Source organism: Acidovorax sp. GW101-3H11, assembly GCF_001633105.1.
Lineage (GTDB): Bacteria > Pseudomonadota > Gammaproteobacteria > Burkholderiales > Burkholderiaceae_C > Acidovorax.
Map to the genome: position 1 here is coordinate 1 of NZ_LUKZ01000008.1, position 55,338 is coordinate 55,338.

A 55,338-nucleotide genomic window follows, 5' to 3' on the forward strand; every position below is an offset into this window, starting at 1 on the left:
GGATGGATTGGAGTTCATGGCGGCGCGTGCGCGCAAGGCGTGGGTCGGGGATGAGTTGCAGGTGCTGCAGCAGGGTCATGGGACGTGAATCGGGTGATCGAACGCCACAGTTTCGCTCTGATTTGAGGAGGGGTTTAGATGCGATTGCCTTGGCGCTGCGGATTGTTTGCTATATATTTGATAGCTATCTTCGCTTGCCCAGTGCGCGGAGACGGCCATTTTTCCTTGTAATGACACCGCTTTATGCGTTCACGGCCCGCAGTGCAGGGCGCATCTGGCGGGTCACGGGGTCGATGTGCGCCGTGGGGATCTGGTAGGCCCGGTCATCAAACAGGTCAATGCCACACATCAGGTTCTCGATCCATTCAAAGAAGTCGTTGATGGCTTCCTTGCCCATGATGGGGGCACCATGCTGCGGCACCAGCATGGAGATATCGAGCTGCCGCACCATGCGCACCCACAGGCGCAGGATCTTGTTGGACACCATGTAGCGGCGGTGGAAGCCCTCCATGCGCGGGATGTGCGCCTTGAGGTCGGTCACCGGCACACGGGCCTCGGCGCCCGACATCATCGACACGCCCAGGTCACCCGTGAACAGGATGCGGCTGACCGGATCGTAAAAGTGGAAGTTGCCTTCGGAATGCATGAAGTGCGCGGGCAGCAGCACCAGCTCGTGGCGGCCCAGGGGCAGGTGGCCGCCGCCGTCGGGCACGCCGATCACGCGGTTCTCGGTCTTGCCCACCTTGGTGAAGTGCGGCGCAAATCGCTCCCACACGCGCGAGATCACCAGGTTGGCCTTGGTGCTTGTCATCCAGCGGTCGAGCGAGGCAATGATGTCCGGGTCGGCGTGCGACGCAATCAGGTACGAGAGCTTGTGGGGCGGGAAATGTTTGGTCATTCCCATGAACAGCTCGTTGAACGCGAGGTTGCCGCCCGGGTCGATGATGGCGCCCGTGTCGTCGTCAACGATCAAAAACTGATTGGCCTGCACGGCTTGGCCGTCCTCCTCGATGAGGTCGGTGAACATCAGGCAAGCGTGATTCTTGTCGCGGTAGAGTTCCAGGGCCATGGCCATCCTGCGGTGCAATAAAGCGCAGACTGTACGAGTGCCCCTAGGGTTTGTACTTGATCGAAATCAAGCGGTGCTGCATTGGCGCCCCATGGCGGCGGGGCGTTGCCCCAGCGGCGTCAGCGGGGGGTGGAGGCTGCGGCAGCAGGCGCCTGCGCTGGGCCCGCGCCGCTGCTGGGCGTGAGCGTTTCCGGCAGCGTAGCGCGCTGTCCCGCGGCAGGCCCCGTCGGCAGGTACAGGGGCCCCCGCTGTCCACAGCCAAGCAGGGCCGCCGCACTGGCAGCAAGGACAAGTGTCCTGACTAGAATTTGGGGAGCTTTCAACATGCGCAAATTGTACTTTTCGACGGCTGAGAATCTCCACGATTCTAAAAAGCTGCTACTAGTGATCAGCAGGCAACCGTCACTGTTTGCTGCCTTTAAGCCGCTGAGCCTCGTTCACGTCAGACTGGGCGCGATCGCTATCTCCTTTGGCCGTCCAAATATGAGAGCGCACCAAATAGGCATCAGATGATTTTGGATTCTGCCTGATGGACTCATTGAGATCAGCAAGGGCCTTGTCTAGATCACCCTTTCGGAACCAGGACCAACCTCGCCCCTTCAATGCATAGTAATCCCGAGGAAATCGCTGGAGAACCCGATCAAAATCGGCAATTGCATTGTCATATTGTTTTAAATCATTAAATCCATACCCTCGATGCGATAGAGCCAATGGGAAGTCTGGCCAAATGAGGATGGCCGAATTAAGGTCTGCTAATTTATCATTTGGGTTGCTTCTTAGCGTGGCGCGATTTAAATAGGCCTGGTGATATTTTGGATTGATTTGTATCGCCTTGGTGTAGTCCGCAATGGCATCATCCATGCGATTCATTGAGGTAAGGGTTATCGCGCGATGATAGTAGTTGTCTGAATTCATGGGGGCGAATTCGATGGCTTTGTTGTAATCAGACAAAGATTTTTCGAAACTGCCAATTTCGGAATACCAGTGGGCGCGATTGCTGAACAAGATAGAATTCTTTGGATCTAGTTCAATGGCTTTATTGAAATCGTCGAATGCCTTATCTATGTCGCCGAATTTGGCCCGAGAAACGGCGCGGCCATTGTAGCCATATTGGTACTTTGGATCTACTGCAATTGAAAATTCGTATTCGGCAATCGCCTTTTCATACAATCCATTTTCTTTGTATATATTGCCTTTTATAGCATGTATGCGCGCACGGCTGCGAGTGGTTAGCTGCTTTTCTTTAAGTGATTCCGTGCAGGCTGCAATGATGTGTTCAAGAGGACCTTTCGTCTCGGCGCAGCGCGTATATGCCAAATCGCTGGGGCTTTGTGCTTTTGCGGCAAACGAAAAAGTCAAAGTAAAAAATAGAAAGGTGAGGGCGCGCATATATGAAGAGAAGAGATGGTTTGATCTTTCACTGCGCTAAAATTAGCAGCTTTAGTGTGTTGAGTATTGTAATGACCGACCTCGAATTCATGGACCACGCCGAACAACTGCTGCTTGCCGTCGAGCGCAGCTGTGATCGCATCAACGACACCACGGATGCCGATGTGGACGCTCAGCGGTCGGGCGGCATGGTGACGCTGACCTTTCCCAACCGCAGCCAGATCGTCATCAACCTGCAAAAGCCTCTGCACGAGGTCTGGATGGCCGCCCGTTCGGGGGGCTACCACTACCGGTTTGATGGCAGTGCATGGCAGGACACCAAGGGTGCGGGAGAGTTCTTCGCGTGCCTGAGCCGGGATGCCACGCAGCAATCCGGGTTGCCTTTGCAGTTTGCCGCCCTGTAGGCGGCAGCCCCAGCCGAGCGACCGACGCCCGTTGAGCGTCGGTCGGGCTCCGCCTCCTGTTTTGCGTACACGGGCGGAGAAGTCGCCTGCGCTCCACCGCGTCAGCGCAGCGCGTTGCGCAGGCGGTGCGCGGTCAGTTGCGGAACAGGTCCAGGATGCGGCTGCGCTCTTCAGAAGGCGGTGGTGCCTGGGGGGTGACCGCCGGAGACGTGGAGCGCTGGTCTTCCAGTCCCACGCTCGACACGCCTGCGCTGCGGGCGTACTCGTCATAGAACCACTCGCCACCCACATTGACCACCCCAGCAGGCACAGTGGGCTCCATCACGGGGACACCCTTGAGTGCGCGCTCCATGAAGCTGATCCACACGGGCAGGCTGAGCCCGCCACCGGTTTCGCGGCTGCCCAGGTTGCGGGGCGTGTCGTAGCCGATCCAGGTGACGGCTGCGATGGTGGGCTGGTAGCCAGCAAACCAGGCGTCCACCGAGTCGTTGGTGGTGCCGGTCTTGCCGTACAGGTCGGGGCGTTTGAGCGTCGCCTGGGCGCGGGCCGCCGTCCCGGAGCGGGTGACTTCCTGCAGCAGGCTGTTCATCAGAAAAGCGTTGCGGGCCTCAATCGCACGAGGTTGTTCGCTGGTCACCGGCGGTGTGGTCTCGGAAATTACCCGGCCCTTGTGGTCCGTGACCTTGGTGATCAGCCAGGGGTTCACGCGATAGCCGCCGTTGGCAAACACCGAGTAGGCGGCCGCCATCTGCAGCGGTGTGACGGAGCCTGCTCCCAGCGCCATGGTCAGGTAGGCGGGGTGTTTTTCAGGATCAAAGCCAAAACGCCCCACCCACTCTTGTGCCGTCTTGGGGCCTACGGCCTGCAGAATGCGGATAGAGATCATGTTCTTCGACTTGGCCAGGCCCGTGCGCATACTCATGGGGCCGTCGTACTTGCCGTCGTAGTTCTTGGGCTCCCAGGGCTGGCCACCGGTCACGCCAGCATCAAAGAACAGCGGCGCGTCATTGATGACAGTGGCCGGAGTGAAGCCTTTTTCAAGGGCGGCAGAGTAGATGAACGGCTTGAAGCTGGAGCCCGGCTGGCGCCATGCCTGTGCGGCATGGTTGAACTTGTTCTTGTCGAAGTCGAAGCCCCCCACCAGAGCGCGGATGGAACCGTTACGGGGGTCCAGGGCTACAAAGGCGCCTTCGACCTCCGGCAGTTGCGTGATCTCCCAGGCACCCTTGGGTGTCTTGACCACGCGTATCACCGCACCCCGGCGGATCTTGATGTTGGGGGGGGCCTTGTCGCTCAGCCCGGACTGCGCAGGCTTGAGGCCATCGCCGGTGATCTCCAGTGTGTCCCCGTTGGCCCGCGCTGCAAGGATTTTGCGCGGCGTGGCTTCCAGCACCACGGCTGATAGCACGTCGCCGTTGTCCGGGTGGTTGGCCAAGGCGTCGTCAATCGCATCCTCGACTTCCTGGGGGGCGTTGGGCAAGGCCACGAACTTCTCGGGGCCCCGGTACTGTTGGCGCCGCTCATAGTCCATGATCCCTCGGCGCAAGGCGCTGTACGCGGCCTCCTGCTCTGCGGCATTCAGGGTGGTGTACACGTTCAGGCCGCGTGTGTAAGCCTCATTGCCGTACTGCGTGAAGATCAGCTGGCGGGCCATTTCGGCAACGTACTCCGCGTGCACCCGTGTGTTGTCGGGACCGGTGCGGATCTTCAGTTCTTCCTTCTTGGCTTCGGCCGCTTGTTGCGCGGTGATGAATCCGTTCTCTTCCATCCGTTCGATGATGTACTGCTGGCGGACTCGGGCGCGCTTGGGATTGCTGATGGGGTTGTAGGCCGAGGGGGCCTTGGGCAATCCTGCCAACATTGCGGCCTCTGCAATGGACAGAGATTTCAGCGGTTTGCCAAAATAGGCCTCGGAGGCTGCGGCAAAACCATAAGCCCGATTGCCCAAGAAAATCTGATTCATGTAAATCTCAAGAATCTGATCCTTGGTCAGTAAGTGCTCCAGTTTGAATGTTAGTAAGATTTCGTAAATTTTGCGGGTAAATGTTTTTTCTGACGACAGATAAACATTGCGTGCCACCTGCATTGTGATAGTCGATGCCCCTTGGCTTTTCACACGGCCCAAATTGGCAAGGCCCGCGCGCACCACACCTTTGTAGTCCACGCCGCCATGTTGGAAGAAGCGAGCGTCTTCAATGGCCAACACAGCGTCCTTCATCACCTTCGGGATGTCTTCGATCGGTGTGAGGTTTCTGCGCTCCTCGCCAAACTCACCCAGCAAGGCCCCTTCTGCGGAGTAGACGCGCAACGGTAGCTTGGGCCGGTAGTCGGCCAGGTCTGAGATGTCGGGAAGGTTGGGGTAGGCCACGGCGAGCGCCACCGCGATGACCAGCGCCAGTCCGACCGCCGCAGCTGTCGCCAACCCAGCCATCCACAGCGTGATGCGAAGAAGCCAGCGAAGCCAGGTGGAGCGGGGGCGGGCGGAGGATGTGTCCGACTTGTCGGACGACTTCGAGGGGGAGGGCGGCATATCGCTCCGAAAGGGTAAGGCCGCCCATTATAAAAATGTCTGCCCAGACTTCCCTGGAATCTCAAATTCGGGCCATTCCGGTGCCGCCGAAAGGTGCGCGATCCTTGTTGAACGGTATTGCCGAGCGCCGAAATTTCGTCTGCTTTTGGCAACGCTCCGCAGGCGTTACAACGGGAAAAATCTTTGCTGGAGAACTATCTTACTGATAGCATTCATGTGAAGTGTTAAGTTTTGTTGCCTCATTTTGGCAAGTTACAGGGGACCAATCTTGATCTCAATGGGGTCTTTGTTCAGTCGCCAGTCTGCTCCGCTGCTGGGAATCGACATCAGTTCCTCCAGTGTCAAGCTGGTGGAGTTGGGGCGTGATAAGGCAGGCGGTCTGGTTCTGGAGCGTTGCGCCATCGAGCCGCTGGAACGCGGCTGGATCACGGACGGCAACATCGAAAAATTCGACGAGGTCGCTGACGCTCTGCGCAGACTCGTCAAGAAGAGCGGAACGAGGACAAAAAATGTCGCTCTGGCGCTGCCGCCATCTGCCGTCATTACCAAAAAGATCACCCTTCCGGGCGGCATGACGGAGCAGGAGCTTGAGGTCCAGGTCGAGTCCGAAGCCAATCAGTACATTCCTTTCTCGCTCGACGAAGTGAGTCTGGATTTTTGCGTGATCGGGCCCAGCAAGAATGCGCCTGGTGATGTGGATGTGCTCATTGCCGCCTCACGGCGCGAAAAAGTCCAGGACAGGCAGGGCTTGGCGGAGGCTGCGGGCTTGAAGCCTGTGGTGGTCGATATCGAGTCCCATGCATCGCGTTTGGCTGCGGGGCGTTTGATTGAGGCGCTCCCCAACAAAGGCGTTGATGCCATGGTGGCCTTGTTCGAGGTGGGCGCGCTGACTACCAGCATGCAGGTCATCCGGAACGAGGAGGTCCTGTATGACCGTGACCAGGCTTTTGGCGGCGCTCAATTGACGCAATTGATCGTGCGCCAATATGGGTTTTCGGTGGAAGAGGCCGAAGGCAAGAAACGCAACGGTGATCTTCCTGAAGACTACCAGGCTGCAGTTCTTCGTCCTTTCGTCGATAGCATGGCCCAAGAAATTGGCCGCGCATTGCAGTTCTTCTTCACCAGCACGCCACACAACCGTGTTGATCACATCATGCTCGCTGGGGGGTCTGCTCCTTTGCCCGGGCTCACCGAGGCAGTGACTCAGCAGACGGGGTTCGCCTGCAGCGCGGTCAATCCGTTTGATGGGATGGAGATCGGAAGTTCCGTCCGGCTCAAAAAGATGGTGCGTGAAGCCCCATCCTATTTGACCTCTTGCGGCCTAGCTATGCGGAGGTTCCTGCAGTGATTCTGATTAACTTACTCCCCCACCGAGAGGAGGCGCGGAAGCGCCGCAAAGAGGCCTTCCAGGCCACGATGTTTGCCTCATTCCTTCTCGGCTTGGTGATTGCTGGCGCCATCTATTGGTGGTTTCAGATGATGATCACTGATCAGCAGGCCAAGAATAATTTCCTGCAACAGGAAATTAAAGTGCTCGAGGAACAGATCAAAGAAATTGCATCCATCGAGGATGAGATTGCTGCTCTGCGCGCACGCCAAAAGGCTGTCGAAGATCTTCAATCTGACCGAAATCTGCCAGTCCATCTTTTGACGGAGTTGGTCAAGCAAATGCCAGATGGGGTGTATATCACAGCGATTGGGCAAACTGGGCAAACGATCACCATGCAGGGCATGGCTCAATCGAATGAACGTGTTTCGGAGTTGCTGCGCAACCTATCCGCGAATACCCCGTGGCTAGACAAGCCAGAGCTGAGCGAAATCACAGCCAATACGGTCTCTTTGAGTCAGCGTGACCAACGGAGAGTTTCCTCATTTAATCTGAAATTCCAGTTGGTGCGCGCGAGTGAAGCTCAGAAGACGATGGCGGCGGCTAGTGCTTCTGCAGCATCGTCGGGAGGTAAGTGATATGGCTAATAAGAAAGAAAAATCTATTAGCTTTGCCGAGCAGATGGACATAGTTCAACGGCAATTCAAGAATCTGGACACCAAAGATCCATCACTATGGCCAGTTTTTCCCAAAGCGCTGCTGTGTCTTTTTATCGCAGGAGCGGTAGCCACGGTTTTGTGGTTTGCATTTTTGAAGGACTATGAGGCAGAGCTAGAGGGTGAGCGAAATAAAGAGGTTGCGTTGCGGGTCGACTACCAGAAAAAACTGGTCAAGGCCGTGAGTTTAGATGCGTTGAAAAAGCAAAGAGAGCAGATTCAGCAGTATGTTATTCAGCTCGAGAAGCAACTGCCTAGTAAAGCCGAGATGGCTGCATTGTTGTCTGATATCAATCAAGCCGGGCTTGGTCGGAGTTTGCAGTTTGAGCTTTTTCGGCCGGGACAGGTTGTTGCTAAAGATTATTATGCTGAGTTGCCAATTTCGATTCGTGTGACAGGAAAGTATCACGATATAGGTGCTTTTGCATCAGATATTGCCCACTTATCACGCATTGTGACGTTGAATAATATTGTGATAGCGCCTGGTGCTCGTGATGGCTTAGTGATGGATGCGACTGCCCGTACTTTTAGGTATTTGGATCCTGAGGAAATACAGGCTCAAAAGAAGGCGGGAGGCGCCAAATGAGGAATTCCGTAAAAAGCTTGTTCATGTTTTTTTTATCTGCTGCTCTTGCTGGTTGCTTGCCCTCGGGTGAAGATGAACTGCGTCTTTGGATAGCTGATCAGCGCGCGAATACAAAACCCAATGTAACGCCACTTACAGAACCTAAGAAATTTATACCTGAATCTTACTCGCAAGGAGGCGCGGTTGAGCCATTTAACCCGTTGAAGCTGACGCAAGCCCTGCGTCGGGATTCTACTCAAATTGCCTCCAATGCTGCGTTGATTGCGCCTGAGATGACGCGGCGTAAAGAACCTCTTGAGTCATTCCCGCTGGATGCAATGGCGATGGTAGGCAGTCTCAATAAAACGGGAACTCCTACTGCGCTGTTAAAGGTTGATAATCTTATTTACCAAGTAAAGGTCGGAAGTTATCTGGGGCAAAATTATGGAAAGATCGTTAAGATAACTGAAACGTCGATACAGCTGCGTGAAATTGCGCAGGATGCAGCTGGAGACTGGATGGAGCGCCCAGTATCGCTTGACCTGCAAGAGGGGAAAAAATGAAACATCGTAGTGGCTTTTTTGTGAATTACTGCCGTATTGCTGCTGTAGGCGTTTCTATTGCAGTTATTTCCTTGGGTGCAACTGCGCAAGGGGCTATTAACTCAATTTCTGCAAGCATCCAGGGGGGGGTGGAGGTTTTGAGGGTTGATTTTGATGAGCCGCTTGCTGTGGCTCCGACAGGATTCTCAACACAATCCCCAGCACGTGTTGCGCTTGATTTCCAAGGGGTCGGAAACGCTACTGGAAAATCAGTCTACGAAGTAAATTTAGGTAATTTGAAATCAGTTAATGTGGTGCAAGCCGGTGAGAGATCTCGCATTGTTTTGAATCTTAAATCTGCAACATCCTATCGTACTGATATCCAGGGTAAGACCTTGATCTTATCGCTAGAGTCAGTCGCAGGGACGGCTTCTGGAGTGGCTCCTTCGATTGTCCATTTCTCGGACTCGCAGAATGGAGATGTATTGCCGTTGAAGGATGTCGACTTTCGCCGTGGAGCAGATGGATCGGGTAGGGTTGTCGTTAATTTGGCGAATAACCAGGTAGGGGTTGATCTTCAGCAGCAATCTAAAGGGATTGTCGTGGAGTTTATGCGGTCATCACTACCTGAAGGGATCAGGCGTCGTCTAGATGTCACGGACTTCGGTACGCCCGTACAGGCTGTTACAGCAAGTCAAATAGGGGAACGTGTCCGCATGCTCATTGAGTCGGCGGGTGATTGGGAGCACAGTGCTTATCAAAGTGATAGTCAATTTGTTGTTGAGATTCGGCAAAAAAAGGTGGATTTGAGTAAGCTAACGCAAGGCCCCGGTTACTCTGGTGAAAAGCTTTCGTTGAATTTTCAGAATATTGAAGTTCGATCACTGCTCCAGGTAATTGCCGATTTTACGAATTTTAACATTGTGACTTCAGATACCGTAACAGGAGCCCTTACGTTGCGACTTAAGGATGTTCCTTGGGATCAAGCACTCCAAATTATTATGGATGCAAAAGGCCTTGGTATGAAAAAAACGGGGTCGGTACTTTGGATTGCCCCGAAAGACGAAATCGATGCGCGTACAAAAAAGGATTTTGAGGCAGCGCAGGCTATACAGAAGCTTGAGCCTTTGAAAACCCAAGCCTACCAGTTGAACTATGCCAAAGCTGGTGATATTCTTACGCAGTTGACTACTTCGCCGACTAGTGGTGGTGGTGTTGGAACTCGTTTTCTTTCCGAGCGTGGTAGTGCAATTTCTGAGCCGCGGACTAATCAGTTGTTTGTGACGGACACCCCAAGCAAACTGGAAGAGGTGCGGCTTCTGCTCGCTAGTTTAGACGTGGCCGTGAGGCAGGTGTTAATTGAAGCACGCATTGTTGAGGCCAGAGACTCTTTTGGGCGTTCCTTGGGGGTCCGTCTAGGAGGCTCAGACCTTCGCGCTAATCGAGGGGGGGATGGGGGCTATGGGATCGGTGGTAATAATCGAGTTGCATTTGGTTCATCCTATAGCGATGCTGTCGCTTCGAGCGGAGCAGGCGGAACTACAAACACAAATGGGAATTTTGTAAACCTTCCAGCAAGCCTCTCGAACGTAAGCAGTGTGGGTAGTTTTGCCTTGTCTATTTTTAATTCTGCTGCGAACCGATTCCTCACGCTCGAATTGTCTGCGATGGAGGCAGATGGAAAGGGGCGAATTGTTTCAAGTCCTAGAATTATTACTGCTGATCAAACCAAGGCAGTTATTGAACAGGGTACTGAGTATCCATATGCTGTGACTGCTCCGAATGGTGCAACCACGTTAGCTTTTAAAAAAGCTGTCCTTAAACTGGAGGTGACTCCACAAATAACGCCAGAGGGAAATATCATTCTGGATCTTGACGTGAATAAGGATAGCCGTGGTGAAACAACGCAGCAAGGTGTTGCCATTGATACAAAGCATGTAAAGACGCAGATTCTTATAGAGAATGGTGGAACTGTTGTTATTGGCGGTATTTTCGAAATGGAAGAAACGAATCAAGAGAGTAAAATAMCGCTGATCGGAGATGTTCCGGTTGTAGGTAATCTTTTTAAGAATAGAACTAAAGAATCCACGAAGCGTGAGATGCTGGTTTTTATTACTCCAAAAGTTTTGTCGGATAAGGCGTCTGCCAAGTAGTTGATAAGGAGAGGTTGATATGCGTTCATGGATTAAATTTGCATTAACAGGGGTAGCCCTTGTGCTCGCTTCATGCGGGGGGGGCGGTGGTAGTGGCGGCGATTCAAAGCTGGCTTATACGATTTCTTTGCGCGCTGCAAAGACGCAATTGCCCATTAATATTGCCAATCAGCCTGCTGCTTTGGGGGCTAACGCGCCTTTCACTACGACTCTCTATGTCGATGCTCGCGAAGGTGGTTCTGCTATTCAGGGGGGGAAGGATATTTTTGCTTGCAATGTTACGCAAGGACTGGACTCTGGCTCGTTGTACTATCTCGATGGGGATCCTGCGCACGAGAAAGACGGTGTGCCTTTGGCATATCGCTCTATCACTTTGGGGGCAAATTCTGGAGGTGCGTCTTTTCATTTCCACTCCAAGAATCAGGCCGGTGTGGCGCGTGTAACTTGCACTGTTACGAATCCACGCGATTTGCAGGTCTCCTCCGCTTCTGTGGATATTGTTGTCGGAGCATCCACAGGCAAGCCGGCAAGTGTGTTGGGGGTTACTCAGGCACCCGCTTATTTAGGTACTAAAAATAATACCAACTTGGTCAGAAATAATGTTGGTATTCAAGCTTTCATAATGGATGATGCCAACCAGCCGATTCCGGGTTCGACTGCTGCGGCGAATCTCCAGGTGAGTATTCTTCCGCTAGGTAGTGCGGCGGATGGTGCTCGGTTGATTTCTGGGGCCCAATCCGGATCGGTGCTGCAGATAAAAACTATTGGGGGTATTGGGCAGATATCATTGTCAAGTGGATCGAATATTGGGCCTATCATTCTTCAATATGTGACGGATCGTTTTGATAATGACGTCACAAATGGAATTCAGGATCCTGTGACGTCATTGCATTTGGTGCCTGTTGTATCGGGTATTCCAAATAGCCCCTTGGCATACAAGGATCTGACGACGATATCTGTCCCTAACGGACGCTCATATATTCGAGGTCTCATTGCCGATGGTGGGGTAGCGCCTTACTCTTGGTCGTACACGGGTACTTTGCCAAAGGGCTTGGCGCTTGACGCCTCTGGGCTTCTGGTGGGTACAGTGAAAGACAACCCGGGCAACTACCAAGTTCAGTTGATCGTGACCGATGCTAACGGTAGCAGCGTAGCCACAAACGTTACCATTACGGTGGTTGGCGCTCTAGTTGAGCCTATTGTCTTCAATATCACCGGCTGCACAGGAGATGTAAACACTCCTTGCGTATTGCCTGGGGTGAGCTTGGGCTCGAGTTATGCATATGCGTTCTCTGCTTCCGGTGGTGATTCGGTTGCAGGTTACACATGGACCTTTGCTGGGTTGCCTGCATGGCTTACTTCTGCTAACGCAGGGTCAAACGGCCTGATCACGTCAACTGCAGCCACTCCTGTAGGTACATATCTGTTCTTTGTAACAGTAAAGAGCGGCGCAGAGTCGGTGACCCGTCAAGTGTCGATTACGGTTACACCGTAGTCCAGCAGAAAACGATTGCTTTGGCTTCTACCAAAGCAATTTCATATAGAGCCCCGCTGAGTCTTTAGCGGGGCTTTTTTATTGCTATCTCATGTCTGGTAGGTGCTGGTCATGGGGTTGCGCACGTGATCAAAAGAGGACGCTGTCTCATATAGGGTGGACTGCTGTCCTAGAATGTGCAGCCATAGTCCAGAGGTGCCGAGGGAGAGTCCAGGCGCCTTTCACACCAACGGAGCCGAGCCCTGATATGTCTTCTCGCGAAGAGTGCGTTTCTATTGACCTTGAAGGCCGCAGCTACAACATCGTTGTTGGTGAGGGTTCCCTCCATGCTGCGACTACCTTCGAGGGCTTGCCTTCCGCTCATGCTGCGCTGATTGTTTCAAACACAACCATTGCGCCGCTGTATGCAGCGACTCTGCGCTCGGCAATCAAGAGCCGTTTCCCTGTAGTTCATGAAGTGCTCTTACCTGACGGTGAGGCATACAAGAATTGGGAGACGCTGCAACTGATTTTTGACGCCCTGCTGTCGAACGCCTGCGACCGCAAGACCGTGCTTTTTGCGCTGGGTGGCGGGGTGGTTGGTGATATGACGGGGTTTGCTGCCGCCAGTTACATGCGGGGTGTGCCTTTTGTGCAGGTCCCCACTACCCTGCTGGCTCAGGTGGACTCTTCCGTAGGTGGGAAAACGGCCATCAATCATCCGCAAGGGAAGAACATGATTGGGGCCTTCTATCAGCCTCGGCTTGTCGTGTGTGACCTTGCCACCTTGGATTCGCTGCCGTTGCGGGAACTCAGCGCCGGATTGGCGGAGGTCATCAAATATGGGCCGATTGCCGATGTCGATTTTTTGGATTGGCTGGAGTCCTCTATCGAAGATTTGATGGCCCGCGACCGCGCTGCCCTGGCGCATGCGGTGCGTCGCAGCTGCGAAATCAAAGCGTGGGTCGTCAGCCAGGACGAAAAAGAAACCGGCCTGCGTGCCATTCTCAATTTCGGGCACACCTTTGGCCACGCGATCGAAGCGGGCATGGGGTATGGCGTCTGGTTGCATGGGGAGGGGGTGGCTGCTGGCATGGTGATGGCGGCCGAGCTGTCCCGCCGACTGGGGTTGGTGGACGCTGCGTTTGTGGAGCGGCTCACTGCGCTGATTGCGCGGGCGGGGTTGCCGACAAAGGGGCCTGTTCTGGATGCGGCGGACAACGCGGGCCGTTATCTGGAGTTGATGCGCATCGACAAGAAGTCGGAAGGCGGGGAGATCCGGTTTGTGCTGATTGATGGGCCGGGCAAGGCCGTGGTACGGGCTGCCCCAGATGCCTTGGTGCGAGAGGTCATTGACGCCTGTTGTGGTTGACGTGGTTAGCTTGCTGTTTGCTATCTAATGTGTAGCTAATAACGTATATCCAAAGCGCGCAGGCCTCGATTTTGATTCAAAGTTCTGACCTTTTGCCTTGCGCTTCACACCCCGCGCAGACACGGGGGCGGCGTTACCCGGAGCAGCCCGCGCCTACGCGCACCGAGTACCAGCGGGACCGCGATCGGATCGTGCATTCCACGGCGTTCCGGCGCTTGGTCTACAAGACGCAGGTGTTCCTCAACCACGAGGGGGATTTGTTCCGCACCCGGTTGACCCACTCGCTGGAGGTGGCGCAGCTCGGGCGGTCCATTGCGCGGTCGCTGCAGATCAACGAGGACCTGGTCGAGGCGATTTCGCTGGCCCATGACCTGGGGCACACGCCGTTTGGGCATGCGGGGCAGGATGCGCTGCATGGCTGCATGGCCGGGTTTGGGGGTTTTGAGCACAACCTGCAAAGCCTGCGTGTGGTGGATCGGCTCGAAGAGCGTTACCCCCAGTACGACGGCCTGAACCTCACCTTTGAGACGCGGGAGGGCATCCTCAAACATTGTTCGCGTCAACATGCCGAGCAGTTGGAGGCGGCCGAGCCCGGTGGTGTAGGCGGGCGCTTCCTGCGCCGGGAGCAGCCAAGTCTGGAGGCCCAGCTGTGCAACCTGGCCGACGAGATTGCCTACAACGCGCATGACATTGACGATGGTGTGCGGTCCGGCCTGATCACTTTGGCGCAGTTGCGCGATGTTCCCCTGTTTGACGCGTACCGGGCTGCGGCGCAGGCCGAGCACCCGGATCTCGCGCAGCCATCGTTGCAAAGGCGTCTGTTGTTTGAGGCGATCCGCCGCATGCTCAGCGCGCAGGTGTACGACGTGATTGATGCCACCCGGCTGGCCTTGCGTGAGCATGCGCCCGCCAGTGCCGACGATGTCCGCCAGTGCCCTCCGCTGGTGTTGTTCAGCGACGGTATGCGTGAGCGCTCCAAGGCGCTCAAGCAGTTCCTGTTCCGCCACCTGTATCGGCATCCGCAGGTGATGGAGACCACGGGGCGGGCCCAGGACATTGTGCGGGACCTTTTTGCGGCCTATGTGGCCGCACCCCAGGAGATGAAGGCGGCGTTTGCGCAGCAGGCGCTGGCGGGGGACGCGTCGGCGCGCGCGCGCGCCGTGGCCGACTTCATTGCCGGGATGACGGACCGCTTTGCTGCGCGTGAGCATGAACGGTTGACGGGGCGGCGTCTGCTGGGCGGATGACGCTGCCGCCCGGCGTGGCGTGGCGCCGGTAAAATCAGGCCCCTTTTTACCGTGCCTGCCAGCGCGCCTATGACTTCCACTTCCTCCATCGTCCCGATGGGCGCGCTCGATCCCGCAGCCCCGTTCATCCATGACACCGTGCGCTGGCTGGAGAAGGCTGTGATCGGGCTGAACCTGTGCCCGTTCGCCAAGGGCGTGCATGTGAAGGGGCAGGTCCACTACGCGGTGGCGCTGACCGACAACCCCGCTGCTGTGCTGGCGTTGTTGCGTGAAGAGCTTCTGGCCCTGCAGGGCATGCCTGCCGAGGTGCGCGACACAACGCTGCTGGTGCTGCCACACTGCTTGCAGGATTTCCTGGATTTCAATGACTTTCTCGGTGAGGCCGAGGATCTGCTGGAGACCCTGGGGCTGGACGGCACCCTGCAAATCGCCAGCTTCCACCCGCAGTTCCAGTTTGCGGGCACCGAGGTGGACGACGTGACCAATTGCACCAACCGTGCACCCTATCCCACGCTGCATCTGCTGCGCGAAGACAGCATCGACCGGGCCGTGGAGGTGTTCCCTGAGGCGGAAGCCATCTTTGAGCGGAACATGGAGGTGCTGGAGGGCTTGGGGATGGAGGGTTGGTTGGCGCTGGATGTGGGGCCGCACGTGGCGGGGCCTGGGGCGGTGCAGTCCGAGGGAGGGCGTGCGCAATGACGCAGAAGAAACCATCCCCCTCGCCGCGCGGAGCCGGTGGGGCGATCCGCAAGCAACAGTCCCAGGCCAATGCCCAGGCTGCAGAGCTGTCCGAGCTGCGGCCCGGGCAGTCGGTGGAGCTGCTCAAGGAGCTGCACATCCTCACGCGCGAGGGGCGGCTGAACCAGGACTCGCGGCGCAAGCTCAAGCAGGTGTACCACCTGTTCAACTTCATTGAGCCGTTGTTGTCGGAGCTTTCGGCCGACGGCAGTGGGCCGACCCTCGCAGACCATGGCGCGGGCAAGTCGTACCTGGGCTTCATCCTGTACGACCTGTATTTCAAGGCCCTGGGGCATGGCCATATCTATGGCGTCGAGACCCGGGCTGAGCTGGTCGACAAATCTCGCCTGCTCGCGCAGCGGCTGGGTTTTGGCCGCATGTCCTTCCTCAACCTGTCGGTGGCCGAATCGTCGGCAGCCGACGAGTTGCCTTTGCAGATCGATGTGGTCACGGCCCTGCATGCCTGCGACACGGCCACCGACGATGCCATTGCCTTTGGCCTGCAAAAGAAAGCCCGCGCCATGGTGCTGGTGCCTTGCTGCCAGGCCGAGATGGCCGCCTGTCTGCGCCAGGGCAAGGCCTTGCAGCTGGCGCGCACGCCCTTGGCCGAGCTGTGGCGGCACCCGCTGCACACCCGCGAACTCGGCAGCCAGGTGACCAATGTGCTGCGCTGCCTGTACCTGGAGGCCAGCGGTTACCAGGTGACGGTGACCGAGTTGGTGGGTTGGGAGCACAGCATGAAGAACGAACTCATCATCGCCCGCTACACCGGGCAGAAAAAGCGCAGCGCGGCTGAGCGCTTGCGCGCCATCCTGGTCGAGTTCGGGCTGGAGAGCGCCTTGGGGCCCCGTTTTGGGTTGGCGGTGGCTGCCGACGTGACAGAGGCTGCTGCTGCGGGCTGATTGCGTCACCCGTGTCTCAGCGGCGCGGCAGCGTGGCGGAGGTTTTGAAATTGGGGACGGGTCTATGATGGCGCACATTGCCTCCATCGACCCTCACCCATGGCCCGCCTTCCACGCCTGACCCTGCCAGGCCACCTGCACCACGTGATCCAGCGTGGCAACAACCGCCAGCCCATATTTCAGGACGGCGAAGACTTCCACACCATGCTCGCCTTGCTGGCAGACAACGCGCTCCAGCACGGGGTGGCTGTCCATGCCTATGTGCTCATGGACAACCACTTCCATCTGCTGGTCACCCCCTCATTGGCGGAGTCGCTGCCCCAGATGATGCAGGCGGTGGGGCGGCGCTATGTGCAGTATTTCAACCGCCGCCATGCGCGCACCGGCACCTTGTGGGAAGGGCGCTACCGGTCCACCGTGCTGCAGCCCGACAAGTACCTGCTGCCCTGCATGGTGTACCTGGACCTGAATCCGGTGAGGGCGGGGCTGGTGGCGAATGCGGCGGACTACCTCTGGTCCAGCCACGCCCACTGGCGGGGTGTACGCAACGACCGCCTGCTCACGCCCCATGCCTTGTACTGGGCGCTGGGCAACACGCCATTTGCCCGCGAGGCCGCCTATGCCGCATTGGTGCAGGCGGGAATCGGCTCGCAGGAGCAGGCGGCTCTCACGGCTTCGGCCCTGAGCGGATGGGCCCTGGGCGACGCAGATTTCATCGAGGGGTTGCAAAAACAGACACCCCGCCGGGTGGTGGCGGGGCAGGCCGGACGGCCAAAGAGCGTGAAAAAATCAGAGGAAAAATAGGCTTCTTCGCGCTTCTGTATTGGCTTTATTGCTATTTAACTTGATATGTCCCTAATAAAATATCAAACTGAGATGCTAGGTTATTAAAAGGAATCTGACCCTAATTAATGTGCTTGCCAAATCATGTTGCAATGCACTAATCTCCCACTCCCTGCGAAAAATATGAGGAGTGCGCCATGACCACGGCTGCCGAGATCCAGCATCTGCAACAACACGGTTTGTATTCATCGGGTAACGAACACGACGCCTGCGGCCTCGGGTTTGTGGCCCACATCAAGGGTGTGAAGCGCCACGACATCGTGACGCAGGCCCTGAAGATCCTGGAAAACATCGACCACCGTGGCGCCGTGGGGGCCGACCCCCTGATGGGCGACGGCGCGGGCATCCTTATCCAGATCCCCGACGCGCTGTACCGCGAAGAGATGGCCAAGCAGGGCATCACGCTGCCCGCCGCTGGCGAATACGGCGTGGGCATGATCTTCCTGCCCAAGGAGCACGCCTCCCGCCTGGCCTGCGAGCAGGAGATGGAGCGCGCCATCAAGGCCGAAGGCCAGGTGCTGCTGGGCTGGCGCGATGTGCCGGTCAATGTGGACATGCCCATGTCCCCCACCGTGCGCAAGAAGGAACCCATCCTGCGCCAGGTCTTCATCGGCCGTGGCAACGACGTGATCGTGCAGGACGCGCTGGAGCGCAAGCTGTACGTGATCCGCAAGACGGCCAGCGCCAACATCCAGGCGCTCAAGCTCAAGCACAGCAAGGAATATTACGTTCCATCCATGTCCAGCCGCACCGTGGTCTACAAGGGCCTGCTGCTGGCCGACCAGGTGGGCGTGTACTACAAGGATCTGTCCGACGAGCGTTGCATTTCGGCCATCGGCCTGGTGCACCAGCGCTTCTCCACCAACACCTTCCCCGAGTGGCCGCTGGCCCACCCCTACCGCTACGTGGCGCACAACGGTGAAATCAACACCGTCAAGGGCAACTACAACTGGATGAAGGCGCGCGAAGGCGTGATGGCCTCGCCCGTGCTCGCGGCCGACCTGCAAAAGCTCTACCCCATCAGCTTCGCCGACCAGTCCGACACCGCCACGTTCGACAACTGCCTCGAACTGCTGACCATGGCCGGCTACCCCATCAGCCAGGCCGTGATGATGATGATCCCCGAGCCGTGGGAGCAGCACACCACCATGGACGAGCGCCGCCGCGCCTTCTATGAATACCACGCTGCCATGCTGGAGCCCTGGGACGGCCCCGCCTCTATCGTGTTCACCGACGGCCGCCAGATCGGCGCCACGCTGGACCGCAACGGCCTGCGCCCATCGCGCTACTGCATCACCGACGACGATCTGGTCATCATGGGTTCCGAGTCGGGTGTGCTGCCCGTGCCCGAGAACAAGATCGTGCGCAAGTGGCGCCTGCAGCCCGGCAAGATGTTCCTGATCGACCTGGAACAAGGCCGCATGATCGACGACGAGGAGCTGAAAGCCAACGTTGTCAACACCAAGCCCTACAAGCAGTGGATCGAGAACCTGCGCATCAAGCTCGACAGCATCGAAGCCGGTGCCCAGGCCGCTGCACCCCAGGCCGCTGACCTGCCTCTGCTGGATCGCCAGCAGGCCTTTGGCTACACCCAGGAGGACATCAAGTTCCTGATGGCGCCCATGGCCAAGAACGGCGAAGAAGGCATCGGCTCCATGGGCAACGACAGCCCGCTGGCCGTTCTGTCGGGCAAGAACAAGCCGCTGTACAACTACTTCAAGCAGCTGTTCGCCCAGGTGACGAACCCGCCGATCGACCCGATCCGCGAAGCCATCGTGATGTCGCTCAACAGCTTCATCGGCCCCAAGCCCAACCTGCTGGACATCAACCAGGTCAACCCACCGATGCGGCTCGAAGTGAGCCAGCCCGTGCTCGACTTCGCCGACATGGCCAAGCTGCGCGACATTGAAAAGTACACGCAAGGCAAGTTCAAGAGCGCGACCATCGACATCACCTACCCCCTGGACTGGGGCCGTGAAGGCGTGGAAGCCAAGCTCGCCTCGCTGTGCGCACAGGCCGTGGACGCCATCAAGGGCGGTGCCAACATCCTGATCATCAGCGACCGCGCCGTGAGCGCCACACAAGTGGCCATCCCCGCGCTGCTGGCGCTGTCTGCCATCCACCAGCACCTGGTGGGTGCAGGCCTGCGCACCACGGCGGGCCTGGTGGTCGAAACCGGCACGGCGCGCGAAGTGCACCACTTTGCCGTGCTGGCGGGCTACGGCGCCGAGGCCGTGCACCCCTACCTCGCCATGGAAACCCTGGCCGAGATGCACAAGGACCTGGGCGGCGACCTGTCGGCCGACAAGGCCATCTACAACTACGTCAAGGCGATCGGCAAGGGCCTGTCCAAGATCATGTCCAAGATGGGCGTGAGCACGTACATGTCCTACTGCGGCGCCCAGCTGTTCGAGGCCATCGGCCTGAACACGGAAACCGTGAGCAAGTACTTCACCGGCACCGCCAGCCGCGTGGAAGGTATCGGCGTGTTCGAGATCGCTGAAGAAGCCATCCGCATGCACAAGGCCGCATTTGGTGATGACCCTGTGCTCGAAACCATGCTGGACGCCGGTGGCGAATACGCCTGGCGCGCCCGCGGCGAAGACCACATGTGGACGCCGGACGCGATTGCCAAGCTGCAGCACAGCACGCGCGCTAACAACTGGAACACGTACAAGGAATACGCCCAGATCATCAACGACCAGAGCAAGCGCCACATGACGCTGCGCGGCCTGTTCGAGTTCAAGATCGATCCTTCCAAGGCGATCTCGATCGACGAGGTCGAACCTGCCAAGGACATCGTCAAGCGTTTTGCCACCGGCGCCATGTCGCTGGGCTCCATCTCCACCGAGGCGCACGCCACGCTGGCTGTGGCCATGAACCGCATCGGCGGCAAGAGCAACACCGGTGAGGGCGGCGAAGACGCGGCCCGCTACCGCAACGAACTCAAGGGCATCCCGATCAAGAAGGGCGACACCCTGAAGAGCGTGATCGGCGCCGAGAACGTCGAAGTCGATCTGCCTCTGCTGGACGGCGATTCGCTGCGCAGCCGCATCAAGCAGGTGGCCTCGGGCCGCTTTGGTGTGACGGCCGAATACCTGTCGTCGGCCGACCAGATCCAGATCAAGATGGCCCAGGGCGCCAAGCCCGGCGAAGGCGGCCAGCTGCCGGGTGGCAAGGTCTCCAACTACATCGGCAAGCTGCGCCACAGCGTGCCCGGTGTGGGCTTGATCTCGCCCCCGCCGCACCACGACATCTACTCCATCGAGGATTTGGCCCAGCTGATCCACGATCTGAAGAACGTGGCACCACACGCCGGTATCAGCGTCAAGCTGGTGTCCGAAGTGGGCGTGGGCACCATCGCCGCCGGTGTGGCCAAGTGCAAGAGCGACCACGTCGTGATCGCCGGGCATGACGGCGGCACGGGTGCATCGCCCTGGTCGTCCATCAAGCACGCGGGCGGTCCGTGGGAAATCGGCCTGGCCGAAACCCAGCAGACCCTGGTGTTGAACCGCCTGCGCGGCCGCATCCGCGTGCAGGCCGACGGCCAGATGAAGACCGGCCGCGACGTCGCCATCGGCGCGCTGCTGGGCGCGGACGAGTTCGGCTTTGCCACGGCTCCGCTGGTGGTGGAAGGCTGCATCATGATGCGCAAGTGCCACCTGAACACCTGCCCCGTGGGCGTGGCCACGCAGGACCCTGAGCTGCGCAAGAAGTTCTCGGGCAAGCCCGAGCATGTGGTGAACTACTTCTTCTTCATCGCCGAAGAAGTGCGCCAGATCATGGCCCAGCTGGGCATCAAGAAGTTCGACGACCTGATCGGCCGTACCGACCTGCTCGACACCCGCCAGGGCCTGGAGCACTGGAAGGCACGTGGCCTGGACTTCAGCCGCCTGTTTGCCCAGCCCAATGTGCCTGTCGATGTGCCGCGCTTCCATGTGGACGTGCAAGACCACAACATCGAGCACACGCTGGACCGCAAGCTCATCGAGCGCAGCAAGCCCGCCATCGACAAGGGCGAGCGCGTGCAGTTCATCGAAGTGGCCCGCAACGTGAACCGCTCTGTGGGCGCCATGCTCTCCGGGGCCGTGACGCGTGCCCACCCTGAGGGCCTGCCGGATGACACCATCCGCATCCAGCTCGAAGGCACGGGCGGCCAGTCGTTCGGTGCGTTCCTCACACGCGGCATCACGCTGTACCTGATCGGCGATGCCAACGACTACACGGGCAAGGGCCTGTCGGGTGGCCGAGTGGTGGTGCGCCCCAGCATCGACTTCCGGGGCGACGCGGTGCGCAACACCATCGTGGGCAACACGGTGATGTACGGCGCCACCACGGGCGAGGCCTTCTTCAGCGGCGTGGCCGGCGAACGCTTTGCCGTGCGCCTGTCGGGTGCCACGGCAGTGGTGGAAGGCACGGGCGACCACGGTTGTGAATACATGACCGGCGGCACCGTGCTGGTGCTGGGCAAGACCGGCCGTAACTTTGCGGCGGGCATGAGCGGCGGTGTCGCCTATGTCTACGACGAAGATGGCCAGTTCGACACGCGCTGCAACATGTCCATGGTCACGCTGGAGCGCATCCTGCCCGCCTCGGAGCAAGAAGCCACAGTGCCACGTTCGATTTGGCACAGCGGCCAGACCGACGAGGCCCAGCTCAAGAAGCTGCTGGAGGACCACAACCGCTGGACGGGCAGCAAGCGCGCGCGCGAACTGCTGGACAACTGGGCGGCATCGCGCGGCAAGTTTGTCAAGGTCTTCCCGACCGAGTACAAACGTGCCCTGTCTGAAATTTATGAGCGAAAAGTGCTGGAAGAGTCCGCTACACCTGCGGTAGCTGCTCCCAAAAAAGAAGCGGCACCGGCCAAGTAAGGCCCCGCCGCAGACCTTCGCACAGCATTCATAGACAAGGACACCGTCATGGGAAAAACTACTGGCTTCATGGAATACGAGCGCATCGAAGAGGGCTACAAGCCCGTGCCCGAGCGCTTGAAGCACTACAAGGAATTTGTCATCGGGCTCGACAGCGCCCAGGCCAAGGTGCAGGGCGCGCGCTGCATGGACTGCGGCACACCGTTCTGTAACAGCGGCTGCCCGGTCAACAACATCATTCCGGACTTCAACGATCTGGTGTACCACCAGGACTGGAAGAGCGCGATCGAGGTGCTGCACAGCACCAACAACTTCCCCGAGTTCACGGGCCGCATCTGCCCTGCACCGTGCGAGGCAGCCTGCGTGCTCAACGTGAACGACGACGCCGTGGGCATCAAGTCCATCGAGCACGCGATCATCGACCGCGCCTGGGAAGAGGGCTGGGTCAAGCCCCGCCCCGCCAAGCACCAGACGGGCAAGAAGGTCGCCGTGGTGGGCTCGGGCCCCGCAGGCATGGCCGCAGCCCAGCAACTGGCGCGCGCGGGCCACAGCGTCACGCTGTTTGAAAAGAATGACCGCGTGGGCGGCCTGCTGCGCTACGGCATCCCTGACTTCAAGATGGAGAAGTCGCACATCGACCGCCGCGTGAAGCAGCTCGAAGCCGAAGGTGTGGTCATCCGCACCAGCGTGTTTGTGGGCGCCGCCAAGGACGGCCTGGGCAAGGATTCCAAGGTCACCAACTGGGCCAAGGAAACCATCACGCCCGAGCAGTTGAACAAGGAGTTCGACGCCGTGTTGCTCACCGGTGGCGCCGAGCAATCGCGCGACCTGCCTGTGCCCGGCCGCGACCTCGATGGCATCCACTTCGCCATGGAGTTCCTGCCCCAGCAGAACAAGGTCAATGCGGGCGACAAGCTCAAGGGCCAGATCCTGGCCACGGGCAAGCATGTCATCGTGATCGGTGGCGGCGACACCGGCAGCGACTGCGTGGGCACCAGCAACCGCCATGGCGCGGCCAGCGTGACCCAGTTCGAGGTGATGCCCCAGCCCCCAGAAGTGGAAAACCGCCCCCTGACCTGGCCTTACTGGCCGCTCAAGCTGCGCACCAGCTCCAGCCACGACGAAGGCTGCGTGCGCGAGTTCGCGATCTCCACCAAGGAGTTCACGGGCGAGAAGGGCAAGGTCAAGAGCCTGACCACCGTGCAGGTCGAGTTCAAGGACGGCAAGCTGGTCGAGATCGCTGGCACCGAAAAGCACTATCAGGCCGACCTGGTGCTGCTGGCCATGGGTTTTGTGAGCCCCGTGGCCGCCGTGCTTGACGCCTTTGGCGTGGACAAGGATGCCCGTGGCAACGCCCGCGCCACCACCGAGTTCGATGGCGGCTATGCCACCAACGTGCCCAAGGTGTTTGCTGCTGGCGACATCCGCCGGGGCCAGTCGCTGGTGGTCTGGGCCATCCGCGAAGGCCGCCAGGCCGCGCGCGCGGTGGACGAGTTCCTCATGGGCTACTCGGACCTGCCCCGCTGATCACCTGCAACGGGTTCAAGCAAAAGCGGCGCCTGTGGCGCCGCTTTTTTTGGGGCTTTTTGCTACGGGGCCACCCTGTGACTTCCGGGGTAAAACCATGGGGCCCGCTGCTCATGTGCTTTGTTGGCACAATCGGGAGTCCTGTCAATTCGGGGTTGCCTCTGTCTTGGGGCCGCTGCGGCCACCGCGCCCCGTGCCAATTTTTACAAACATGCGTGAATGTATGTTTGTGTCTTCGGCTACCATCGCGGCTCGCTTCCCCCGGGGGCGTGCTGGATGCTGCGTGCGCAGGTCCCGGATTTCCACCAACCCTTTTCTTGCATGCCCGAGCCGTCCTTCCTCGCTGAACTGCGCAACGTCACCTTTTCCTACGGTGACCGCGCCATCCTGCGCGACGTTTCGCTCTCGGTGCCACGGGGCAAGGTCACGGCGCTCATGGGGGCCTCGGGCGGTGGCAAGACCACGGTGCTGCGCCTGATTGGCGGGCAGCAGAAGGCCCAGAGCGGCCAGGTGCTGTTTGATGGTCGGGACGTGGGGCGCATGGATGTTTCTGCCCTGTATGCAGCGCGTCGGCGCATGGGCATGTTGTTCCAGTTCGGTGCGCTGTTCACCGACCTCAGCGTGTTCGAGAACGTGGCCTTTCCGCTGCGCGAGCACACCGACCTGTCCGAAGCCCTGATCCGCGACGTGGTGCTGATGAAGCTGCATGCCGTGGGCCTGCGTGGCGCGCGCGATCTGGCGCCCAGCCAGATATCGGGCGGCATGGCCCGCCGCGTGGCCCTGGCCCGCGCGATTGTGCTGGACCCGGAGCTGGTCATGTACGACGAGCCCTTTGCGGGCCTGGACCCCATCTCGCTGGGCACGGCGGCCCAGTTGATCCGCCAGCTCAATGACGCCATGGGCCTGACCAGCATCATCGTTTCGCACGATCTGGAGGAAACCTTCCGGCTCGCGGACCACGTGATCATCCTGGGCGAGGGCGTGGTGGCGGCCCAGGGCACGCCCGACGAGGTGCGCGCCAGCCGCGACCCGCTGGTGCACCAGTTTGTGAATGCCCTGCCTGCGGGGCCCGTGCCGTTCCACTACCCGTCGCCAGACCCTGCCCAGGACTTTGGGCCCGCGGGAGGGCGCAGTTCATGAGCTGGTACAAGCCTTCGGATGTGGGCTTTGCCGTGCGCCAGCAACTGGCGGACATTGGTTGGGGCGCACGCCTGTTTTTCCGGCTGCTGCGGCTGGCCGGGGCGACCTTTCTGCGGCCCGGGCTGGTGCGCGACCAGATCCATTTTCTGGGCAACTATTCGCTGGCCATCGTTGCGGTGTCGGGCCTGTTCGTGGGTTTTGTGCTGGGGCTGCAGGGCTACTACACGCTGCAGCGTTATGGGTCTTCCGAGGCCCTGGGCCTGCTGGTGGCGTTGAGCCTGGTGCGCGAGCTGGGACCCGTGGTCACGGCGCTGCTGTTTGCGGGCCGCGCGGGCACCTCGCTCACGGCCGAGATTGGCCTGATGCGCGCGGGCGAGCAATTGAGCGCTATGGAGATGATGGCCGTGGACCCGGTGCAGCGCATCCTGGCGCCGCGCTTCTGGGCCGGGGTGATCACCATGCCGTTGTTGGCGGCGGTGTTCAGCGCGGTGGGCATCATCGGCGGCTGGGTGGTGGGCGTGCTCATGATCGGCATCGACCCCGGGGCCTTCTGGAGCCAGATGCAGGGCGGGGTGGATGTCTGGAAAGACCTGGGCAACGGCGTGCTCAAAAGTGTGGTCTTCGGCTTCACCGTGACCTTTGTGGCACTTTTGCAGGGCTTTGTGGCCAAGCCCACGCCCGAGGGCGTTTCGCGCGCCACCACACGCACGGTGGTCATGGCGTCCCTGGCGGTGCTGGCGCTGGACTTTGTGCTCACGGCCCTGATGTTCAGTATCTGACGCTGGCGAAGCTGGCGCGGGAAGGAATCCAAGACAATGCAACGTTCAAAAAACGATTTCTGGGTGGGGCTCTTTGTGATGCTGGGCACGGTGGCGCTGGTGTTTCTGGCGCTGCAGTCGGCCAACCTGCTGACCCTGAACTTCCAGCCGGGCTACCAGATCACGGCGCGCTTTGACAACATTGGCGGCCTCAAGCCCCAGGCGGCGGTGCGCAGCGCCGGTGTGGTGGTGGGGCGGGTACAGGCGATTACCTTTGATGACAAGACCTACCAAGCGCGGGTGACGCTGGCGATGGAAAACCGCTACGCTTTCCCTAAGGACAGCTCGCTCAAGATCCTCACCAGCGGCCTGCTGGGTGAGCAGTACATCGGCATCGAAGCGGGTGCGGACGAGAAAAACCTGGCGGCGGGCGACATGGTCACGGCGACCCAGTCGGCCGTGGTGCTGGAAAACCTCATCGGACAATTTCTTTACAGCAAGGCCGAAGACGGCAGCAAACCTGCTGGGACAGGTGGCAAAAAATGACGAACTCTCACGATACAACTCCGCCCCCCCACGCAGCACGCGGGGCTTTGGCCGCGCGCCTGGTGGCCTGTCTGGGGCTTTTGCTGGGTGCTGCGCTGCTGACGGGCTGCGCCACGGTGGCCAACCCCGATCCGCGCGACCCGCTGGAGTCCTACAACCGCAGCATGACCAACTTCAATGAGCATGTGGATGCGATGGTGCTCAAGCCGGTGGCGATTGCCTACAAGGACGTAACGCCTGCGCCCGTGCGCACCGGGGTGAGCAACTTCTTTGCGAACCTGGGCGATGTGTGGTCGTTTGTGAACAACGTGCTGCAGCTGCGTGGCGAAGCCGCCGCCTCTACGTTCATGCGGGTGAATGTGAACACCCTCATGGGCATTGGCGGTGTGCTGGACATTGCCAGCGAGCTGGGTATCGACCGCTACAAGCAGGATTTCGGCCTGACACTGGGCTACTGGGGTATGGGCACCGGCCCGTACCTCGTGCTGCCCATCCTGGGGCCTTCCACGGTGCGTGACACCCTGGCCCTGCCGGTGGACATGAAGGGCAACGTGGTGAGCTACGTGGACCCGGTCTCGGCACGCAATTCGCTCTATGCGCTGCGCATTGTGGACACGCGGGCCAACCTGCTGCGTGCCAGCTCGGTGCTCGACAGCGCGGCGCTGGACAAATACAGCTTCACGCGCGATGTGTTCTTGCAGGTGCGCAGCCAGCAGGCAGGTACGCCGTTCAATGGCGACGACAAGAACGACAGCGATGGCAGCAACGGCGTCCTGCCCGAAGAGCCGCCGCGCTGAGGCGCCGGGCCCCTGCGCCTGCAGGCGCGGCCCGTGTTGCACTTGCTTGCAACCCGCAACTGCAGCGACGCATGCGGGGCCGCCATGGCCACCACAATGATTTGACGGGCACCAGCCCGCACCGATGAAAGCCAAGAACATGATGAACCGACGTACCCTGGGGCGCAGTGCCCTGAGCCTGGCTGCCGCCATGGCCCTGTCGCTGGGCCTGTCCGCACCGGCCCTGGCAGCGGATGAAGCCCCCGATGCGCTGATCAAGCGCCTGTCTACCGATGTGCTCTCCACCGTCAAGGCCGACAAGGCCATCCAGGGCGGCGATCTGTCCAGGGTGATCGCGCTGGTGGACAAGACCGTCATGCCCAACGTCAACTTCCGCCGCATGACGGCTGCGGCCGTGGGCCCCGGCTGGCGCCAAGCCACGCCCGAGCAGCAAAAGCGCCTGCAGGAAGAGTTCAAGATCCTGCTGGTACGCACCTACGCCGGTGCGCTGGCCCAGGTCAACGACCAGACGATCCAGGTCAAGCCCCTGCGGGCGGCGGCCGAAGACAAGGACGTGCTGGTGCGCACCGAAATCGTGGGCCGGGGCGACCCCATCCAGCTCGACTACCGGCTGGAAAAGACCCCTGGCGACGGCGCAGGCTGGAAAATCTACAACCTCAATGTGCTGGGCGTGTGGCTGGTCGAAACCTACCGGGGCCAGTTTGCCCAGGAAATCAACGCCAAGGGCATCGACGGCCTGATCGAGACCCTGGTGGCGCGCAACAAGACCAACACCTCGGCCAAAGGCTGAGGCGGTGTGACCCATTCCGCCATGCTGGTACTGCCCCACGAACTTACCCACCGCCAGGCCACGGCCTGCCTGCAGATGCTGTTGCAGGGCCTGCGTGTGCACCGTGAGACGGGGGTGGTGGTGGACGCGAGCGCCATGGCGGTGTTTGACAGCTCGGCGCTGGCGGTGCTGCTGGAATGCCGACGCGAGGCGCTCTCGGTGGGCAAGACCTTTGCCGTGCAGGGCCTGCCCACGGCGCTGCGCGGCATGGCGGGTTTGTATGGTGTGGGCACCTTGCTCACGCCGGTGTCCTGAAGCAGGTTTAGAGTCTCGGCACCGAGGGCGCACAGGCTGCTGCCCGCCCCCTCACCAACGCGGTTCAAGGCAAGGCCGTAAAATCGATGGCTTCATGCCCGCAGTCTCCTTCCAAGCCATCTCCAAGACCTTTGCCACGCCCAAAGGCCCTTTTCAGGCACTGAACCAGGTCAACCTGGACATTGAGGAGGGCGAGTTCTTCGGGCTCCTCGGCCCCAACGGCGCCGGTAAAACCACCCTGATCAGCATCCTCGCCGGCCTGGCGCGTGCCAGCAGCGGCCGCGTGCTGGTGCAGGGCAGCGACGTGCAGGCCCAGTATGCCGATGCCCGCCGCAAGCTGGGCATCGTGCCGCAAGAGCTGGTGTTCGACCCCTTCTTCAATGTGCGCGAGGCGCTGCGCATCCAGTCCGGCTACTTCGGCGTGAAGAACAACGACGCCTGGATCGACGAGCTGTTGGAGAACCTGGGCCTGGCCGACAAGGCCAACGCCAACATGCGCCAGCTGTCGGGCGGCATGAAGCGCCGTGTGCTGGTGGCGCAGGCGCTGGTGCACAAACCGCCCATCATCGTGCTGGATGAGCCCACAGCGGGCGTGGATGTGGAGCTGCGCCAGACCCTGTGGCACTTCATCGCCCGCCTGAACAAGGAAGGGCACACCGTGCTGCTCACCACCCACTACCTTGAAGAAGCCGAAGCCCTGTGTGGCCGCATTGCGATGCTCAAGGCCGGGCAGGTGGTGGCGCTCAACCGCACGTCTGAGCTGCTCAAGGCGGCTTCGGGCAGCGTGCTGCAGTTCAAGACCGACACGGTGCTGCCGCCTCCGCTGTCCGCAGTGGCGCGTGTCACCGGCCGCATCGTCCAACTGCCTGCGCACGACGCGGCAGAGATTGAAAACCACCTGGCTGCCTTGCGCTTGGGCGGGGTCGAGGTGCAGGACATGGAGATCCGCCGACCTGATCTGGAGGATGTGTTTTTGCAGGTGATGTCCGGTACGTCGGTGTCGAACATTCCACTGGAGGGTGTTGCGCTATGACCGGCTGGCAGACGCTTTTTTATAAAGAAGTGCTGCGTTTCTGGAAGGTCAGCTTCCAGACCGTGGCCGCGCCGGTGCTCACGGCCGTGTTGTACCTGCTGATCTTCGGCCACGTGCTTGAAGACCATGTGAAGGTCTACGACCGCATCAGCTACACCGCCTTCCTGGTGCCCGGCCTCGTGATGATGAGCGTGCTGCAGAACGCGTTTGCCAACAGCTCGTCGAGCATCATCCAGAGCAAGATCATGGGCAGCCTGGTGTTTGTGCTGCTCACGCCGCTGTCGCACTGGGCGTGGTTCTGCGCTTATGTGGGTTCGTCCATCGTGCGCGGTCTGGTGGTGGGGCTGGGCGTGTTCATAGTCACGCTGGCGTTTGCGCGGCCCGAGTTTGCGGCGCCTCTGTGGATTCTGGCGTTTGCCCTGCTGGGGGCGGCGCTGCTGGCCACGCTGGGGTTGATTGCAGGGCTCTGGGCCGACAAGTTCGACCAGATGGCTGCGTTCCAGAACTTCATCATCGTGCCCATGACCTTCCTGTCGGGCGTGTTCTATTCGATCCAGTCGCTGCCGCCGTTCTGGCAGGCCGTGAGCCACCTCAACCCGTTTTTCTACATGATCGACGGTTTCCGCTACGGCTTCTTCGGCCAGAGCGACACATCGCCCTGGCTCAGCCTGGGCATCGTGGGCATCGCCTGGCTAGCCGTGAGCGCGCTGGCCGTGCACCTCTTGCGCACGGGCTACAAGATTCGGAATTGACATGACCGCTGACCAACTCAAAGAAATCATCACCGCTGGCCTGGCCTGCGAACACATCACGCTCGAAGGCGATGGACGCCACTGGTACGCCACCATCGTTTCGGCCGAGTTCGAGGGCAAGCGCGCCATCCAGCGCCACCAGCGGGTGTACGCCACGCTGGGCGCGAAAATGCACACCGACGAAGTGCATGCGCTGTCGATGAAAACCTTCACCCCCGCCGAGTGGGCGGCGCAGGCGCAGTAAGTACGCAGCGCAGCGCGCCGTATTGATTGCTCATATTTTTATAGCTATCAGCGCATGATGGACGCGCGGTAGAGCCCATTTTTATTCATATTCTGGTTATCTGACATGGACAAACTCCTGATTCGCGGCGGACGCAGCTTGCAGGGCGAGGTGCTGGTATCCGGCGCCAAGAACGCCGCCTTGCCGGAGTTGTGCGCCGCCTTGCTCACGGCCGAACCCGTGACCCTTCTCAACGTGCCCCAGCTGCAGGATGTGAGCACCATGCTCAAGCTCATCCGCAACATGGGCGTGGCGGCCGAGCGTGCCGACGACGGCACGGTGCGCATTGATGCCAGCGGTCTGAACACGCCCGAGGCGCCGTACGAGCTGGTCAAGACCATGCGCGCCTCGGTGTTGGCGCTGGGCCCGCTGCTGGCCCGCTTTGGCGAGGCCACGGTGTCCCTGCCCGGCGGCTGCGCCATCGGCTCGCGCCCGGTGGACCAGCACATCAAGGGCCTGGCTGCCATGGGCGCCGAGATCGTGGTCGAACACGGCTACATGATCGCCAAGCTGCCTGCAGGCTGGACTCGCCTCAAGGGCGCGCGCATCACCACCGACATGGTGACGGTGACGGGCACCGAGAACTTCCTCATGGCCGCTGCGCTGGCCGAGGGTGAGACGGTGCTCGAAAACGCCGCACAGGAGCCCGAGATTTCGGACCTGGCCGAGATGCTGATCGCCATGGGCGCCCAGATCGAAGGCCACGGCACCAGCCGCATCCGCATCCAGGGCGTGGACAAGCTGCACGGCTGCACGCACCGCGTGGTGGCCGACCGCATCGAAGCAGGCACCTTTTTGTGCGCCGTGGCAGCCACGGGCGGCGATGTGACGCTGCGCCATGGCCGCGCCGACCACCTGGACGCTGTGATCGAGAAGCTGCGCGAAGCCGGTGCCGATGTGCAGGCGGTGGAAAGCGGCATCCGCGTGAAGAGCCCGGGCGGCGCCACGCTCAGGGCCCAGGGCTTTCGCACCACCGAATACCCGGGCTTCCCCACCGACATGCAGGCGCAATTCATGGCGCTCAACTGCATCGCCCAGGGCACGGCCACGGTGACCGAGACGATTTTTGAAAACCGCTTCATGCACGTTAACGAGCTGGTGCGTCTGGGGGCCAAGATCCAGACCGATGGCAAGGTGGCGGTCATCGAAGGCGTGCCACGCCTGTCGGGCGCCACCGTGATGGCCACCGACCTGCGCGCCTCCGCCAGCCTCGTCATCGCAGGCCTGGTGGCCGACGGCGAAACCGTGGTGGACCGCATCTACCACCTGGACCGTGGCTACGACTGCATGGAAGCCAAACTGCGTGGCCTGGGTGCCGACATCGAGCGAGTGGCATGAAGAACAACCCCCTGAGCGGCTTCGCCGCTTCCCCCTTCTCTCACGCTGCGCGTGGGAAGGGGGACGCCGCCAGTGCGGCGGGGCGGCCCTTGCACGGCGGCACTCGCTTGCGGCGCGCCGGTTTCAAGAGCGCAGGGCAAAACGACGAATATCGGAGTAAATGAAATGATGATCACCCTGGCGCTTTCCAAGGGCCGCATCTTTGACGAAACCCTGCCCCTGCTGGCCGCAGCCGGCATCGAGGTGCTGGAAGACCCCGAAAAGTCGCGCAAACTCATCCTGCCCACCAACCAGCCCAATGTGCGTGTGGTGCTGGTGCGTGCCACCGACGTGCCCACGTATGTGGAATACGGCGGTGCCGACATCGGCGTGACGGGCAAGGACACCCTCATCGAACACGGTGGCCAGGGCCTGTACCAGCCGCTGGACCTGCAGATCGCCAAGTGCCGCGTGAGCGTGGCCGTGCGCAACGACTTCGACTACGAACGTGCCGTGAAGCAGGGCGCGCGCCTGAAGGTCGCCACCAAATACACCAGCATCGCTCGCGACTTCTTCGCGACCAAGGGTGTGCACGTGGACATGGTCAAGCTCTACGGCAGCATGGAATTGGCGCCGCTGACCGGCCTGGCCGATGCGATCGTCGATCTGGTCTCCACCGGCAACACGCTCAAGGCCAACCATCTGGTGGAGGTCGAGCGCATCATGGACATCAGCTCCTACCTGGTTGTGAACCAGGCCGCGCTCAAGCTCAAGCAGGCGCCGCTGCGGCGCATCATCGATGCGTTTGCGGGTGCTATTCCCAAAAACTGAACCCTGCCCCCACCCAACGCCGTGACGAGCGTCCCGCAGCAGCCCGCCGATTTCGCTGACATCGCGCGCCTGATCGCCGCGAGCCGGCAGCAGGCCGTGCAGGCGGTCAACACGCTGCTGGTCGAGCTGTACTGGCAGATCGGCGAGCGCATCAGCCGCAAGATTGCCGCGGCCGAGTGGGGCGATGGGGTGGTGGCACAACTGGCGGGGTATCTGGCGCAAACGCAGCCGGGGCTGCGTGGTTTTACCCGCCGCAACCTGTTCAGGATGCGGCATTTCTACGAGGCCTATCCCGCCCGCGAAATTGTGTCAGCGCTGCTGACACAATTGCCCTGGACGCACCACCTCATCATTCTGGGCCAAAGCAAACGGCCCGAAGAACGCGAGTTCTACCTGCGCCTGGCGGCGCAGGAGAAGTGGAGCAGCCGAGAGCTGGAGCGGCAGTTCAAAACCGCCTTGTTCGAGCGCACCGTGCTTCATCCCACAAAAGTGTCAGCACTGGCGAGACAAATTCACCCCGATGTGGCTGGCATCTTCAAAGACAGCTACGTCGTCGAATTTCTGGGCCTGCCCACGGGCCACGCCGAAGCAGATCTGCACCAAAGCCTGCTCGCAAGGCTCAAGGACTTCCTGATCGAGCTGGGCCGCGACTTCTGCTTTGTCGGCAGCGAATACCCGCTGCAAGTCGGCGGACGCGACTTCGCGCTCGACCTGCTGTTCTTCCACCGCGGCCTCAACAGCTTGGTCGCCATCGAACTGAAGGTCGGCCGCTTCGAGCCCGAATACCTGGGCAAGCTCAACTTCTACCTCGAAGCACTCGACCGCGACGTCAAGAAGCCCCACGAGCGCCCCGCCATCGGCGTGCTGCTGTGCGCGAGCAAAGACGACGAAGTGGTCGAATACGCTTTGAGCCGCAGCACTTCGCCGGCCTTGATTGCTGAATACCAGACGCAACTGCCCGACAAAGCCCTGCTGCGGGCCAAGCTGCATGAGTTCTACCTGCAGAACACGCAGCCGGACGACGCCACCGACTGAAGAATGACTATGAAATCAATAGCTGCCCCCGCTTACCTGTCAACGGCTGATGCCGATTTTGAGAAAAAATTTCAGCAGTGCCTGCACTGGTCTGCCGACACCGACGCCGCCATCGAGCAGCGCGTGGCCGACATCCTGGCCGACGTGCAAAAGCGCGGCGATGCGGCCGTGCTGGAGTACACCGCCCGCTTCGACGGCCTCAGCGCCCCCAACATGGCGGCGCTGGAGCTGACCCAGGCCGACTTCAAGGCCGCGTTCGACGCCATTCCGCAGGCCCAGCGCGACGCGCTGCAGGCCGCTGCCAAGCGCGTGCGCAGCTACCACGAGGCGCAGAAAAAAGCTTCGGGCGAAAGCTGGAGCTACCGGGATGAAGATGGCACCCTGCTGGGCCAGAAGGTCACGCCCCTGGACCGTGTGGGCATCTACGTGCCCGGCGGCAAGGCCGCTTACCCGTCCAGCCTGCTGATGAACGCCATCCCGGCCCACGTGGCGGGCGTGCAGGAAATCATCATGGTTGTGCCCACCCCCGTGCGTGGCAGCGTCGCGACGGGTGGAACGGGCGAGGGCACCTCGACGAAGGGCGAGCGCAACGAGCTGGTGCTGGCCGCCGCCTATGTGGCCGGTGTCACCCGCGCTTTCACCATCGGCGGCGCACAGGCCGTGGCTGCACTGGCCTATGGCACGGCCACCGTACCCAAGGTGGACAAGATCACCGGCCCGGGCAACGCCTACGTGGCCAGCGCCAAGAAACGTGTGTTCGGCACGGTGGGCATCGACATGATCGCGGGCCCGAGCGAAATCCTGGTGCTGGCCGACGGCAGCACGCCGCCCGACTGGGTGGCGATGGACCTGTTCAGCCAGGCCGAGCACGACGAGCTGGCCCAGAGCATCCTGCTGTGCCCTGACGCCGCCTACCTCGACGCCGTGCAGCGCGAGATCGACCGCCTGCTGCCCACCATGCCGCGTGCCGAGATCATCGCCAAGAGCCTGACCGGCCGCGGTGCGCTGATCCTCACCAAGGACATGGAAGAGGCCTGTGCGATCAGCAACCGCATCGCACCCGAGCATTTGGAAGTGAGCAGCACCGACCCGCACCGCTGGGAGCCGCTGCTGCGCCACGCAGGGGCGATCTTCCTGGGGGCCTACACCTCCGAAAGCCTGGGCGACTACTGCGCAGGCCCCAACCACGTGCTGCCCACCAGCGGCACGGCACGCTTCTCGTCGCCCCTGGGCGTGTACGACTTCCAGAAGCGCAGCAGCCTCATCGAGGTGAGCGAGGCGGGTGCTCAGGTGCTTGGAAAAATCGCTGCCGAGCTGGCCTATGGCGAGGGCCTGCAGGCCCACGCGCAGGCGGCAGAGATGCGCTTGACCACGCCGGTCAAGCCGCGCTGATCGCGCCCCGGGGCAGGGTGCCCTGTGCGGGTGCCGTTGCCTTGGGCTGAGGGGCTGCGACGGGTGCAGAGGGTGTTGGCGGATAAGCAGCACCTGCCACTGCCCGGTGCTGCGCCCAGCTCAGCCGTGCAGGCCGGTGGCCTTCGGCGCTCACCCGCAGCCGCACCGGGCCGGTGAACGACAGGCGCTGCCCGGCTTCCAGAAAATAATCTTCCAGCAGACCATCACAAGTCACCCAGACGCGGCCCTGTTCGACTTCGAGCAGGGCGATCTCGCCCGCGCGGAAGTCCAGCACCTGGACGGCCTGCAGCGGCGGCAGGGGCTGGCGCTTCCATTGCAGGGTGAGGGGCACCGCAGGCTGGGCGGGGAGCGTGGGCGACGGTGGGGTGGGGGTGTGCAGCGTGTTCATGCCTTCACTGTGCGGCCAGGGCGCGCGTGGCGCTACGGACAGGCATGCAGGACCTGGTCCAGTACAGACCGGCTGTACTGGTCATCTGTACTGTATGGGCTGCATCTGCTCTGTACTGGCTATTTGCCTGGCTGCCAGTACAGAATGCAGCCATGGCCACCGATGACGCTCTTCCGCTTTATCTCCAGATCGCCGAGCAGTTGGCGCAGCTGATCCGCAACGGCACGTTGGCGCGCGGCGAGAAGCTGCCGTCGGTGCGCGAGCTGGCGCGCCAGCACGGCGTGGCGCAGACCACCGTGGTGCAGGCCTACCACTGGCTCGAAGATGCCCGCCTGATCACGGCCCGCCCGCGCTCCGGCTTTTTTGTGGCGGCGCGGCCGGTGAGCCTGCCCGAGCCCAGCACACCGCGCCCCATGCGCCGCCCGCGCGAGGTGTCGGTGGACTGGCTGGGGCAGCGCATCCTGGGCCGCAACCAGCCGGAGGACATGCTTTCGTTCAGCAGCGGCACACCAGGCCCCGAGCTGTTCAACCCCGACCGCGTGCGCCGCGCCGTGGTGCGTGCGGTCCAGCGCCACCGCAATCTGCTGTGCACCTACCCCAGCTCGGCGGGCCATGTGGATGCGCGCCGCGCCCTGGCGCGCTACGCCGTCAGCCTGGGCTGCAGCCTGGACCCCGAGAACATCGTGATCACTGGGGGCTGCATGGACGGCATTGCGCTGTGCCTGCGCGCCGTGACCCAGCCAGGCGACGTGGTGGCGCTGGAGTCGCCCACGCATTTTTCGTTTCTGGAGGTGCTGCAGGGCCTGCACCTCAAGGCGCTGGAGATTCCCACCCACCCGCGCAACGGCCTGTCGCTGGATGCGCTGCAGCTTGCACTGGACACCCAGCCGGTCAAGGCCGTGATGGTGGTGCCCACGCTCAGCAACCCGCTGGGCAGCTGCATGCCCCAGGCCGAGCGCAAGCGCCTGGCGCAGATGGCGGCGCGGCACGGCATGGCGGTGATCGAGGATGCGATCTACAACGACCTGGCGGAGGTGGACGAGATGCGCCGCACCGTCAAGTCGTACGACACCACGGGCCATGTGATGCTGTGCGACTCGTTCTCCAAGACGCTGGCGCCGGGCCTGCGCCTGGGCTGGCTGGAGGCGGGCCGCTGGACGGACAAGGTGCGTGCCATCAAGGACCTGCAGGCGGGTGGGCAGTCGGCCGTGCTGGAGCTGGCGCTGGCCGACCTCATCACCCAGGCGGGCCATGCGGCCGCCATGCGCCAGCTGCATGCGGGTGTGGCGGCCCGCATGGACGAGGCGCGCCGGGTGATTGCCGCGCATTTCCCGCAGGGCACGCGCGTGAGCGACCCGCCCGGCGGCCTGCTGCTGTGGCTGGAGCTGCCCCGCGCGCTGGATTCGGTGCAACTGCACGAGGCCTGCCTGGCCCAGCAGATCCTGATCGCCCCGGGCACGGTGTTCAGCACCAGCGGGCGGTTCCGCAACTGCCTGCGCATCGGCGTGGGTGGCGACTGGTCGCCCGCGCACCTGGAGGCGCTGCGCACCGTGGGCGACATGGCCACGCGCATGCTGCAGGGGCAGCGGCAGGCCGCCTGATTTTCTTTAAAAAATGAACACGAACTTCGTGTTCCACGAAGTTCGTGTAATATAACTCCCATGAAAAACGTCACCGTGACCATGGACGACGCCGTAGCCGAATGGGTGCGCGTGGAAGCCGCCAAGCGCGGCAGCAGCGTGTCGCGCCTGCTCGGTGAATGGCTGGCCGAAAAAATGCGCCAGGAAGACGCCTACGCCCAGGCCATGCGCGAGGCGCTGGGCTTTGAGTCCTGGGGCGCGTCCAGCGGGCCCTATGTGCCGCGCGAAACCCTGTTTCTGCGCTGAGCAGCGGAGAGCGCATGGCCACTGTCCCCATCTTTGTCGATACCGAAATCCTGCTCGCCAGCGTGGACGACCGCGATGCCGAGCGCCAGGCGCGGGCGCGTGAATGGATCAGCTTTTGCTGGCAGACGCGCAGCGGCCGCATCAGCTCGCAGGTGCTCAACGAGCTGTACAACCAGGCGATCCAGCGTTTTGACGGCCCCCAGGTACTGCAACAGGTGCGCGCCCAGGTGCGCCGCCTGCGCGTGTGGCTGCCGCCGCACCTGGACTCGTACACCGTAGACGGCGCCTGGGATCTGCAGGACCGCTACCGCCTGGGCTACTGGGATGCGCTCATCCTCTCGTCTGCCCACCAGCAGGGCTGCCGCTATCTGCTCACCGAGGCGCTGCCGCACGACCAGCCGCTGGACGCTGTGCGGCCGATTAACCCGTTTCTCACCACCCCCAACGAACTGGACACGACCGAATGACCAACGCCGCTCCATCTTCCCCGCTTCAAGCCCTGGCCCGCATCCGTCCCGACGTGCGCGCCATGCATGCCTACGGCGTGCAGCCCTCCACCGGCATGCTCAAGATGGACGCGATGGAAAACCCCTTCCGCCTGCCAGCGCATCTGCAGGCCGCGCTGGGCCAGCGCCTGGGCGCGGTGGCGCTCAACCGCTACCCCGGTGACCGGCTGCTGGATCTGAAGGCGGCCCTGGCCAAATACGCCGGCATGCCCGAGGGCTACGGCGTGGTGCTGGGCAATGGCTCCGATGAACTCATCACCCTGCTGGCCCTGGCCTGCGCCCAGCCCGGCACGGGCCAGCGCGCCACCATGCTCGCGCCCATGCCCGGCTTCGTGATGTACCCGATGAGCGCGCAGCTGCAGGGCCTGGACTTTGTCGCCGTGCCGCTCACCGCTGACTTCGAGCTGGACGAGCCCGCCATGCTGGCTGCCATCGCCCAGCACAAGCCCGCCATCACCTACATCGCCTACCCCAACAACCCCACGGCCACGCTGTGGGACGAGGGCGCGGTGCAGCGCATCATCGACGCCGCAGGCGCACAGGGCGGCATCGTGGTGATGGACGAGGCCTACCAGCCCTTTGCCAGCCGCACCTGGATCGACCGCATGCGCGCCGAGCCCGCGCGCAACGCGCACGTGCTGCTGATGCGCACGCTCAGCAAGTTTGGCCTGGCGGGCGTGCGCCTGGGCTACCTCATCGGGCCCGCTGCGTTTGTGAGCGAGATCGACAAGGTGCGCCCGCCCTACAACGTGAGCGTGCTCAACTGCGAAGCCGCGCTGTTTGCGCTGGAGCACGCCGAGGTGTTTGCCGCCCAGGCCGCCGAGATCCGCGCCGAGCGCACCCAGGTCCTGGCGGCCCTGCGGCAGATGCCCGGTGTTGAAAAATGTTGGGACAGCGAGGCCAACATGATCCTGATCCGCGTGGCGGATTCCGCCCGTGCGTACGACGGTATGAAAACCCGCAAGGTCCTCGTCAAGAACGTTTCTACAATGCACCCATTGCTGGCCAACTGCCTGCGCCTCACGGTGGGCGACGCCTCCGACAATGCGCAGATGCTGGCCGCCCTGCAAGCCTCCCTATGACTTCCTCCGCACTCGTACCCTCCAACGCCCCTGGCACGCCTGATCCGATGGCCGACCGCATCGCCGAAGTCAGCCGCAACACCGCCGAGACGCGCATCAACGTGCGCATCAACCTCGACGGTACCGGCCAGGCCAAGCTGCACACCGGCATCGGCTTCTTCGACCACATGCTCGACCAGATCGCCCGCCACGGGCTGATCGACCTCGACATCGACTGCGAAGGCGACCTGCACATCGACGGCCACCACACGGTGGAAGACGTGGGCATCACGCTGGGCCAGGCGTTTGCGCGGGCCGTGGGCGACAAGAAGGGCATCCGCCGCTATGGCCACGCCTATGTGCCGCTCGACGAAGCGCTGTCGCGCGTGGTGGTCGATTTTTCGGGCCGCCCGGGCCTGCACATCGATGTGAAGTTCACGGCCGGCAGCATCGGCCAGCTCGACACGCAGCTGGTGTACGAGTTCTTCCAGGGTTTTGTGAACCACGCGGGCGTGACGCTGCACATCGACAACCTCAAGGGCGTCAACGCCCACCACCAGTGCGAAACCATCTTCAAGGCGTTCGGGCGCACGCTGCGCGCGGCGCTGGAGCGGGACCCGCGCTCGGCCGGTGTCATCCCGTCCACCAAGGGTTCTTTGTGACTTTTATGAATCAAATCGGGCCTCTGCGCCCGATGGGTAAGCGCTAGCAGCTATGAATATGGAAGCAAAAACAGTGGTGGTCGTGGACTACGGCATGGGCAACCTGCGCTCGGTGTCGCAGGCCGTGCAGGCCGCCGCCCAGGGCACGGGCTGGACGGTGGTGGTCACCCAGCGCCCCGAAGATGTGCGCGCCGCAGCGCGCGTGGTGCTGCCCGGCCAGGGCGCCATGCCCGACTGCATGCGCGAGTTGCGCGAATCCGGCCTGCAGGAATCGGTGCTGGAAGCCGCCGCCACCAAGCCCCTGTTTGGCGTGTGTGTGGGCATGCAGATGCTGCTGGACCACAGTGCCGAAGGCGACACCCCCGGCCTCTCCCTGATCCCCGGCGAGGTGCGCAAGTTCGACCTGGCGGGCCGCACCCAGCCCGACGGCAGCCGCTTCAAGGTGCCCCAGATGGGCTGGAACCAGGTGCGCCAGATGGAACACGCGGGGGCCGTGCACCCCGTGTGGGCCGGTGTGCCCGACAACAGCTACTTCTACTTTGTGCACAGTTTCTATGCCGTGCCGCAAAACCCCGCCCACTGCGCGGGGCAGGCCGACTACGGCGGCGTGTTCGCTGCGGCCATTGCACGCGATAATATTTTTGCGACGCAATTCCACCCGGAGAAAAGCGCGGAACATGGCCTGGCCCTGTACCGCAACTTTCTGCACTGGAATCCCTGATTCTTTTTTTCTCCACCCTTCCTCCTCAACCACCCCGTTCGGGCCGCGCCGAGATTTGGCCGATCCCCTGAACCCCACCACCATGCTGCTCATCCCCGCCATCGACCTCAAAGACGGCCACTGCGTACGCCTCAAGCAAGGCGATATGGACCAATCCACCACCTTTGGCGAAGACCCCGCCGCCATGGCGCGCAAGTGGGTGGACGCGGGCGCACGCCGCCTGCACCTGGTGGACCTGAATGGCGCCTTCGCGGGCGTGCCCAAGAACTACGGCGCCATCAAGTCCATCCTGAAAGAGGTGGGCTCCGACATCCCCGTGCAGCTAGGCGGCGGCATCCGCGACCTGGACACCATCGAAAAATACATCGACGGTGGCCTGCGCTACGTGATCATCGGCACGGCGGCCGTGAAGAACCCCGGCTTCCTGAAGGACGCCTGCAGTGCCTTCGGCGGCCACATCATCGTGGGCCTGGATGCCAAGGACGGCAAGGTCGCCACCGACGGCTGGAGCAAGCTCACGGGCCACGAGGTCGTGGACCTGGCCAAGAAATTCGAGGACTGGGGCGTCGAGTCCATCATCTACACCGACATCGGCCGCGACGGCATGCTCTCGGGCATCAACATCGACGCCACGGTGAAGCTGGCCCAGGCGCTGAGCATCCCCGTGATCGCCTCGGGCGGCCTGTCGAACATGGCCGACATCGAGCAGCTGTGCGCGGTGGAAAGCGAGGGCGTCGAAGGCGTGATCTGCGGCCGTGCCATCTACAGCGGCGACCTGGACTTTGCCGCTGCGCAAGCGCGCGCCGACGAGTTGAACGGCTGAAACAGCTGACCCCCCGAGCGGCTTCGCCGCTTCCCCCAGGGGACGACGCCAGTGGCCTGGCGAAGCCAGTTCCACGGCGTCTGCTGGCCTCGGCAGCGCCTCATCAACGAATCGCTGACTGACCGACATGCTCGCAAAACGAATCATCCCCTGCCTCGACGTCACTGGAGGCCGCGTGGTCAAGGGCGTCAATTTTGTTGAACTGCGCGACGCGGGTGACCCGGTCGAGATCGCCGCGCGCTACAACGCGCAGGGCGCCGACGAACTCACGTTTCTCGACATCACCGCCACCAGCGATGGGCGCGACCTGATCCTGCACATCATCGAGGCCGTGGCCAGCCAGGTGTTCATTCCCCTGACCGTGGGCGGCGGCGTGCGCACAGTGGAAGACGTGCGCAGGCTGCTCAACGCGGGTGCCGACAAGACCAGTTTCAACTCTGCCGCCATTGCCAACCCCGATCTGATCAACGCCGTGTCGGCCAAGTACGGCGCGCAGTGCATCGTGGTCGCGATTGATGCCAAGCGACGCTCGGCCGAAGATGCCCTGCGCATCGGCGCCAACGGCCAGCCCGTGGGCGAAGGCTGGGATGTGTACAGCCATGGCGGCCGCAAGAACACCGGCCTGGACGCCATCGCCTGGGCCACCGAAATGGCGCGCCGGGGCGCGGGCGAGATCCTGCTCACCAGCATGGACCGTGACGGCACCAAGTCCGGCTTCGACCTGGCCCTGACCCGCGCCGTGAGCGATGCGGTGAGCGTGCCCGTGATCGCCTCGGGCGGCGTGGGCAACCTCGACCACCTGGCCGATGGCGTGCAGCAGGGCGGGGCGGATGCGGTGCTGGCGGCCAGCATCTTCCACTACGGCGAATACACCGTGGGCCAGGCCAAGGCCCGCATGGCCGAGCGCGGCATTCCCGTGCGGCTGTGAGGGTGCGGCTGTGAGGGTGCGGCTGTGAGGGTGCGGTTGTGAGGGTGCGGTTGTGAGGGCGCCGTTCGCAGGCCTGCACCGGGCGCTGATGCTGGCGCTGGCTGGCGTGGCCACGGCGCTGGCGCTGCCCGCTGCGGCCCAGGTGCCGTCTCCGTCGTACGCGAGTTTTTCCGAACGCCTGCCTTGCGTGCACCGCATTGGCCGGTGTTTTGATGCCACCATCGGCGGCAAGCCGGTGGAGGTGATCGCCGACAAGGCTGAATTCGACAAGCTCAAGGCCCTGCTGCCAACGCTCAACAGCAACGTGCGCGATGTGCACTGGATCGTGCGCGAGCCCGTGCCGGGCGCCCAGGCGCTGGACGTGGCAACCCGCGCCACCGCCCTAGGCCTGCCCCATGTGGGGGACGAGAAGGAAGAGCCCGACGTGATCGTCTATGCCCTGGATGGTCGGGACCTGGAGAGCGAGTCGGAACTGGTGGCGAATTCCAGCGTGCGCATCAACGGCCAGCCGGTGGTGACGCAGCAGGAAACCCTCACGCAGGACTTCCTGCCCCCGGGCCGCTACGCCTTCGCCATCAAGTACCTGGGCCGCAAGAACTGGGACCGCAAGTGGGTCTTCCTGACGGTCGCTCGGTAAGTAAAGAAAATCGGCTTCTCCGCGCTCTGGATAAGCATTTCTAGCTATTGTTTTTGGATGAATGTGCTGCGGGTGCAAGCGGGCACAGCGGCAGCGTCAAGGGCTCCGTGCCCGCAGCCCGGTGGCTTCTGATTGCTCATTTTTTGATAGCTATTTGGGCATGCTGGTAGCGCCCAAAGGGCCAAAATGACCTCAAGACTGCACCCTGGGCGCACGGGCCCGCCAGGCAAATCGCCGACAATCCCCGCCATGAACTGGCTCAACGAAGTGAAATGGGACGCGCAGGGCCTGGTGCCCGTGATTGCGCAAGAGCAGGGCACGGGCGACGTGCTGATGTTTGCGTGGATGAACCGCGAAGCACTCGAAAAAACGGCCGAACTCGGCCGCGCCGTGTACTTCAGCCGCTCGCGCGGCAAGCTGTGGTTCAAGGGCGAAGAATCGGGCCACGTGCAGACCGTGCACGAGATCCGCCTCGACTGCGACAACGACGTGGTGCTGCTCAAGGTCACCCAGCTCGGCCACGAGCCTGGCATTGCCTGCCACACCGGCCGCCACAGCTGTTTCTTCAGCGTGCTCAAGGACGGCGCCTGGACGCCTGTCGATCCGGTCTTGAAAGACCCCGAATCCATCTACAAATAAAGAACCATGAGTTCCAACGATTCCCTCGCCCGCCTCGCGCAGGTCATCGAAAGCCGCAAGCCGGCCAACGGTGGCGACCCTTCGACTAGCTATGTCTCGCGCCTGCTGCACAAGGGGCCGGACAGCTTCTTGAAGAAGATCGGCGAAGAAGCCACCGAGGTGGTGATGGCGGCGAAAGACGTGGACCACGGCGCCGACAAGTCCAAGCTGGTGTACGAGGTGGCGGACCTGTGGTTTCACTCCATGGTGGCGCTGGCCCACTACGGCCTCACGCCCGCCGACGTGCTGGCCGAGCTGGAGCGCCGCGAAGGCACCAGCGGCATCGAGGAAAAAGCCTTGCGCAAGGCCGATGCGCGTGCCAGCCAGGAGGGTTCTTCATGAGCGACATCGTCGATGTGCAAACCAACGACCAGAGGGCCCAGAGCCTGAAGAACATCGGCTGGGTCAGCTATGTGCTGCACCTGATCGTGGCCGTGGGGGCGGTGCTGCCGGGCGCGCAGGCCAGCGCACTGCTGCTGGTGATTGCGCTGGTGATCGATCTGGTCAAGCGCGGCGATGCCGAAGGCACCTGGCAGGCCAACCATTTCTCCTGGCGCATCCGCTCGACGATCTGGGTGGGCGTGCTGTACATCGTGACCGCGCCCCTGTGGCTGCTGCTGATTGCGCCGGGCTGGATTGCCTGGGGCATCATTTCGCTGTGGTTCCTGTACCGCATCGTGCGCGGCATGCTGGCCATGAGCAACAACCGGGCGGTGGATGCCTGAATCCCCTGCAGCGCCGCTTACGCGCCTGAACCTGGCCCTGCAGGGCGGCGGTTCGCACGGCGCGCTCACCTGGGGCGTGCTGGACGCACTGCTGGAAGACGGGCAGTGGCACTTCGATGGAGTGAGCGGCACCAGCGCAGGCGCGATGAACGCCGTGGCCCTGGCCCACGGCTTTGCCCAGGCCGCGCACGCACACAAAGACCCGCACGAAGCCCACCTGGCGGGCTGCCAGCAGGCGCGCGAGACCCTCACCCGCCTGTGGGAGGGTGTGGGCACGCTGGGCAGCCTGATGTGGGGCTCGCCCCTGTCAGCCGCCAACCCCATGCTGGGCATGATGAGCCAGTGGCTCTCGCCCTACCAGACCAACCCGCTCGATATCAACCCGCTGCGCCGCCTGCTGGAGCGCGAGGTGGACTTTGACCTGCTGTGCTCCGCACGCCGCGCCCTCAGCGCCGTAGGCGGCCCCAAGGTGTTTGTGTGCGCCACCAATGTGCGCACCGGGCGCGGCGAGATCTTCTCGGGCCCCAAGCTCAGCGCCGACGCGGTGATGGCCTCGGCCTGTCTGCCGTTGCTGTTCAAGGCGGTGGAGATCGACGGCCAGCACTACTGGGACGGCGGCTATTCGGGCAACCCGGCGCTGCACCCGCTGATCTACCAGACCGAGACCTCCGACATCCTGCTGGTGCAGATCAACCCCATCGAACACCTGGAGCTGCCCCATTCCGGCCCCGAGATCATGGAGCGCATGAACGAGGTCACCTTCAACGCCAGCCTGCTGGCCGAGATGCGCGCCATCGAGTTCGTGCGCCGTCTGCTGGCCGAGGGCAAGCTGGACCCGCGCCGCTACAAAAGCGTGCGCATGCACCGCATCGACGGCGGCGCCGTGCTCGCGCCCTTTGGCGCCGACAGCAAGGCCCGCGCCGACCTGCCTTTTGTGCGCAAGCTGTTCGCCCTGGGCCGCACGGCGGGGCAGGAATGGCTGCAGGCGCACCGCCAGGGCGTGGGCGTGCGGCCCACCATCAAGATCGCAGAGAATGCTTGAAGCCCCCTGTGTCGCCTGCGGCGCCTTCCCCCTCAGGGGGACGCCACCCGTGGCCTGGCGGAGCCAGTTCCACGGTGGCGCTGGCCGGGGGCGCGCCGGTTTCAACCGGCGGTGAGCAGTGTTCTGCGAGTTGTTAACAGCTAATTTCGTACCGACTTTTTTCCATGCACGATCCGAACTGCCTCTTCTGCAAAATCATCGCGGGCCAGATTCCTTCGAAGAAGGTCTATGAGGACGAAGAAATCTTCGCCTTCCATGACATCCACCCCTGGGCGCCGGTGCACTTTCTGATGGTCCCCAAGCTGCATATCCCTTCGATGGCGCAGGTCACTGCCGAGCATGCGGGTGTGCTGGGGCGCATGATGGCGCTGGCCCCGAAGCTGGCGCTGGAGCAAGGCTGCAACCCGTACCCCGAGGGTGGCTTTCGCGTCGTGGTAAACACGGGTCTGGAAGGCGGGCAGGAAATCCACCACCTGCACATCCATGTCATGGGCGGTCCCCGCCCGTGGCTGAAAGGCTGACCCAGACTGACGGCGCAAGCCGGTAGTTTCCCGCTGGGGAGCGCGTGCGCCGAACTCCGGTCACAGCCCCCGTCTAAAATGGTTGCAATTCGTTAGGAGATATTCCATGGGCTCTTTTTCCATCTGGCACTGGCTGATCGTGCTGCTGATCGTTGTGATGGTGTTCGGCACCAAGAAGCTCAAGAACATGGGCTCTGACCTCGGAGGCGCCGTCAAGGGCTTCAAGGACGGCATGAAGGACGGTGGCGCCACCCCCGACACCGCTGCAACGCCCCCCGCTGGTCAGGTGGCCAACAGCCAGGCTGCTGACAAGACCACCATCGATGTCGAAGCCAAGCAAAAAAGCTGAGCCGGTGTGGCTGCTGACCTGCACACGCTGCACTCTGTTGTGCCTTTGCGCCTGATCCATCCATGATTGATATTGGCCTGTCCAAAATGGCGCTGATCGGCGCCGTGGCTTTGATCGTCATCGGCCCCGAAAAGCTGCCGCGCGTGGCCCGCACCGTGGGCACGCTGCTGGGCAAGGCCCAGCGCTACGTGTCTGACGTGAAGGCCGAGGTCAACCGCTCCATGGAGCTGGACGAACTCAAGAAGATGAAGGACACGGTGGAGAACGCGGCGCGTGATGTGCAGAGCTCCATCCAGACCAGCGCCAGCGAGTTCGAAAAGGACTGGGCCGAAGCCACCGACACGGCCAGTGCGGCCCTGACCGAGCAGACCACCGTGGTGCCCGCCTACAAGCACCCGGGCAAGAACTGGCGCCTCAAGCGCGGCGCTGTGCCCCAGTGGTACAAGTCCAAAAGTGGTGTGCGCACCAAGGCGCAGTCGGGCGCGGCGCGCGTGGCCCGCTTCCGCCCCCAGAAATTCCATTGACGATGACGCCGCGCAGCCCCCTGTGCGCGGCGCTGCATGGGCGCCCTGTGCGCACCTGAAAACCCACCATGTCCGACACCCCCACCAAAGAAGACGAGCTGGCCGGCACCGAGCAGCCGTTTGTGCAGCACCTGATGGAGCTGCGCGACCGGCTGGTCAAGGCCATCATCGCCATCGCCATTGCGGCGGCGATCCTGTTCTTCTTCCCCGGCCCTGGCGCGCTGTATGACTTCCTGGCGGCGCCCCTGGTGGCGCACCTGCCCAAGGGGGCCACGCTGATCGCCACCTCGGTGATTTCGCCGTTCATGGTGCCGCTCAAGATTTTGCTGATGTCGGCCTTCTTGCTGGCCTTGCCGTTTGTGCTGTGGCAGGTGTGGGCCTTTGTGGCGCCCGGGCTGTATTCGCACGAGAAGAAGCTGGTGCTGCCGCTGGTGATCTCCAGCACGCTGCTGTTCTTCATCGGCGTGGCGTTTTGCTACTACCTGGTGTTTGGCCAGGTGTTTGCGTTCATCCAGAGTTTTGCGCCCAAGAGCATCACGGCCGCGCCTGATATCGAGGCCTACCTGAGCTTCGTGCTGTCGATGTTCCTGGCCTTTGGCCTCGCGTTCGAGGTGCCGATCGCCGTGGTGGTGCTGGCCCGCATGGGCATCGTCAGCGTGCAGAAGCTGCGCGAGTTCCGGGGCTACTTCATCGTGATCGCGTTCGTGATCGCCGCCATCGTCACGCCGCCCGATGTGGTGTCGCAGCTGTCGCTGGCCATTCCCATGTGCATCCTGTACGAGGTGGGCATCTGGGCCGCGCAGATCTTCATCAGGCACACCAAGGCGCCGGAAGAAGCGGAAGAGTCCGCATCGGCTTCCTGATTCGTTCCTGGCTTTCTGAATCGCTGGTGCCTGCTGGCGGCGCACAACGTGCGCAGCGGGGCTGGGCCCTCCAAAGCGAGAGACGCTGGTCTGCGCTTCTGTCTGCGCTTCTTGCGCGATCCCTGCGGCCAGTTTTCTGAATGAAATTGGCCGTTTCCGCGCATCCATCAACGACTTATTGCTATATTTTGTATAGCGTTTGAGCGAGCCAACGGCTTGCCGTGGCTGCCTGTGTGACAGCGGCCCCTTGGCGCAAAGCGAGCCCGAGGGCCCGCCCGCCACCTCCCTGCTTACCGCCGGACGTTCCGCTGCTGCGGCCGGGGGCGCACGCCGGGGTTGATGCTCAGCTCCACCAGCTTGTCGCCCCGCTGCACGTTGAAGGCCGAACTGGTGCCCGGCTTGAGGGCGGCCACGGCGCTCAGCAGCTCGGACACATTGCCCACGTTCTTGCCGTCCACCCGCACGATCACGTCGCCAGGACGCATGCCGGCCTGGGCGGCGGGGCCGTCCTGCAGCACGCCGGTGATGATCACGCCCTCGGTGGCCTTCTTCACGCCAAAGGTCTCGGCCAGCTCGGGCGAGAGTTCGTTGGGCTCCACGCCGATCCAGCCGCGCGTGACCTGGCCGTCCTTCACGATGCCGTCGAGCACCATGCGTGCTGTGGACACGGGAATCGCAAAGCCAATGCCCATGCTGCCGCCCGAGCGCGAGTAGATCGCGGTGTTGATGCCCATGAGGTTGCCGTTCACATCCACCAGCGCACCGCCCGAGTTGCCGGGGTTGATGGCCGCGTCGGTCTGGATGAAGTTCTCGAACGTGTTGATGCCCAGCTGGCTGCGGCCCAGTGCGCTCACGATGCCGCTGGTCACCGTCTGGCCCACACCAAAGGGGTTGCCGATGGCCAGCACCTGGTCGCCCACGTCCAGGCCGTCGGAGTTGCCCAGCACGATCACGGGCAGTTTGTCGAGTTCGATCTTGAGGATGGCCAGGTCGGTGTCGGGGTCGGTGCCGATCACGCGCGCACGGGCGCGGCGGCTGTCGGTGAGGGTGACTTCAATCTCGTCCGCGCCCTCGACCACATGGTTGTTGGTGAGGATGTACCCGTCGGGGCTCACGATCACGCCGCTGCCCAGGCCCGCCTGGGCCTGGCTGCCCTGGTCGCCAAAGAAGAACTGGAACCAGGGGTCGTTGCTGCGCGGGTGGCGCACTTCCTTGCTGGTGTTGATGCTGACCACGGCGGGCGCGGCCTTGCGTGCGGCGCCGCTGAAGCTGCCCGCAGCAGGCTGCGAGGGCGCCGTGGCGGGTGCCTCCAGCAGCGCAATGCCCGCCCCGGAGCGTGTGGTGCCCCGGCCCAGCCAGTCGGGCTGCAGGGTGGCAACAACAAAATAGGCCGCAACGAACACCGTCACGGTCTGGGAAAACAGCAGCCAGAGTCGTTTCATGAAATTCACGTCCCGATGAACGTACAGGTGGTGGGTGGGGAGGGGCCGAGGGTGCTTGCTTGCACCAGGGCGGCGCCAGGCCGTCTCTTTGGGCGGCATTGTCCCCCATGTGGGGGCATGGGCTGCGCGCGACAATAGCGGCATGAGCATTTCACGCCACCAACTTTTGCAGGCATTCGACGGCCTGCTGCAGCCCGAACGCTTCAAGGACTACGGCCCCAACGGCCTGCAGGTCGAGGGCAAGGCCGAGATCCAGCGTGTGGTGAGCGGCGTGACCGCCAGCCGGGCCCTGATCGAGGCTGCGATTGCTGCCCGCGCGGACGCCATCTTTGTGCACCACGGCCTGTTCTGGCGCGGGCAGGACGGCCGCATCACAGGCTGGATGAAGCAGCGGCTGCAGCTGCTGCTGGCGCACGACATCAACCTGTTTGCCTACCACCTGCCGCTGGATGCCCATGCCGAGCTGGGCAACAACGCGCAGCTGGGCCGGGTGCTGGGTTTTGCCGCCGATGCGCGGTTTGGCGAGCAGGACCTGGGGTTCTCCGCCCCGGCGGTTTTTGGCGACGGCCAGGCCCTGGCCGACCATGTGGCGCAGGCACTGGGCCGTGCGGTGACGCTGGTGCAGCCCGCAGTCACAGGTGGCGTGCCGTATCGTCCTGTGCACCGTGTGGCCTGGTGCACGGGGGGCGCCCAGGGGTATTTCGAGTCGGCCATTGCAGCGGGTGCCGATGCCTTCATCACTGGCGAAATCTCCGAACCCCAGGCCCACCTGGCGCGCGAGATGGGTGTGAGCTTCATTGCCGCCGGGCACCATGCCACAGAGCGCTACGGCGCCCCCGCCGTGGCCGCCCATGTGGCGGCGCAATGTGGGCTGGACCACCAGTTCATCGAGATCGACAACCCCGCGTAGCCGCCCACCCCGCTTTTGTATCCCGTGTCGGCGCGATACGCCGTGCGGGGTATTTGCTCTCATATTTATAGCTGCTCAGGCTTGCTGATAGCGCGGTAGCGGCATAAAAAGCTTCAAAAAAACCATGCACACCATCGCCATCACCCAGGGAGACCCCGCCGGCATCGGGCCGGAGATTGTGGCCAAGGCCTTCCGCGACGCGCCCGAGCTGCTGCGCCATTGTTTTGTGGTGGGCGATGTGGCCACGCTGCGGCGCGCGGCCCAGGCCATTGCACGGCCGGGTGTGGGGGGCTTGCCGGTCGCGCAGATCAGTGCGCCACACGAGGCACTGGCCATGCCCCCGCGCTGCGTGCCCGTGCTGCCGGTGCCGGGCATTCCGGGCCCCCAACCCTGGGGCCAGGTCAGTGCGGCAGCAGGCCGGGCCGCAGCCGGCGCGGTGGTCTGGGCGGCCCGCGCGGCCTTGCGCGGCGAGGTGGCGGCGCTTGTCACCGCGCCCCTGCACAAGGAGGCGCTGTCTGCTGCGGGCGTGGATTTTCCGGGGCACACCGAGCTGCTGCAGGCCGAGGCCGCTGCCCACCAGGGCGTGCCGCTGGCCCGCATGCCCGTGCGCATGATGCTGGCCAACGACGAGCTGCGCACCGTGCTGGTCAGCATCCATGTGTCGCTGCGCGACGCGATTGCGGCGGTGACGCAGGACAACGTGCTGCAGACGCTGCAGATCACCCATGCCGCGCTGCAACGCAGCCTGGGCCGCGTGCCGCGCATGGCGGTGGCGGGGCTGAACCCCCATGCGGGCGAGGGGGGGCTGTTTGGCCGCGAGGAGCTGGAGGTGATCGCCCCGGCCATCGCCGCTGCACGCGCGCAGGGGCTCGATGTGCACGGCCCGTTTGCGCCCGACACGGTGTTCATGCGCGCGCGCAGCACGCCGCAGCGTGCGGGCGAATTTGATGTGGTGATCGCCATGTACCACGACCAGGGGCTGATCCCGGTGAAGTACCTGGGCGTGGACAAGGGCGTGAATGTGACGCTGGGCCTGCCCCTGGTGCGCACCAGCCCCGACCACGGCACGGCCTTTGACATTGCGGGGCAGGGCGTGGCCGATGCGGCCAGCCTCATCGAGGCGGTGCGCATGGCGCGCCAGCTGTCCGTTTAGCGCTTCTGCACCTGTGTTGCGGTGGCCCATAGGCTGCTGCCAAGAGCATGTAGCCTGTGAAACTGGCGCGGCCAAGGCGAGTGCCCCCGCGCAAGGGCCGCCCCGCCGCGCTGGGGGCGTCCCCCTCCCGAATCGCGCAGCGAGTCGAGAGAGGGGGAAGGCGCGAAGCGACTCAGGGGGTATTTACTTCTTCAAGCTGTCCCGGATCTCGCGCAGCAGCACGATGTCCTCTGCGGGGGCGGCGGGCGCTTCGGGCGCAGGGGTCGGGGCTTCGCGCTTGAGGCGGTTGATCTGCTTGATCATCATGAAGATGATGAACGCCAGGATCAGGAAGTTGACGGCCACCGTCAGGAAGTTGCCATAGGCAAACACCGGCACGCCAGCTTTCTTGAGCGCATCCAGTGTGGTGCCCGTGTCTGGCGGAATCGTGCCCAGCACCACAAACAGGTTGGAAAAATCCAGCTTGCCAAACACCAGGCCCACCACCGGCATGATGAGGTCGGACACCACCGAATCCACAATCTTGCCGAAGGCGCCGCCGATGATGACGCCCACGGCGAGGTCCACCACGTTGCCCTTGACCGCGAATTCCCGGAACTCTTGCATCATCCCCATGTTGTTGCTCCTTGTGTGAACGGATGTTGATGCGGGAGTATTGCTCAGCGCAATGGGCTGTCAAGACAGATGGCTGCGTTGAAATAACCATTTTCACTCCGCTACAATTCGCGGTTGACCCCAATCTAGCGATGATCAATCGAGGATCCCCATGAGTGACACTCCAATCGACTCCAGCAAGCGGACGTGGATCATCACGTCAGCATGTGCTGGTGCGGTGGGCGGCGTGGCAACCGCCGTCCCTTTCGTGAGTACCTTCCAGCCCTCCGAGCGCGCAAAAGCCGCCGGGGCTGCGGTAGAGGTGGATATCTCCGCCCTCAAGCCTGGAGAAAAAGTCACCGTGGAGTGGCGCGGCAAGCCCGTCTGGATCATCAAGCGCACCCCCGAGCAGCTGGCCGAGTTGCCCAAGCTCGACGGCCAGCTGGCTGACCCCAAGTCCGAGCGCAAGCCGTCCGAGCTGACTCCTGAGTACGCCCGCAACGAAGCGCGTTCCATCAAGCCCGAGATTTTTGTGGGTGTGGGCATCTGCTCGCACTTGGGTTGCTCGCCCTCCGATAAGTTCCAGACCGGTGCCCAGCCTTCGCTGCCCGACGACTGGAAGGGCGGCTTCCTGTGCCCATGCCATGGCTCCACGTTCGACATGGCTGGCCGCGTCTTCAAGAACAAGCCTGCACCCGATAACCTCGAAGTGCCCCCCCACATGTACCTGTCCGACACGCGACTGGTCATTGGTGAAGACAAGAAGGCTTGAAGGAGCACGACGACATGGCTGAATTCAAGGAAATCTCTCCCAACGCCTCGGCAGGCGCCAAGGTCACGAACTGGTTCGAGAACCGCTTCCCGACCGCGTTCGACGCCTACAAGGTGCACATGTCGGAGTACTACGCTCCGAAGAACTTCAACTTCTGGTACATCTTCGGCTCGCTGGCGCTGGTCGTGCTGGTGATCCAGATCGTGACCGGCATCTTCCTGGTCATGCACTACAAGCCCGACGCCAATCTGGCGTTCGCTTCGGTCGAGTACATCATGCGCGATGTGCCCTGGGGCTGGCTGATCCGCTACATGCACTCCACGGGGGCCTCGGCGTTCTTTGTGGTGGTGTATCTGCACATGTTCCGTGGCCTTATCTACGGCAGCTACCGCAAGCCGCGCGAGCTGGTCTGGATCTTTGGCTGCGCGATCTTCCTGTGCCTGATGGCCGAGGCCTTCATGGGCTACCTGCTGCCCTGGGGCCAGATGTCGTACTGGGGCGCCCAGGTGATCGTGAACCTGTTCGCTGCCATCCCCTTCATCGGCCCGGATCTGGCGCTGCTGATCCGTGGCGACTACGTGGTGGGCGATGCCACGCTGAACCGCTTCTTCAGCTTCCACGTGATCGCCGTGCCCCTGGTGCTGCTGGGCCTGGTGGTGGCGCACTTGCTGGCGCTGCACGATGTGGGTTCCAACAACCCCGATGGCGTGGAAATCAAGGGCCCCAAGGCGCCCAAGGATGCCAATGGCAAGCCGCTGGATGGCGTGCCTTTCCACCCTTACTACACGGTGCATGACATCTTCGCGCTGAGCATGTTCCTGATGGCATTCACGGCCGTGGTGTTCTTTGCTCCCGAGTTCGGTGGCTACTTCCTCGAATACAACAACTTCATCCCGGCCGATCCGCTCAAGACGCCTGCGCACATCGCTCCGGTCTGGTACTTCACGCCGTTCTATTCGATGCTGCGTGCCATCACCACCGAGATGATGTATGCCCTGATCCTGTGCGTGGTGGCAGGTGCCGGTTTTGGCGTGCTCAAGGCCAAGCTGCCCAGCTTCATCAAGGCCGGTGTTGTGGGTGTGGCCCTGGTGGTCGTGGCCATGATGCTGTCCATCGATGCCAAGTTCTGGGGCGTGGTGGTGATGGGTGGTGCCGTGATCATCCTGTTCTTCCTGCCCTGGCTGGACTACAGCCCCGTCAAGTCGATCCGCTACCGTCCTGACTGGCACAAGTACCTGTACGGCATCTTTGTGATCAACTTCCTGATCCTGGGCTATCTGGGTGTGCAGCCGCCATCGCCCATTGGCGAGCGCGTGTCGCAAGTGGGCACCCTGTTCTACTTCGGCTTCTTCCTGCTGATGCCCTGGTGGAGCCGCATTGGCGAAACCAAGCCCGTGCCTGACCGCGTGACCTTTGTGGCGCACTGAGCCTGGAGACAACAACAATGAAGAAAATCATCCTCACGTTGATCGCCGCTGTGGGCCTGGTCGCCGGTGCAGCCCATGCTGCTGGTGGCGACACCATCGCCTGGGACAAGGCGCCCAACAAGACCAATGACCTGGCTTCGCTGCAAAACGGTGCCAAGGTGTTCGTCAACTACTGCCTGAACTGCCACTCGGCAGCCTTCATGCGCTTCAACCGCCTGCGCGACATCGGTTTGACTGAGCAGCAGATCAAGGACAACCTGCTCTTCACGACTGACAAGGTCGGCGAGACCATGAAGGCGTCCATCGATCCCAAGCAGGCCAAGGAATGGTTTGGCGCCAACCCGCCCGACCTGACTGTGATCGCGCGTTCGCGCGCCGGCCACGGCGGCACGGGTGCGGACTACCTCTACACCTTCCTGCGCACGTTCTACCGCGACGAGACCAAGGCCACGGGCTGGAACAACCTGGCTTTCCCGAGCGTGGGCATGCCCCATGTGCTGTGGGAAATGCAGGGCGACCGCCGCCCCGTGTTCGAAGAGCGCGAGAGCCACGGCCACAAAACCCAGGTCTTCAAGGGCTGGGAGCAGGTCAAGCCCGGCACCATGACCCCGCTGCAGTTCGACCAGACCGTGGGTGACCTGGTGAATTACCTGCAATGGATGGGCGAACCTGCCCAGAATACCCGCGTCCGAGTGGGCGTGTGGGTGTTGATTTTCCTCGGTGTTTTCACTGTCATTGCCTGGAGGCTGAACGCAGCCTTCTGGAAGGACGTGAAGTAAACAGCACGAGCCGCAAATCCTTGATCAGGCGCCCTTCGGGGTGCCGCTGGATTGTTTGCAGAGTGGGCGCTTTGGGCTCCCACTCTTTTGATTTTTAGGAGCCTCCCACCATGATGGTGCTTTATTCGGGTACGACCTGTCCCTTCTCCCACCGCTGCCGTTTTGTCCTGTTCGAAAAGGGCATGGACTTTGAAATCCGCGATGTGGATCTGTACAACAAGCCCGAAGACATCAGCGTGATGAACCCGTATGGCCAGGTGCCTATCCTGGTCGAGCGCGACCTGATCCTGTACGAGTCGAACATCATCAACGAGTACATCGACGAGCGCTTCCCGCATCCGCAGCTGATGCCTGGTGACCCGGTGGACCGCGCCCGCGTGCGCCTGTTCCTGCTGAACTTCGAGAAAGAGCTGTTCGTGCATGTGAACACGCTCGAATCGCGTGCGACCAAGGGCAACGAAAAGGCCCTGGAAAAGGCCCGCGCCCATATCCGCGACCGCCTCACGCAGCTGGCCCCCGTGTTCCTCAAGAACAAGTACATGCTGGGTGACAACTTCTCCATGCTGGACGTGGCCATCGCCCCGCTGCTGTGGCGCCTGGACTACTACGGCATCGACCTGTCGAAGAACGCGGCTCCGCTGCTCAAGTACGCCGAGCGCATCTTCTCGCGCCCTGCCTACATCGAGGCGCTGACGCCGTCCGAGAAGGTCATGCGCAAGTAATCCGCGGCCTGCCTACTTCCTTTTTTATTCACGCAGCAGCCATCCATCGACATGACCGCACAGGAATCGACCTCCACGCGCCCTTATCTCATTCGTGCCCTGTACGAGTGGTGCACGGACAACGGGCTCACGCCCTATGTGGCCGTGCGTGTGGACGATTCCGTGCAGGTGCCGCGCGAGTATGTGAAGGATGGCGAGATCGTGCTCAACATCAGTTTTGATGCCACGAGCGCGCTGCAGCTGGGCAATGACTTCATCGAGTTCAAGGCCCGTTTCGGTGGCAAGCCCCGTGAGATCCTGGTGCCCGTAGGCCGGGTGATCGCGATCTATGCCCGTGAGAATGGCCAGGGCATGGCCTTTCCGCCGCCGGTGGATATGTTGTCGGGCGGGGATGCCTCTTCGGTACTGGCATCCGCCCCCGCGCCCGCAGGGCCTGTGGCGGCAGCGCCCACCCCTTCGGATGACCGGGTGGTTCAGCTGGTGGGAAGCGATGAGGGGGGCAAAGGCGACGGGGGTGATGCCCCCCGCCCACCTCCCGCGTCCGGTGGGGCGCGGCCCTCGCTCAAG

Annotated in this window: 58 protein-coding genes (1 of these 58 only partly in view); 51 read left to right on the plus strand and 7 right to left on the minus strand. The window is 62.2% G+C overall.

Annotation, left to right across the window (positions count from 1 at the left end; genetic code table 11):
• Window positions 1-241: 241 nt before the first annotated feature.
• From A1D30_RS05440 to A1D30_RS24665, 3 genes are all read right to left on the minus strand, one after another.
• On the minus strand, window positions 242-1,069 hold the full coding sequence (locus tag A1D30_RS05440) for an MBL fold metallo-hydrolase (protein ID WP_063459898.1): 828 nt from the start codon (window positions 1,067-1,069) through the stop codon (window positions 242-244).
• A gap of 119 nt (window positions 1,070-1,188) precedes the next feature.
• On the minus strand, window positions 1,189-1,395 hold the full coding sequence (locus tag A1D30_RS24660; protein ID WP_082836336.1) for a lipoprotein: 207 nt from the start codon (window positions 1,393-1,395) through the stop codon (window positions 1,189-1,191).
• A gap of 76 nt (window positions 1,396-1,471) precedes the next feature.
• Entirely contained in the window at window positions 1,472-2,458 is a 987-nt protein-coding gene (locus A1D30_RS24665; RefSeq protein WP_082836337.1) for a tetratricopeptide repeat protein, read from the minus strand.
• Window positions 2,459-2,529: 71 nt separating this feature from the next.
• On the opposite strand from A1D30_RS24665, the gene cyaY reads away from it, so the two are divergent.
• Window positions 2,530-2,862 carry an iron donor protein CyaY gene (gene cyaY / locus A1D30_RS05445; RefSeq protein WP_063459784.1) on the plus strand — a complete coding sequence of 111 codons (333 nt, stop codon included), beginning with the start codon at window positions 2,530-2,532 and terminating at the stop codon, window positions 2,860-2,862.
• A gap of 133 nt (window positions 2,863-2,995) precedes the next feature.
• Here the strand turns inward: cyaY and A1D30_RS05450 are convergent, their stop codons facing one another.
• Window positions 2,996-5,392 carry a penicillin-binding protein 1A gene (locus A1D30_RS05450; RefSeq protein ID WP_063459785.1) on the minus strand — a complete coding sequence of 799 codons (2,397 nt, stop codon included), beginning with the start codon at window positions 5,390-5,392 and terminating at the stop codon, window positions 2,996-2,998.
• Window positions 5,393-5,660: 268 nt separating this feature from the next.
• Here A1D30_RS05450 and A1D30_RS05455 point away from each other — a divergent pair, with 268 nt between their 5' ends.
• The 26 genes from A1D30_RS05455 (at window position 5,661) to hisD (ending at window position 34,637) form a co-directional block, all read left to right on the plus strand.
• Window positions 5,661-6,740 (plus strand): pilus assembly protein PilM, encoded by a 1,080-nt coding sequence (locus A1D30_RS05455; RefSeq protein ID WP_063459786.1) that lies wholly within the window; start codon window positions 5,661-5,663, stop codon window positions 6,738-6,740.
• The gene (locus A1D30_RS05460; protein WP_063459787.1) at window positions 6,737-7,357 is read left to right on the plus strand and encodes a PilN domain-containing protein; all 621 of its coding nucleotides are present in this window, start codon (window positions 6,737-6,739) and stop codon (window positions 7,355-7,357) included. The genes A1D30_RS05455 and A1D30_RS05460 overlap by 4 nt, the downstream gene beginning before the upstream one ends.
• A 1-nt stretch (window position 7,358) precedes the next feature.
• Complete coding sequence (locus A1D30_RS05465; RefSeq protein ID WP_063459788.1) at window positions 7,359-8,021, plus strand: type 4a pilus biogenesis protein PilO; 663 nt, start codon at window positions 7,359-7,361, stop codon at window positions 8,019-8,021.
• 23 nt (window positions 8,022-8,044) lie between these two features.
• The gene (locus A1D30_RS24670; protein WP_242421799.1) at window positions 8,045-8,563 is read left to right on the plus strand and encodes a pilus assembly protein PilP; all 519 of its coding nucleotides are present in this window, start codon (window positions 8,045-8,047) and stop codon (window positions 8,561-8,563) included.
• A complete protein-coding gene (locus tag A1D30_RS24675) occupies window positions 8,560-10,695 on the plus strand; it encodes a type IV pilus secretin PilQ (RefSeq protein ID WP_082836339.1) in 2,136 nt (711 codons plus the stop codon). Before A1D30_RS24670 ends, A1D30_RS24675 begins: the two co-directional genes overlap by 4 nt.
• Before the next feature lie 19 nt (window positions 10,696-10,714).
• Window positions 10,715-12,190: an Ig domain-containing protein gene (locus tag A1D30_RS24680; RefSeq protein ID WP_082836340.1), complete on the plus strand. Its 1,476-nt coding sequence runs from the start codon at window positions 10,715-10,717 to the stop codon at window positions 12,188-12,190.
• 247 nt (window positions 12,191-12,437) lie between these two features.
• Entirely contained in the window at window positions 12,438-13,541 is a 1,104-nt protein-coding gene (gene aroB / locus A1D30_RS05480; RefSeq protein WP_063459791.1) for a 3-dehydroquinate synthase, read from the plus strand.
• A gap of 92 nt (window positions 13,542-13,633) precedes the next feature.
• Window positions 13,634-14,788, plus strand: coding sequence for a deoxyguanosinetriphosphate triphosphohydrolase (locus A1D30_RS05485; RefSeq protein WP_242421800.1), 1,155 nt, complete (start codon window positions 13,634-13,636; stop codon window positions 14,786-14,788).
• Window positions 14,789-14,857: 69 nt separating this feature from the next.
• On the plus strand, window positions 14,858-15,487 hold the full coding sequence (locus A1D30_RS05490) for a DUF1415 domain-containing protein (RefSeq protein ID WP_063459793.1): 630 nt from the start codon (window positions 14,858-14,860) through the stop codon (window positions 15,485-15,487).
• A complete protein-coding gene (locus A1D30_RS05495) occupies window positions 15,484-16,428 on the plus strand; it encodes an SAM-dependent methyltransferase (protein WP_082836341.1) in 945 nt (314 codons plus the stop codon). The genes A1D30_RS05490 and A1D30_RS05495 overlap by 4 nt, the downstream gene beginning before the upstream one ends.
• Before the next feature lie 99 nt (window positions 16,429-16,527).
• The gene (locus tag A1D30_RS05500) at window positions 16,528-17,232 is read left to right on the plus strand and encodes a transposase (protein ID WP_063459794.1); all 705 of its coding nucleotides are present in this window, start codon (window positions 16,528-16,530) and stop codon (window positions 17,230-17,232) included.
• 176 nt (window positions 17,233-17,408) lie between these two features.
• Window positions 17,409-22,142, plus strand: coding sequence for a glutamate synthase-related protein (locus A1D30_RS05505; protein WP_063459795.1), 4,734 nt, complete (start codon window positions 17,409-17,411; stop codon window positions 22,140-22,142).
• A gap of 48 nt (window positions 22,143-22,190) precedes the next feature.
• Window positions 22,191-23,669: a glutamate synthase subunit beta gene (locus A1D30_RS05510; protein WP_063459796.1), complete on the plus strand. Its 1,479-nt coding sequence runs from the start codon at window positions 22,191-22,193 to the stop codon at window positions 23,667-23,669.
• Between the two features lie 321 nt (window positions 23,670-23,990).
• On the plus strand, window positions 23,991-24,809 hold the full coding sequence (locus A1D30_RS05515; RefSeq protein WP_063459797.1) for an ABC transporter ATP-binding protein: 819 nt from the start codon (window positions 23,991-23,993) through the stop codon (window positions 24,807-24,809).
• A complete protein-coding gene (gene mlaE / locus A1D30_RS05520) occupies window positions 24,806-25,588 on the plus strand; it encodes a lipid asymmetry maintenance ABC transporter permease subunit MlaE (protein WP_063459798.1) in 783 nt (260 codons plus the stop codon). Before A1D30_RS05515 ends, mlaE begins: the two co-directional genes overlap by 4 nt.
• Window positions 25,589-25,624: 36 nt before the next feature.
• Window positions 25,625-26,113 (plus strand): outer membrane lipid asymmetry maintenance protein MlaD, encoded by a 489-nt coding sequence (mlaD, locus tag A1D30_RS05525; protein ID WP_063459799.1) that lies wholly within the window; start codon window positions 25,625-25,627, stop codon window positions 26,111-26,113.
• Window positions 26,110-26,910 (plus strand): VacJ family lipoprotein, encoded by an 801-nt coding sequence (locus tag A1D30_RS05530; protein ID WP_063459800.1) that lies wholly within the window; start codon window positions 26,110-26,112, stop codon window positions 26,908-26,910. The genes mlaD and A1D30_RS05530 overlap by 4 nt, the downstream gene beginning before the upstream one ends.
• 139 nt (window positions 26,911-27,049) lie before the next feature.
• Window positions 27,050-27,700, plus strand: a complete 651-nt coding sequence (locus A1D30_RS05535; RefSeq protein ID WP_063459900.1) for an ABC transporter substrate-binding protein — start codon at window positions 27,050-27,052, stop codon at window positions 27,698-27,700.
• A 21-nt stretch (window positions 27,701-27,721) separates the two neighbouring features.
• A complete protein-coding gene (locus A1D30_RS05540; RefSeq protein ID WP_063459801.1) occupies window positions 27,722-27,994 on the plus strand; it encodes an STAS domain-containing protein in 273 nt (90 codons plus the stop codon).
• Window positions 27,995-28,088: 94 nt separating this feature from the next.
• Complete coding sequence (locus A1D30_RS05545) at window positions 28,089-29,027, plus strand: ABC transporter ATP-binding protein (RefSeq protein WP_063459802.1); 939 nt, start codon at window positions 28,089-28,091, stop codon at window positions 29,025-29,027.
• Window positions 29,024-29,779: an ABC transporter permease gene (locus A1D30_RS05550; protein ID WP_056060224.1), complete on the plus strand. Its 756-nt coding sequence runs from the start codon at window positions 29,024-29,026 to the stop codon at window positions 29,777-29,779. Before A1D30_RS05545 ends, A1D30_RS05550 begins: the two co-directional genes overlap by 4 nt.
• 1 nt (window position 29,780) lies before the next feature.
• Window positions 29,781-30,023: a BolA/IbaG family iron-sulfur metabolism protein gene (locus A1D30_RS05555; protein WP_063459803.1), complete on the plus strand. Its 243-nt coding sequence runs from the start codon at window positions 29,781-29,783 to the stop codon at window positions 30,021-30,023.
• 105 nt (window positions 30,024-30,128) lie between these two features.
• Entirely contained in the window at window positions 30,129-31,400 is a 1,272-nt protein-coding gene (gene murA / locus A1D30_RS05560) for a UDP-N-acetylglucosamine 1-carboxyvinyltransferase (protein WP_063459804.1), read from the plus strand.
• Window positions 31,401-31,568: 168 nt separating this feature from the next.
• Window positions 31,569-32,210 (plus strand): ATP phosphoribosyltransferase, encoded by a 642-nt coding sequence (gene hisG / locus A1D30_RS05565; RefSeq protein WP_063459901.1) that lies wholly within the window; start codon window positions 31,569-31,571, stop codon window positions 32,208-32,210.
• A gap of 21 nt (window positions 32,211-32,231) precedes the next feature.
• Window positions 32,232-33,245, plus strand: coding sequence for a PDDEXK nuclease domain-containing protein (locus tag A1D30_RS05570; RefSeq protein WP_063459805.1), 1,014 nt, complete (start codon window positions 32,232-32,234; stop codon window positions 33,243-33,245).
• 9 nt (window positions 33,246-33,254) lie between these two features.
• On the plus strand, window positions 33,255-34,637 hold the full coding sequence (gene hisD / locus A1D30_RS05575) for a histidinol dehydrogenase (protein WP_063459806.1): 1,383 nt from the start codon (window positions 33,255-33,257) through the stop codon (window positions 34,635-34,637).
• Here the strand turns inward: hisD and A1D30_RS05580 are convergent.
• Window positions 34,624-35,046, minus strand: a complete 423-nt coding sequence (locus tag A1D30_RS05580) for a DUF2917 domain-containing protein (protein ID WP_063459807.1) — start codon at window positions 35,044-35,046, stop codon at window positions 34,624-34,626. The two genes, hisD and A1D30_RS05580, sit on opposite strands and share 14 nt — an antisense overlap.
• A gap of 152 nt (window positions 35,047-35,198) precedes the next feature.
• Between A1D30_RS05580 and A1D30_RS05585 the strand changes: the two genes are divergently transcribed.
• From A1D30_RS05585 to tatC, 17 genes are all read left to right on the plus strand, one after another.
• On the plus strand, window positions 35,199-36,647 hold the full coding sequence (locus tag A1D30_RS05585) for a PLP-dependent aminotransferase family protein (protein ID WP_063459808.1): 1,449 nt from the start codon (window positions 35,199-35,201) through the stop codon (window positions 36,645-36,647).
• A gap of 60 nt (window positions 36,648-36,707) precedes the next feature.
• Window positions 36,708-36,932, plus strand: coding sequence for a hypothetical protein (locus A1D30_RS05590; RefSeq protein WP_063459809.1), 225 nt, complete (start codon window positions 36,708-36,710; stop codon window positions 36,930-36,932).
• Between the two features lie 14 nt (window positions 36,933-36,946).
• Window positions 36,947-37,399 carry a PIN domain-containing protein gene (locus A1D30_RS05595; RefSeq protein WP_063459810.1) on the plus strand — a complete coding sequence of 151 codons (453 nt, stop codon included), beginning with the start codon at window positions 36,947-36,949 and terminating at the stop codon, window positions 37,397-37,399.
• Complete coding sequence (gene hisC, locus A1D30_RS05600) at window positions 37,396-38,520, plus strand: histidinol-phosphate transaminase (protein WP_063459811.1); 1,125 nt, start codon at window positions 37,396-37,398, stop codon at window positions 38,518-38,520. The genes A1D30_RS05595 and hisC overlap by 4 nt, the downstream gene beginning before the upstream one ends.
• Window positions 38,517-39,161, plus strand: a complete 645-nt coding sequence (gene hisB / locus A1D30_RS05605; RefSeq protein ID WP_063459812.1) for an imidazoleglycerol-phosphate dehydratase HisB — start codon at window positions 38,517-38,519, stop codon at window positions 39,159-39,161. Before hisC ends, hisB begins: the two co-directional genes overlap by 4 nt.
• A gap of 52 nt (window positions 39,162-39,213) precedes the next feature.
• Window positions 39,214-39,882 (plus strand): imidazole glycerol phosphate synthase subunit HisH, encoded by a 669-nt coding sequence (hisH, locus tag A1D30_RS05610; protein ID WP_063459813.1) that lies wholly within the window; start codon window positions 39,214-39,216, stop codon window positions 39,880-39,882.
• An 82-nt stretch (window positions 39,883-39,964) separates the two neighbouring features.
• Window positions 39,965-40,705: a 1-(5-phosphoribosyl)-5-[(5-phosphoribosylamino)methylideneamino]imidazole-4-carboxamide isomerase gene (gene hisA / locus A1D30_RS05615; protein WP_063459902.1), complete on the plus strand. Its 741-nt coding sequence runs from the start codon at window positions 39,965-39,967 to the stop codon at window positions 40,703-40,705.
• A gap of 127 nt (window positions 40,706-40,832) precedes the next feature.
• Window positions 40,833-41,633: an imidazole glycerol phosphate synthase subunit HisF gene (gene hisF, locus A1D30_RS05620; RefSeq protein ID WP_063459814.1), complete on the plus strand. Its 801-nt coding sequence runs from the start codon at window positions 40,833-40,835 to the stop codon at window positions 41,631-41,633.
• A gap of 52 nt (window positions 41,634-41,685) precedes the next feature.
• Window positions 41,686-42,270, plus strand: a complete 585-nt coding sequence (locus A1D30_RS05625; protein WP_109790898.1) for a hypothetical protein — start codon at window positions 41,686-41,688, stop codon at window positions 42,268-42,270.
• 240 nt (window positions 42,271-42,510) lie between these two features.
• The gene (gene hisI, locus A1D30_RS05630; protein WP_199865931.1) at window positions 42,511-42,909 is read left to right on the plus strand and encodes a phosphoribosyl-AMP cyclohydrolase; all 399 of its coding nucleotides are present in this window, start codon (window positions 42,511-42,513) and stop codon (window positions 42,907-42,909) included.
• Window positions 42,910-42,915: 6 nt separating this feature from the next.
• A complete protein-coding gene (locus tag A1D30_RS05635) occupies window positions 42,916-43,290 on the plus strand; it encodes a phosphoribosyl-ATP diphosphatase (protein ID WP_063459817.1) in 375 nt (124 codons plus the stop codon).
• The gene (locus tag A1D30_RS05640; protein ID WP_063459818.1) at window positions 43,287-43,673 is read left to right on the plus strand and encodes a hypothetical protein; all 387 of its coding nucleotides are present in this window, start codon (window positions 43,287-43,289) and stop codon (window positions 43,671-43,673) included. The genes A1D30_RS05635 and A1D30_RS05640 overlap by 4 nt, the downstream gene beginning before the upstream one ends.
• Window positions 43,666-44,715, plus strand: coding sequence for a patatin-like phospholipase family protein (locus A1D30_RS05645; protein ID WP_063459819.1), 1,050 nt, complete (start codon window positions 43,666-43,668; stop codon window positions 44,713-44,715). Before A1D30_RS05640 ends, A1D30_RS05645 begins: the two co-directional genes overlap by 8 nt.
• A gap of 164 nt (window positions 44,716-44,879) precedes the next feature.
• A complete protein-coding gene (locus A1D30_RS05650) occupies window positions 44,880-45,236 on the plus strand; it encodes a histidine triad nucleotide-binding protein (RefSeq protein WP_063459820.1) in 357 nt (118 codons plus the stop codon).
• Between the two features lie 106 nt (window positions 45,237-45,342).
• Window positions 45,343-45,585 (plus strand): Sec-independent protein translocase subunit TatA, encoded by a 243-nt coding sequence (gene tatA, locus A1D30_RS05655; RefSeq protein ID WP_063459821.1) that lies wholly within the window; start codon window positions 45,343-45,345, stop codon window positions 45,583-45,585.
• Window positions 45,586-45,647: 62 nt separating this feature from the next.
• The gene (tatB, locus tag A1D30_RS05660; protein WP_063459822.1) at window positions 45,648-46,109 is read left to right on the plus strand and encodes a Sec-independent protein translocase protein TatB; all 462 of its coding nucleotides are present in this window, start codon (window positions 45,648-45,650) and stop codon (window positions 46,107-46,109) included.
• Window positions 46,110-46,177: 68 nt separating this feature from the next.
• On the plus strand, window positions 46,178-46,972 hold the full coding sequence (gene tatC, locus A1D30_RS05665; protein WP_063459823.1) for a twin-arginine translocase subunit TatC: 795 nt from the start codon (window positions 46,178-46,180) through the stop codon (window positions 46,970-46,972).
• 290 nt (window positions 46,973-47,262) lie between these two features.
• On the opposite strand, the gene A1D30_RS05670 is transcribed toward tatC, so the two are convergent.
• Window positions 47,263-48,414 (minus strand): trypsin-like peptidase domain-containing protein, encoded by a 1,152-nt coding sequence (locus A1D30_RS05670; RefSeq protein ID WP_063459824.1) that lies wholly within the window; start codon window positions 48,412-48,414, stop codon window positions 47,263-47,265.
• 142 nt (window positions 48,415-48,556) lie between these two features.
• Between A1D30_RS05670 and A1D30_RS05675 the strand changes: the two genes are divergently transcribed.
• Both A1D30_RS05675 and pdxA read left to right on the plus strand, forming a co-directional pair.
• Window positions 48,557-49,324 (plus strand): Nif3-like dinuclear metal center hexameric protein, encoded by a 768-nt coding sequence (locus tag A1D30_RS05675; RefSeq protein WP_063459825.1) that lies wholly within the window; start codon window positions 48,557-48,559, stop codon window positions 49,322-49,324.
• 124 nt (window positions 49,325-49,448) lie between these two features.
• On the plus strand, window positions 49,449-50,477 hold the full coding sequence (pdxA, locus tag A1D30_RS05680) for a 4-hydroxythreonine-4-phosphate dehydrogenase PdxA (RefSeq protein ID WP_063459826.1): 1,029 nt from the start codon (window positions 49,449-49,451) through the stop codon (window positions 50,475-50,477).
• A 183-nt stretch (window positions 50,478-50,660) separates the two neighbouring features.
• Here pdxA and mscL read toward each other — a convergent pair whose 3' ends face one another.
• Window positions 50,661-51,092 (minus strand): large conductance mechanosensitive channel protein MscL, encoded by a 432-nt coding sequence (mscL, locus tag A1D30_RS05685; RefSeq protein WP_063459827.1) that lies wholly within the window; start codon window positions 51,090-51,092, stop codon window positions 50,661-50,663.
• A 151-nt stretch (window positions 51,093-51,243) separates the two neighbouring features.
• Here mscL and petA point away from each other — a divergent pair, with 151 nt between their 5' ends.
• From petA to A1D30_RS05710, 5 genes are all read left to right on the plus strand, one after another.
• Window positions 51,244-51,843 (plus strand): ubiquinol-cytochrome c reductase iron-sulfur subunit, encoded by a 600-nt coding sequence (gene petA / locus A1D30_RS05690; RefSeq protein WP_063459828.1) that lies wholly within the window; start codon window positions 51,244-51,246, stop codon window positions 51,841-51,843.
• A gap of 14 nt (window positions 51,844-51,857) precedes the next feature.
• On the plus strand, window positions 51,858-53,270 hold the full coding sequence (locus A1D30_RS05695; protein ID WP_063459903.1) for a cytochrome bc complex cytochrome b subunit: 1,413 nt from the start codon (window positions 51,858-51,860) through the stop codon (window positions 53,268-53,270).
• Window positions 53,271-53,287: 17 nt separating this feature from the next.
• On the plus strand, window positions 53,288-54,049 hold the full coding sequence (locus tag A1D30_RS05700) for a cytochrome c1 (RefSeq protein WP_063459829.1): 762 nt from the start codon (window positions 53,288-53,290) through the stop codon (window positions 54,047-54,049).
• A gap of 110 nt (window positions 54,050-54,159) precedes the next feature.
• Window positions 54,160-54,771: a glutathione S-transferase N-terminal domain-containing protein gene (locus tag A1D30_RS05705; RefSeq protein WP_005794209.1), complete on the plus strand. Its 612-nt coding sequence runs from the start codon at window positions 54,160-54,162 to the stop codon at window positions 54,769-54,771.
• A 51-nt stretch (window positions 54,772-54,822) separates the two neighbouring features.
• Window positions 54,823-55,338: the 5' portion of a ClpXP protease specificity-enhancing factor gene (locus tag A1D30_RS05710; protein ID WP_063459830.1), read on the plus strand. It continues 12 nt past the right edge of the window; 516 of the gene's 528 nt are visible here — the first part of the coding sequence; its start codon is at window positions 54,823-54,825; its stop codon lies off the right edge, out of view.

What these genes read in the sequence shown, in the direction of transcription:
- A1D30_RS05635 (WP_063459817.1), top strand. Translation starts at nt 42,916, where the DNA reads ATGAGTTCCAACGATTCCCTCGCCCGCCTCGCGCAGGTCATCGAAAGC.
- A1D30_RS24680 (WP_082836340.1), top strand. Translation starts at nt 10,715, where the DNA reads ATGCGTTCATGGATTAAATTTGCATTAACAGGGGTAGCCCTTGTGCTC.
- hisA (WP_063459902.1), top strand. Translation starts at nt 39,965, where the DNA reads ATGCTGCTCATCCCCGCCATCGACCTCAAAGACGGCCACTGCGTACGC.
- A1D30_RS05645 (WP_063459819.1), top strand. Translation starts at nt 43,666, where the DNA reads ATGCCTGAATCCCCTGCAGCGCCGCTTACGCGCCTGAACCTGGCCCTG.
- hisD (WP_063459806.1), top strand. Translation starts at nt 33,255, where the DNA reads ATGAAATCAATAGCTGCCCCCGCTTACCTGTCAACGGCTGATGCCGAT.
- cyaY (WP_063459784.1), top strand. Translation starts at nt 2,530, where the DNA reads ATGACCGACCTCGAATTCATGGACCACGCCGAACAACTGCTGCTTGCC.
- A1D30_RS05545 (WP_063459802.1), top strand. Translation starts at nt 28,089, where the DNA reads ATGCCCGCAGTCTCCTTCCAAGCCATCTCCAAGACCTTTGCCACGCCC.
- hisH (WP_063459813.1), top strand. Translation starts at nt 39,214, where the DNA reads ATGAATATGGAAGCAAAAACAGTGGTGGTCGTGGACTACGGCATGGGC.
- A1D30_RS05440 (WP_063459898.1), bottom strand. Translation starts at nt 1,069, where the DNA reads ATGGCCCTGGAACTCTACCGCGACAAGAATCACGCTTGCCTGATGTTC.
- A1D30_RS05530 (WP_063459800.1), top strand. Translation starts at nt 26,110, where the DNA reads ATGACGAACTCTCACGATACAACTCCGCCCCCCCACGCAGCACGCGGG.
- A1D30_RS05705 (WP_005794209.1), top strand. Translation starts at nt 54,160, where the DNA reads ATGATGGTGCTTTATTCGGGTACGACCTGTCCCTTCTCCCACCGCTGC.
- A1D30_RS05495 (WP_082836341.1), top strand. Translation starts at nt 15,484, where the DNA reads ATGACGCAGAAGAAACCATCCCCCTCGCCGCGCGGAGCCGGTGGGGCG.
- A1D30_RS05550 (WP_056060224.1), top strand. Translation starts at nt 29,024, where the DNA reads ATGACCGGCTGGCAGACGCTTTTTTATAAAGAAGTGCTGCGTTTCTGG.
- A1D30_RS05590 (WP_063459809.1), top strand. Translation starts at nt 36,708, where the DNA reads ATGAAAAACGTCACCGTGACCATGGACGACGCCGTAGCCGAATGGGTG.
- A1D30_RS05540 (WP_063459801.1), top strand. Translation starts at nt 27,722, where the DNA reads ATGCTGGTACTGCCCCACGAACTTACCCACCGCCAGGCCACGGCCTGC.
- murA (WP_063459804.1), top strand. Translation starts at nt 30,129, where the DNA reads ATGGACAAACTCCTGATTCGCGGCGGACGCAGCTTGCAGGGCGAGGTG.
- A1D30_RS24665 (WP_082836337.1), bottom strand. Translation starts at nt 2,458, where the DNA reads ATGCGCGCCCTCACCTTTCTATTTTTTACTTTGACTTTTTCGTTTGCC.
- A1D30_RS05555 (WP_063459803.1), top strand. Translation starts at nt 29,781, where the DNA reads ATGACCGCTGACCAACTCAAAGAAATCATCACCGCTGGCCTGGCCTGC.
- petA (WP_063459828.1), top strand. Translation starts at nt 51,244, where the DNA reads ATGAGTGACACTCCAATCGACTCCAGCAAGCGGACGTGGATCATCACG.
- hisB (WP_063459812.1), top strand. Translation starts at nt 38,517, where the DNA reads ATGACTTCCTCCGCACTCGTACCCTCCAACGCCCCTGGCACGCCTGAT.
- A1D30_RS05585 (WP_063459808.1), top strand. Translation starts at nt 35,199, where the DNA reads ATGGCCACCGATGACGCTCTTCCGCTTTATCTCCAGATCGCCGAGCAG.
- tatB (WP_063459822.1), top strand. Translation starts at nt 45,648, where the DNA reads ATGATTGATATTGGCCTGTCCAAAATGGCGCTGATCGGCGCCGTGGCT.
- mlaD (WP_063459799.1), top strand. Translation starts at nt 25,625, where the DNA reads ATGCAACGTTCAAAAAACGATTTCTGGGTGGGGCTCTTTGTGATGCTG.
- A1D30_RS05465 (WP_063459788.1), top strand. Translation starts at nt 7,359, where the DNA reads ATGGCTAATAAGAAAGAAAAATCTATTAGCTTTGCCGAGCAGATGGAC.
- A1D30_RS05490 (WP_063459793.1), top strand. Translation starts at nt 14,858, where the DNA reads ATGACTTCCACTTCCTCCATCGTCCCGATGGGCGCGCTCGATCCCGCA.
- A1D30_RS05450 (WP_063459785.1), bottom strand. Translation starts at nt 5,392, where the DNA reads ATGCCGCCCTCCCCCTCGAAGTCGTCCGACAAGTCGGACACATCCTCC.
- A1D30_RS05535 (WP_063459900.1), top strand. Translation starts at nt 27,050, where the DNA reads ATGATGAACCGACGTACCCTGGGGCGCAGTGCCCTGAGCCTGGCTGCC.
- tatA (WP_063459821.1), top strand. Translation starts at nt 45,343, where the DNA reads ATGGGCTCTTTTTCCATCTGGCACTGGCTGATCGTGCTGCTGATCGTT.
- hisG (WP_063459901.1), top strand. Translation starts at nt 31,569, where the DNA reads ATGATCACCCTGGCGCTTTCCAAGGGCCGCATCTTTGACGAAACCCTG.
- A1D30_RS05640 (WP_063459818.1), top strand. Translation starts at nt 43,287, where the DNA reads ATGAGCGACATCGTCGATGTGCAAACCAACGACCAGAGGGCCCAGAGC.
- A1D30_RS05505 (WP_063459795.1), top strand. Translation starts at nt 17,409, where the DNA reads ATGACCACGGCTGCCGAGATCCAGCATCTGCAACAACACGGTTTGTAT.
- A1D30_RS05515 (WP_063459797.1), top strand. Translation starts at nt 23,991, where the DNA reads ATGCCCGAGCCGTCCTTCCTCGCTGAACTGCGCAACGTCACCTTTTCC.
- A1D30_RS05595 (WP_063459810.1), top strand. Translation starts at nt 36,947, where the DNA reads ATGGCCACTGTCCCCATCTTTGTCGATACCGAAATCCTGCTCGCCAGC.
- hisC (WP_063459811.1), top strand. Translation starts at nt 37,396, where the DNA reads ATGACCAACGCCGCTCCATCTTCCCCGCTTCAAGCCCTGGCCCGCATC.
- A1D30_RS05650 (WP_063459820.1), top strand. Translation starts at nt 44,880, where the DNA reads ATGCACGATCCGAACTGCCTCTTCTGCAAAATCATCGCGGGCCAGATT.
- pdxA (WP_063459826.1), top strand. Translation starts at nt 49,449, where the DNA reads ATGCACACCATCGCCATCACCCAGGGAGACCCCGCCGGCATCGGGCCG.
- A1D30_RS05670 (WP_063459824.1), bottom strand. Translation starts at nt 48,414, where the DNA reads ATGAAACGACTCTGGCTGCTGTTTTCCCAGACCGTGACGGTGTTCGTT.
- A1D30_RS24660 (WP_082836336.1), bottom strand. Translation starts at nt 1,395, where the DNA reads ATGTTGAAAGCTCCCCAAATTCTAGTCAGGACACTTGTCCTTGCTGCC.
- A1D30_RS05580 (WP_063459807.1), bottom strand. Translation starts at nt 35,046, where the DNA reads ATGAACACGCTGCACACCCCCACCCCACCGTCGCCCACGCTCCCCGCC.
- A1D30_RS05510 (WP_063459796.1), top strand. Translation starts at nt 22,191, where the DNA reads ATGGGAAAAACTACTGGCTTCATGGAATACGAGCGCATCGAAGAGGGC.
- A1D30_RS05695 (WP_063459903.1), top strand. Translation starts at nt 51,858, where the DNA reads ATGGCTGAATTCAAGGAAATCTCTCCCAACGCCTCGGCAGGCGCCAAG.
- A1D30_RS05500 (WP_063459794.1), top strand. Translation starts at nt 16,528, where the DNA reads ATGGCCCGCCTTCCACGCCTGACCCTGCCAGGCCACCTGCACCACGTG.
- mlaE (WP_063459798.1), top strand. Translation starts at nt 24,806, where the DNA reads ATGAGCTGGTACAAGCCTTCGGATGTGGGCTTTGCCGTGCGCCAGCAA.
- A1D30_RS24670 (WP_242421799.1), top strand. Translation starts at nt 8,045, where the DNA reads ATGTTTTTTTTATCTGCTGCTCTTGCTGGTTGCTTGCCCTCGGGTGAA.
- tatC (WP_063459823.1), top strand. Translation starts at nt 46,178, where the DNA reads ATGTCCGACACCCCCACCAAAGAAGACGAGCTGGCCGGCACCGAGCAG.
- A1D30_RS05700 (WP_063459829.1), top strand. Translation starts at nt 53,288, where the DNA reads ATGAAGAAAATCATCCTCACGTTGATCGCCGCTGTGGGCCTGGTCGCC.
- A1D30_RS05675 (WP_063459825.1), top strand. Translation starts at nt 48,557, where the DNA reads ATGAGCATTTCACGCCACCAACTTTTGCAGGCATTCGACGGCCTGCTG.
- hisF (WP_063459814.1), top strand. Translation starts at nt 40,833, where the DNA reads ATGCTCGCAAAACGAATCATCCCCTGCCTCGACGTCACTGGAGGCCGC.
- mscL (WP_063459827.1), bottom strand. Translation starts at nt 51,092, where the DNA reads ATGGGGATGATGCAAGAGTTCCGGGAATTCGCGGTCAAGGGCAACGTG.
- aroB (WP_063459791.1), top strand. Translation starts at nt 12,438, where the DNA reads ATGTCTTCTCGCGAAGAGTGCGTTTCTATTGACCTTGAAGGCCGCAGC.